Annotated in this window: 52 protein-coding genes and 6 tRNA genes (2 of these 58 cut by a window edge); 16 read left to right on the top strand and 42 right to left on the bottom strand. The window is 70.5% G+C overall.

Annotated elements, in window-relative coordinates; all coding sequences use genetic code 11:
* The 5 genes from ptsP to VED21_RS24505 form a co-directional block, all read right to left on the bottom strand.
* Positions 1–1,114: the 5' end (the start) of a phosphoenolpyruvate--protein phosphotransferase gene (gene ptsP / locus VED21_RS24525; protein ID WP_324886951.1), read on the bottom strand. Its footprint begins 1,178 nt before the window's first position; 1,114 of the gene's 2,292 nt are visible here — the first part of the coding sequence; it begins with the start codon at positions 1,112–1,114; its stop codon lies off the left edge, out of view.
* Between the two features lie 178 nt (positions 1,115–1,292).
* Positions 1,293–1,736, bottom strand: coding sequence for a type II toxin-antitoxin system VapC family toxin (locus tag VED21_RS24520; protein ID WP_324886949.1), 444 nt, complete (start codon positions 1,734–1,736; stop codon positions 1,293–1,295).
* Entirely contained in the window at positions 1,736–1,975 is a 240-nt protein-coding gene (locus tag VED21_RS24515) for a FitA-like ribbon-helix-helix domain-containing protein (RefSeq protein WP_324886947.1), read from the bottom strand. Before VED21_RS24515 ends, VED21_RS24520 begins: the two co-directional genes overlap by 1 nt.
* A 68-nt stretch (positions 1,976–2,043) precedes the next feature.
* Positions 2,044–3,108 carry an NAD(P)H-dependent flavin oxidoreductase gene (locus VED21_RS24510; protein WP_324886945.1) on the bottom strand — a complete coding sequence of 355 codons (1,065 nt, stop codon included), beginning with the start codon at positions 3,106–3,108 and terminating at the stop codon, positions 2,044–2,046.
* 16 nt (positions 3,109–3,124) lie between these two features.
* Positions 3,125–4,360, bottom strand: a complete 1,236-nt coding sequence (locus VED21_RS24505; RefSeq protein WP_324886943.1) for an aspartate kinase — start codon at positions 4,358–4,360, stop codon at positions 3,125–3,127.
* Positions 4,361–4,532: 172 nt separating this feature from the next.
* On the opposite strand from VED21_RS24505, the gene ubiG reads away from it, so the two are divergent.
* Positions 4,533–5,276, top strand: a complete 744-nt coding sequence (ubiG, locus tag VED21_RS24500) for a bifunctional 2-polyprenyl-6-hydroxyphenol methylase/3-demethylubiquinol 3-O-methyltransferase UbiG (RefSeq protein ID WP_324886941.1) — start codon at positions 4,533–4,535, stop codon at positions 5,274–5,276.
* A gap of 9 nt (positions 5,277–5,285) precedes the next feature.
* Here ubiG and VED21_RS24495 read toward each other — a convergent pair whose 3' ends face one another.
* From VED21_RS24495 to VED21_RS24440, 12 genes are all read right to left on the bottom strand, one after another.
* Entirely contained in the window at positions 5,286–5,705 is a 420-nt protein-coding gene (locus VED21_RS24495) for a putative toxin-antitoxin system toxin component, PIN family (RefSeq protein WP_324886939.1), read from the bottom strand.
* Positions 5,686–5,931, bottom strand: a complete 246-nt coding sequence (locus tag VED21_RS24490) for a hypothetical protein (protein ID WP_324886937.1) — start codon at positions 5,929–5,931, stop codon at positions 5,686–5,688. The genes VED21_RS24495 and VED21_RS24490 overlap by 20 nt, the downstream gene beginning before the upstream one ends.
* 23 nt (positions 5,932–5,954) lie before the next feature.
* Complete coding sequence (locus tag VED21_RS24485) at positions 5,955–6,497, bottom strand: Uma2 family endonuclease (RefSeq protein ID WP_324886935.1); 543 nt, start codon at positions 6,495–6,497, stop codon at positions 5,955–5,957.
* A 95-nt stretch (positions 6,498–6,592) separates the two neighbouring features.
* Positions 6,593–7,051: a PTS IIA-like nitrogen regulatory protein PtsN gene (gene ptsN / locus VED21_RS24480; RefSeq protein ID WP_324886933.1), complete on the bottom strand. Its 459-nt coding sequence runs from the start codon at positions 7,049–7,051 to the stop codon at positions 6,593–6,595.
* A 36-nt stretch (positions 7,052–7,087) separates the two neighbouring features.
* The gene (gene hpf / locus VED21_RS24475; RefSeq protein WP_324886931.1) at positions 7,088–7,678 is read right to left on the bottom strand and encodes a ribosome hibernation-promoting factor, HPF/YfiA family; all 591 of its coding nucleotides are present in this window, start codon (positions 7,676–7,678) and stop codon (positions 7,088–7,090) included.
* Between the two features lie 123 nt (positions 7,679–7,801).
* A complete protein-coding gene (rpoN, locus tag VED21_RS24470) occupies positions 7,802–9,346 on the bottom strand; it encodes an RNA polymerase factor sigma-54 (protein WP_324886929.1) in 1,545 nt (514 codons plus the stop codon).
* 20 nt (positions 9,347–9,366) lie between these two features.
* Entirely contained in the window at positions 9,367–10,173 is an 807-nt protein-coding gene (lptB, locus tag VED21_RS24465; protein ID WP_324886927.1) for an LPS export ABC transporter ATP-binding protein, read from the bottom strand.
* 20 nt (positions 10,174–10,193) lie between these two features.
* Positions 10,194–11,048, bottom strand: a complete 855-nt coding sequence (locus tag VED21_RS24460) for an LptA/OstA family protein (RefSeq protein WP_324886925.1) — start codon at positions 11,046–11,048, stop codon at positions 10,194–10,196.
* Complete coding sequence (lptC, locus tag VED21_RS24455) at positions 11,045–11,905, bottom strand: LPS export ABC transporter periplasmic protein LptC (protein WP_324886923.1); 861 nt, start codon at positions 11,903–11,905, stop codon at positions 11,045–11,047. Before lptC ends, VED21_RS24460 begins: the two co-directional genes overlap by 4 nt.
* A gap of 16 nt (positions 11,906–11,921) precedes the next feature.
* Positions 11,922–12,896, bottom strand: a complete 975-nt coding sequence (locus tag VED21_RS24450; RefSeq protein ID WP_324887048.1) for a KpsF/GutQ family sugar-phosphate isomerase — start codon at positions 12,894–12,896, stop codon at positions 11,922–11,924.
* 188 nt (positions 12,897–13,084) lie between these two features.
* On the bottom strand, positions 13,085–13,711 hold the full coding sequence (locus VED21_RS24445; RefSeq protein ID WP_324886921.1) for a ribonuclease D: 627 nt from the start codon (positions 13,709–13,711) through the stop codon (positions 13,085–13,087).
* Positions 13,712–13,796: 85 nt separating this feature from the next.
* A tRNA-Leu gene (locus VED21_RS24440) sits at positions 13,797–13,883 on the bottom strand.
* A 240-nt stretch (positions 13,884–14,123) separates the two neighbouring features.
* Between VED21_RS24440 and VED21_RS24435 the strand changes: the two genes are divergently transcribed.
* Positions 14,124–15,116, top strand: a complete 993-nt coding sequence (locus tag VED21_RS24435) for a complex I NDUFA9 subunit family protein (protein ID WP_324886919.1) — start codon at positions 14,124–14,126, stop codon at positions 15,114–15,116.
* Positions 15,117–15,297: 181 nt separating this feature from the next.
* Here VED21_RS24435 and VED21_RS24430 read toward each other — a convergent pair whose 3' ends face one another.
* Positions 15,298–15,621: a hypothetical protein gene (locus VED21_RS24430; RefSeq protein ID WP_324886918.1), complete on the bottom strand. Its 324-nt coding sequence runs from the start codon at positions 15,619–15,621 to the stop codon at positions 15,298–15,300.
* A 175-nt stretch (positions 15,622–15,796) separates the two neighbouring features.
* Positions 15,797–16,594, bottom strand: coding sequence for an undecaprenyl-diphosphate phosphatase (locus tag VED21_RS24425; protein WP_324886916.1), 798 nt, complete (start codon positions 16,592–16,594; stop codon positions 15,797–15,799).
* A gap of 400 nt (positions 16,595–16,994) precedes the next feature.
* Between VED21_RS24425 and VED21_RS24420 the strand changes: the two genes are divergently transcribed.
* The 4 genes from VED21_RS24420 (at position 16,995) to VED21_RS24405 (ending at position 24,587) form a co-directional block, all read left to right on the top strand.
* Positions 16,995–18,440, top strand: a complete 1,446-nt coding sequence (locus VED21_RS24420) for an NAD(P)-dependent oxidoreductase (RefSeq protein ID WP_324886914.1) — start codon at positions 16,995–16,997, stop codon at positions 18,438–18,440.
* 153 nt (positions 18,441–18,593) lie between these two features.
* Positions 18,594–23,141, top strand: a complete 4,548-nt coding sequence (gene gltB / locus VED21_RS24415; protein WP_324886911.1) for a glutamate synthase large subunit — start codon at positions 18,594–18,596, stop codon at positions 23,139–23,141.
* A gap of 189 nt (positions 23,142–23,330) precedes the next feature.
* On the top strand, positions 23,331–23,786 hold the full coding sequence (locus VED21_RS24410) for a GNAT family N-acetyltransferase (protein WP_324886909.1): 456 nt from the start codon (positions 23,331–23,333) through the stop codon (positions 23,784–23,786).
* A gap of 132 nt (positions 23,787–23,918) precedes the next feature.
* Positions 23,919–24,587, top strand: a complete 669-nt coding sequence (locus tag VED21_RS24405; RefSeq protein WP_324886907.1) for a glutathione S-transferase family protein — start codon at positions 23,919–23,921, stop codon at positions 24,585–24,587.
* A gap of 164 nt (positions 24,588–24,751) precedes the next feature.
* On the opposite strand, the gene VED21_RS24400 is transcribed toward VED21_RS24405, so the two are convergent.
* Both VED21_RS24400 and VED21_RS24395 read right to left on the bottom strand, forming a co-directional pair.
* Positions 24,752–25,357: a phasin family protein gene (locus tag VED21_RS24400; RefSeq protein WP_324886905.1), complete on the bottom strand. Its 606-nt coding sequence runs from the start codon at positions 25,355–25,357 to the stop codon at positions 24,752–24,754.
* A 220-nt stretch (positions 25,358–25,577) separates the two neighbouring features.
* Complete coding sequence (locus tag VED21_RS24395) at positions 25,578–26,015, bottom strand: thioesterase family protein (protein WP_324886903.1); 438 nt, start codon at positions 26,013–26,015, stop codon at positions 25,578–25,580.
* A 98-nt stretch (positions 26,016–26,113) separates the two neighbouring features.
* On the opposite strand from VED21_RS24395, the gene bluB reads away from it, so the two are divergent.
* Positions 26,114–26,821, top strand: coding sequence for a 5,6-dimethylbenzimidazole synthase (bluB, locus tag VED21_RS24390; RefSeq protein ID WP_324886901.1), 708 nt, complete (start codon positions 26,114–26,116; stop codon positions 26,819–26,821).
* Between the two features lie 45 nt (positions 26,822–26,866).
* On the opposite strand, the gene VED21_RS24385 is transcribed toward bluB, so the two are convergent.
* The gene (locus tag VED21_RS24385) at positions 26,867–27,691 is read right to left on the bottom strand and encodes a hypothetical protein (protein ID WP_324886899.1); all 825 of its coding nucleotides are present in this window, start codon (positions 27,689–27,691) and stop codon (positions 26,867–26,869) included.
* A gap of 71 nt (positions 27,692–27,762) precedes the next feature.
* Between VED21_RS24385 and VED21_RS24380 the strand changes: the two genes are divergently transcribed.
* Positions 27,763–28,641 carry an SDR family oxidoreductase gene (locus tag VED21_RS24380; RefSeq protein ID WP_324886897.1) on the top strand — a complete coding sequence of 293 codons (879 nt, stop codon included), beginning with the start codon at positions 27,763–27,765 and terminating at the stop codon, positions 28,639–28,641.
* 125 nt (positions 28,642–28,766) lie between these two features.
* Here the strand turns inward: VED21_RS24380 and VED21_RS24375 are convergent, their stop codons facing one another.
* Positions 28,767–29,126, bottom strand: a complete 360-nt coding sequence (locus VED21_RS24375; RefSeq protein ID WP_324886895.1) for an endonuclease domain-containing protein — start codon at positions 29,124–29,126, stop codon at positions 28,767–28,769.
* A 7-nt stretch (positions 29,127–29,133) separates the two neighbouring features.
* On the bottom strand, positions 29,134–29,565 hold the full coding sequence (locus VED21_RS24370; RefSeq protein ID WP_324887046.1) for a hemerythrin family protein: 432 nt from the start codon (positions 29,563–29,565) through the stop codon (positions 29,134–29,136).
* A 198-nt stretch (positions 29,566–29,763) separates the two neighbouring features.
* Here VED21_RS24370 and VED21_RS24365 point away from each other — a divergent pair, with 198 nt between their 5' ends.
* Positions 29,764–31,443: a hypothetical protein gene (locus VED21_RS24365; protein ID WP_324886893.1), complete on the top strand. Its 1,680-nt coding sequence runs from the start codon at positions 29,764–29,766 to the stop codon at positions 31,441–31,443.
* A 4-nt stretch (positions 31,444–31,447) separates the two neighbouring features.
* Entirely contained in the window at positions 31,448–31,888 is a 441-nt protein-coding gene (gene arsN2, locus VED21_RS24360) for an arsenic resistance N-acetyltransferase ArsN2 (RefSeq protein ID WP_324886891.1), read from the top strand.
* Positions 31,889–31,891: 3 nt separating this feature from the next.
* On the opposite strand, the gene VED21_RS24355 is transcribed toward arsN2, so the two are convergent.
* Positions 31,892–34,093, bottom strand: coding sequence for an ATP-binding protein (locus VED21_RS24355; RefSeq protein ID WP_324886889.1), 2,202 nt, complete (start codon positions 34,091–34,093; stop codon positions 31,892–31,894).
* A gap of 261 nt (positions 34,094–34,354) precedes the next feature.
* On the opposite strand from VED21_RS24355, the gene dnaN reads away from it, so the two are divergent.
* From dnaN to gyrB, 3 genes are all read left to right on the top strand, one after another.
* Positions 34,355–35,485 carry a DNA polymerase III subunit beta gene (dnaN, locus tag VED21_RS24350; protein WP_324886887.1) on the top strand — a complete coding sequence of 377 codons (1,131 nt, stop codon included), beginning with the start codon at positions 34,355–34,357 and terminating at the stop codon, positions 35,483–35,485.
* Between the two features lie 150 nt (positions 35,486–35,635).
* Positions 35,636–36,799, top strand: a complete 1,164-nt coding sequence (gene recF / locus VED21_RS24345) for a DNA replication/repair protein RecF (RefSeq protein WP_324886885.1) — start codon at positions 35,636–35,638, stop codon at positions 36,797–36,799.
* A gap of 75 nt (positions 36,800–36,874) precedes the next feature.
* Positions 36,875–39,343 (top strand): DNA topoisomerase (ATP-hydrolyzing) subunit B, encoded by a 2,469-nt coding sequence (gyrB, locus tag VED21_RS24340; RefSeq protein ID WP_324886883.1) that lies wholly within the window; start codon positions 36,875–36,877, stop codon positions 39,341–39,343.
* A 142-nt stretch (positions 39,344–39,485) separates the two neighbouring features.
* On the opposite strand, the gene rsgA is transcribed toward gyrB, so the two are convergent.
* The 8 genes from rsgA to VED21_RS24300 form a co-directional block, all read right to left on the bottom strand.
* Complete coding sequence (gene rsgA, locus VED21_RS24335; protein WP_324886881.1) at positions 39,486–40,556, bottom strand: ribosome small subunit-dependent GTPase A; 1,071 nt, start codon at positions 40,554–40,556, stop codon at positions 39,486–39,488.
* A gap of 297 nt (positions 40,557–40,853) precedes the next feature.
* A tRNA-Val gene (locus tag VED21_RS24330) sits at positions 40,854–40,928 on the bottom strand.
* A 14-nt stretch (positions 40,929–40,942) separates the two neighbouring features.
* A tRNA-Gly gene (locus tag VED21_RS24325) sits at positions 40,943–41,017 on the bottom strand.
* 6 nt (positions 41,018–41,023) lie between these two features.
* Positions 41,024–41,100 (bottom strand) — tRNA-Asp (locus tag VED21_RS24320).
* Between the two features lie 62 nt (positions 41,101–41,162).
* Positions 41,163–41,238: transfer RNA gene (locus VED21_RS24315), tRNA-Ala, on the bottom strand.
* A 4-nt stretch (positions 41,239–41,242) separates the two neighbouring features.
* Positions 41,243–41,317: transfer RNA gene (locus tag VED21_RS24310), tRNA-Thr, on the bottom strand.
* Between the two features lie 136 nt (positions 41,318–41,453).
* Positions 41,454–42,254, bottom strand: coding sequence for a thioesterase family protein (locus VED21_RS24305; RefSeq protein ID WP_324886879.1), 801 nt, complete (start codon positions 42,252–42,254; stop codon positions 41,454–41,456).
* 260 nt (positions 42,255–42,514) lie between these two features.
* Positions 42,515–43,909: a tetratricopeptide repeat protein gene (locus VED21_RS24300; protein ID WP_324886877.1), complete on the bottom strand. Its 1,395-nt coding sequence runs from the start codon at positions 43,907–43,909 to the stop codon at positions 42,515–42,517.
* A gap of 209 nt (positions 43,910–44,118) precedes the next feature.
* Here VED21_RS24300 and VED21_RS24295 point away from each other — a divergent pair, with 209 nt between their 5' ends.
* Positions 44,119–44,742 (top strand): GNAT family N-acetyltransferase, encoded by a 624-nt coding sequence (locus tag VED21_RS24295; RefSeq protein WP_324886875.1) that lies wholly within the window; start codon positions 44,119–44,121, stop codon positions 44,740–44,742.
* 10 nt (positions 44,743–44,752) lie between these two features.
* Here VED21_RS24295 and VED21_RS24290 read toward each other — a convergent pair whose 3' ends face one another.
* From VED21_RS24290 to VED21_RS24250, 9 genes are all read right to left on the bottom strand, one after another.
* Positions 44,753–48,601: a BTAD domain-containing putative transcriptional regulator gene (locus tag VED21_RS24290; RefSeq protein WP_324886873.1), complete on the bottom strand. Its 3,849-nt coding sequence runs from the start codon at positions 48,599–48,601 to the stop codon at positions 44,753–44,755.
* Positions 48,602–48,734: 133 nt separating this feature from the next.
* Positions 48,735–49,505 carry a sulfur oxidation c-type cytochrome SoxA gene (soxA, locus tag VED21_RS24285; RefSeq protein WP_324886871.1) on the bottom strand — a complete coding sequence of 257 codons (771 nt, stop codon included), beginning with the start codon at positions 49,503–49,505 and terminating at the stop codon, positions 48,735–48,737.
* Positions 49,502–49,822: a thiosulfate oxidation carrier complex protein SoxZ gene (gene soxZ / locus VED21_RS24280; protein WP_324886869.1), complete on the bottom strand. Its 321-nt coding sequence runs from the start codon at positions 49,820–49,822 to the stop codon at positions 49,502–49,504. The genes soxA and soxZ overlap by 4 nt, the downstream gene beginning before the upstream one ends.
* 31 nt (positions 49,823–49,853) lie before the next feature.
* Entirely contained in the window at positions 49,854–50,321 is a 468-nt protein-coding gene (locus tag VED21_RS24275) for a SoxY-related AACIE arm protein (protein WP_324886868.1), read from the bottom strand.
* 14 nt (positions 50,322–50,335) lie between these two features.
* Positions 50,336–50,770, bottom strand: a complete 435-nt coding sequence (soxX, locus tag VED21_RS24270) for a sulfur oxidation c-type cytochrome SoxX (protein WP_324886866.1) — start codon at positions 50,768–50,770, stop codon at positions 50,336–50,338.
* A complete protein-coding gene (locus VED21_RS24265; protein WP_324886864.1) occupies positions 50,757–51,986 on the bottom strand; it encodes an FCSD flavin-binding domain-containing protein in 1,230 nt (409 codons plus the stop codon). Before VED21_RS24265 ends, soxX begins: the two co-directional genes overlap by 14 nt.
* A 19-nt stretch (positions 51,987–52,005) precedes the next feature.
* A complete protein-coding gene (locus VED21_RS24260; protein WP_324886862.1) occupies positions 52,006–52,317 on the bottom strand; it encodes a sulfide dehydrogenase in 312 nt (103 codons plus the stop codon).
* Positions 52,295–54,472 carry a xanthine dehydrogenase family protein molybdopterin-binding subunit gene (locus VED21_RS24255; protein ID WP_324886860.1) on the bottom strand — a complete coding sequence of 726 codons (2,178 nt, stop codon included), beginning with the start codon at positions 54,470–54,472 and terminating at the stop codon, positions 52,295–52,297. The genes VED21_RS24260 and VED21_RS24255 overlap by 23 nt, the downstream gene beginning before the upstream one ends.
* 16 nt (positions 54,473–54,488) lie before the next feature.
* Positions 54,489–54,956: a (2Fe-2S)-binding protein gene (locus VED21_RS24250; protein ID WP_324886859.1), complete on the bottom strand. Its 468-nt coding sequence runs from the start codon at positions 54,954–54,956 to the stop codon at positions 54,489–54,491.
* Positions 54,957–55,251: 295 nt separating this feature from the next.
* Here VED21_RS24250 and VED21_RS24245 point away from each other — a divergent pair, with 295 nt between their 5' ends.
* Complete coding sequence (locus VED21_RS24245) at positions 55,252–55,995, top strand: response regulator (RefSeq protein WP_324886858.1); 744 nt, start codon at positions 55,252–55,254, stop codon at positions 55,993–55,995.
* Positions 55,992–56,017 carry the start of a HAMP domain-containing sensor histidine kinase gene (locus tag VED21_RS24240; RefSeq protein WP_324886857.1) on the top strand. The gene runs 1,405 nt beyond the window's last position, so the window shows 26 of its 1,431 coding nt (coding positions 1–26); the start codon lies at positions 55,992–55,994; its stop codon lies off the right edge, out of view. Before VED21_RS24245 ends, VED21_RS24240 begins: the two co-directional genes overlap by 4 nt.

The following is a 56,017-nucleotide window of genomic DNA, read 5'->3' as shown; positions in this document are numbered from 1 at the left end:
CCTCCAGGATCAGCGCGCGCAGCCGGCGGTGGTCGTAGTCCAGCAGCTCCGCCGGGCCCATGGAGCGGGCGACCAGCACGATCTCGTCGGGCAGCGAGGCCGCCTCGCCGTCCGGGCGCTTGCCGGCGAGGTGCAGCAGCAGCCGGTTGGTGAGGTCGTCCAGGTCCAGGACCCGCTCGCGGATGTAGGGGTCCGTCAGGTGGCTCATGCGGGCGCGGTTGTCGTTCTGCACCTGCTGCACGGCGGCTTCCGCCGTGAGGCCCATGTGGATCGCCTCGCGGATGCGCGACAGCCAGCCGCGGTCCTCGGCGAACATCCGGTAGGTCTCCAGGATGTCGCGCGGCTCGCCCAGGCCGGCCAGGGTGGTGCGCGCCAGCAGCTCGTCGATGGCGACGTGCATGGCGGTGATCGCCTCGCTGAGGCGTTCCAGCTCGCGGTCGGCGTCGTCGGCCACCATCTGGCGGATGGTCAGCTGCGGCCGGTGCACCACGGCGGTGCCGTTGGACAGGCCGGCGCTGAGCGACACGCCGGACAGGCGGGTGGGCAGCAACGCCACGTCGCCGGGCGAGAACACCTCGTTGGGGCTGACCAGCTCGCCCGCCGCCACCAGCTCGGCCACGACCATGGCGATGGTCTGCAGCGTCTCGATCTCGTCCTCGGCGTAGAGGCGGCGCGTCTTGTGCTGGATGACCAGGACGCCGCGCACGCGGCCGCCGCGCAGGATCGGCACGCCGGACAGCGACTGGAACGGGTCCTCGCCGGTTTCCGGGCGATAGGCGAAGTTGGGGTGCGACGGCGCGTCGTCCAGCGCGATGGCGCGGGCGGTGGCGGCGATGTCGCCGACGATGCCCTCGCCCACGCGCAGGCGCGTCTTGTGCACGGCGTCCTTGTTCAGGCCCTCGGTGGCGAACAGCTCCAGCACTTCGCCGGCGCGCATCACGTAGCAGGAGCAGACGTCGGCCTGCATCTCCACCTTGATCAGCGTGACGATCTTGTCGAGCCGGTCCTGCCCGGTGCCCGACCCGGCCATGATGTCGCGCACGCGCGCCAGCAGCCGGCGCGAGGCGGTGCCGGAGGCGTGGTGGTGGGTCATGGCTGCGTGCGTCTGGTCCATGGCCCGGTGAATTCCATGCGGCGCGGGGAAATGCAAGAGTCGTATGGAAGATAGGCGATTCAATTCCCGCGGCAATCACCCCGGCCCACGGTTTCCTCGACCGGGGGGTGGCGCAGGGGCGGTGATGGAGCGCAGGTGGGCGAAGAGCGCGGCGGCGTGCGTGGGACAGCGCTTGCCATCATGGGCTTGGCCTTGAAGGCGATTCATGAAGGCCGACGACGCAGGCGGCCATCGGATGCGCCGGCATCGCCCTGACCTTGCGTAGCAGACGGTCGTCCGCCGTCACGAAGCTCGTGCCCTCGATCTGCGCCATGGCCAGATAGACGCAGTCGTAGGCCGGGTGATCAAGTTCCACGGCAAGCCGCGTCGCGACCTCAAGAAAGCCCAGCATCGGCCGAAGATTCATGCCGGACTTCTGAAGCAGGCGCGCGGCGAACGCGGCCTCGTCGGCCGTCAGTTCGTTCCGGCGCGCCTTCTTCCAGAGGATGTTCGCGCACTCGGCGACGATCAGGTCGGGCGCCGTGAGATGCCGCTCCCGGCGCAACGCGAGAGCCTGGTTCGAGCCTTCCTCCGCCACGACCCACTTCACGGCGACGCTGGCGTCCACGACCACCGTCGCCATCACCGCTCGCCGCGCCCCTCGCGCAGCAGCACTTCCGATGGGGTGTGCTTGCGCCCCGACGTCAGCGCCCGGAACTCCGCCGCCAACTCCTCGAACGACGGCTCCGTCTCGCTGGCGAGGGCTTGGCGGAGTATTTCCCGGTGCTCGGCTTCGGCCGATCGGCCATGGCGGGCCGCTCGGCGTTTCAGACGGTTGATCAGGTCGTCGTCCAGACCGCGGACTTGCAGGCTTCCGGGCATGCGGGCCTCCATGACGTCATTGACGTCAAAGGTATCGCACCGCTGAGGCGCGTTCAACGTCCCCCGCGTCACGCCGCTCCGACGGCGGCCGGCGGGGCGGCGGAGGGGTAGGCGGCCCAGCGGCGGACGAGCGCGGTCTCGGCCTGTTCGATCAGTTCGGCAATGATGCCCGCCGTCGGCTGCTCGCGGGTCACCAGACCGACGCTCTGGCCAGCCATCAGGGAGCCGTTCTCGACGTCGCCGTCGATCACCGCGCGGCGGAGCGCGCCGGACCAGTAGTGCTCGATCTCCAGCTGGGCGGCCTCGCGCGTCAGCTCGCCCCGGTCGACCTGGTCGATGAGCGCGCGCTGCGTCTCCATGAAGCGCTTGGTGCCCTCGTTGACGATGGCGCGCACGGGGATGACGGGGAAGCGCGGGTCGATCTGCACCGAGGGCTGCGCGTCGCGTGCGGCGGCGCGCAGGAAGGCCTGCTTGAAGTTGGGGTGCGCGATGGATTCAGTGGAGCAGACGAAGCGGGTGCCCAGTTGCACGCCGGCCGCCCCGGCCTCCAGGCACGACAGGATGGCGTCGCCGCGGCCGATGCCGCCGGCCACGAACACCGGCACCTCGCGCACCTCCGGCAGGATCTCCTGCGCCAGGACGGAGGTGGCGACGGGGCCGATGTGGCCGCCGGCCTCCGACCCCTCGATGATCAGCGCGTCGATGCCGTGGCGGACCAGCCGCTTGGCGGCGACCAGGGCGGGGGCGAAGGCCATGGCCTTGGCGCCGCCGTCCTTGATGCGCCTGATGGCGGCGCCGGACGGCAGGCCGCCGGCGATCACCACGTGGCCGATCCCCTGTTCGCGGCAGACGTCGATCAGCCGGTCCAGGTCGGGGTGCATGTTGATGAGGTTGACGCCGAACGGCTTGTCCGTCAGCGCCTTGGTCGCCGCGATCTCCCCGGCGAGCCGGTCCGGCGGCATGGCGCCGCAGGCCAGCACGCCGAAGCCGCCGGCGTTGGAAATGGCCGAGACCAGGTGCCGTTCCGACACCCAGGTCATGGCCCCGCCCATGATGGCGGTGGGGGCGCCGAGGAACCTGGCCCCCCGGCCCCACAACAGATCGAGCCGGGCCCGTGCCGGGGTCGCGGTCATGGCCGGCTCTCCTGAATCAGGCCGCGTCGAGGCCGTAGGCGGTGTGGAGCGCGCGCAACGCCAGCTCGGTGTACTCCTCGGCGATCAGCACGGAGATCTTGATCTCCGAGGTCGAGATGACCTGGATGTTGATGCCGCGGTCGGCCAGCGCCTTGAACATGCGCTGCGCCACGCCGGCGTGGCTGCGCATGCCGACACCGATCACCGACACCTTCACCACGTTGGCGTCCGACAGCAGCTGGCGGTAGTTGAGCGAGCCGCGCGCGTCTTCCAGCACCTTGACGGCGCGGTCGATGTCGGCCTTGCCCACGGTGAAGGTGAGGTCGGTCGACTTGCCGTCCTCGGAAATGTTCTGGACGATCATGTCCACGTTGACGGCGGCGTCGGTCAGCGGGCCGAAGATGGCCGCCGCCACGCCCGGGCGGTCTTCCACGCCGAGCAGGGTGATCTTCGCTTCGTCGCGGCTGTAGGCGATGCCGCTCACGACTTCCTTTTCCACGATCTCGTCCTCGTCAACAACCAGAGTTCCGGGAAGGGCGCTGCCCGCGGCGGCTTCGAAGCTGGACAGCACCTGCACGCGCACGCGATGGTTCATCGCCATTTCGACCGAGCGGGTCTGCAGCACCTTCGCACCCTGCGAGGCCAGCTCCAGCATCTCCTCGTAGGTGATCTTGGAGAGCTTCCTGGCCTTGGTCACGATGCGCGGGTCGGTGGTGTAGACGCCGTCCACGTCGGTGTAGATGTCGCAGCGGTCGGCCTTCAGCGCCGCCGCCAGCGCCACCGCCGACGTGTCCGAGCCGCCGCGGCCCAGCGTGGTGATGCGCCCGCCTTCGGTGACGCCCTGGAAGCCCGCGACCACGGCGACCTCGCCGGAGTTCATGCAGGCCTCGATGGCGCCGGTGTCGATCGACACGATGCGCGCCTTGGAATGCGTGGCGTCGGTGCGGATGGGGATCTGCCACCCCAGCCACGAGCGGGCCGGGATGCCGATCGACTGCAGGGCGACCGCGAGGAGACCGGAGGTCACCTGCTCGCCCGAGGCGACGACGGCGTCGTATTCGCGCGCGTCGTGCAGCTTGTCGATGTCGTTGCAGTATTTCACGAGCTGGTTGGTCACGCCGGACATCGCCGACACGACGACGGCCACCTGGTGGCCCGCCTTGACCTCCTGCTCGACCTTGCGCGCCACGTTCTTGATCCGGTCGATATCGCCGACCGACGTGCCGCCGAATTTCAGGACGATCCGCGCCATACCCCTCACACCACTTTCCGCCGGCATCGGCGCCGGCCTGGCAAGACTCCGCTCCGCCCACCGGCCGCCGGTGTTGCCGGCGCGGGGCGGCGTATCCATACTCTGTCCGGCCGGCGCGAGGCAAGAACGCCCGGCAATTTGTCTCATCCTTTTAGTGTACGGGATCTGTCCGATGAACGCGACCGCCGGCACCGTCGATTCCGACGAAATCGCCCGCTTTTCCGCCATGGCCGCGGAGTGGTGGGACCCAACCGGCAAGTTCCGGCCGCTGCACAAGTTCAACCCCATCCGGCTGGCCTACATCCGCGACACGGTGTGCGCCCGATTCGGCCGCGACCCGCACGCCCCCCGCGCGCTGGAGGGCTTGAGCGTCGTCGACATCGGCTGCGGCGGCGGCCTGCTGGCCGAACCGGTGGCCCGTATGGGCGCCGACGTGCTGGGCATCGACGCGGCCGAGCGCAACATCAAGACCGCCCGCGTGCACGCCGAGGAGACCGGTACCCCCGTCGCCTACCGCGTCACCACAGCCGAGACGCTGGCCAGCGAGAGCCGGCGCTTCGACGTGGTGCTGTCCATGGAGGTGATCGAGCACGTCGCCGACGTGGACCTGTTCCTGAAGTCCTGCACCGACCTGCTGAAGCCCGACGGCATCCTGTTCCTGGCGACGCTGAACCGCACGGCCAAGTCTTTCGCGCTGGCGATCGTGGGCGCGGAGTACGTGCTGCGCTGGCTGCCCAGGGGCACGCACGACTGGCGCAAGTTCATCCGCCCGTCCGAGCTGGCGGGCGCGCTGCGCGGGCACGGGATGGAGTTCGGCAACCTGACGGGCATCACCTACAACCCGCTGACCGACGAGTTCCGCCTGAACCCGCGCGACCTGGACGTGAACTACATGGGCTGGGCGGTGAAGGCATAGCGCCGCCGCTTAGGGCAGGCGGGCCTGAAGCGCCGCCAGATAAGCAGCGGGTCGCAAAACCGACGTCCTGCCGAAGGGATGCAGCACCAGCAGGTCCGCGTCACCGGTGACGATCGCCCAGGCCTCCGCGGCCTTCGCCAATTCCAGGTACTTGTTGTCTTTTGCATCCCGGCACGCCGTTACGCGCTCGGTCGGCTCGTAGCGGGTGCCGGCGGCGCGCAACCACCCCAAGAAGCGTTCCCGCTCATCCAGCGTTGCCATGGCGGCAAACTTCGGGCGCTCCAGTACGGTGGCGAGTTCTTCCAGCGTATCGTCCGAATAGGCCAGAACGTCGAACTCGTACCCCGCAAGCAAGGCCTGCGCCGGAACCGACCGTCGCCACAGCAGCGCACTGACCAGCGCGCTGGCGTCAAAGACGACGTTCGGCATTGTAGGCCGCAAGCTCGGCTTCGATGTCCCCCTCGGTGAGGCCGGCCTCCTCGGCACGGCGGCCCACCGCGTCCATCAGGTCGAGCAGTTCGTCCCGCCGCGGGTCGCCCGGTCCGAAGACCGCTTCAAGGAACGCTCCGGCCCGCTGGCGGACAACCTCGTCCTGAAGGCGCGAGGCGGCTTCCGGACTGACCGGGATCTCGACGTTCACGATGGCCTTGCCCATGGGAAACTCCCGGAATTGCGTTTTCAGGCGTACACATCGTCCAGGGACAGCGTGACGCCCACCGTCTCCAGCATCACCTCGCCTTCGGTGACGATCTCGTGCACCCAGCCGCCGTCCTGGCGGCGGTAGACCTCGACGCGGCGTTCGTCCTGGGCGACCAGGACGTATTCGCGAAGGCTGGGGATCGTCTGGTAAGACGCGCGCTTCTCCCGCCGGTCGATGTGTTCCGTCGAATCCGACAGCACTTCCACGATCAGGGACGGCGCCTTGACGATGTAAGGATCGTCGTCGGCCGGATCGCACGTCACCACGAGGTCCGGGTAGTAGTAGGCGTTCGCCGCCTCCACCCGAAGCATCACGTCGGTGGCGTAGGCGTCGCAGCCGCGGCCTCGGGCAGCAGGGCGGATCGCCGCGGCCAGATTCAGGACGGCGCTCGCATGCCGCCGGCTGGCGCCGACCATGGCGTACACCTCGCCGTCCACGTACTCGTGGCGGACGTCGGACGTACGCTCGTACGTCAGGTACTCCTCGGGCGGCATCCAGGGCTGGCGCACGGCGTTCGGCATGCGGTTAGGGTACCGCACTCCACATCGTGCCGCCAGAACGTGTTTGAAAGGGAGAAAATGCGCGAGGAGGTCGCCCTCCTCGGCGCGATCCGCCGTCAGGCGGCGTGGCTGGCTTCCTGTTGGGTCAGGAGCGCGTAGATGGCGTCGGCGCTGTCGGAGCCGCGCAGTTTTTCGCACATGGACTGGTCGCGCAGAAGGCGCGACACGCGGGCCAGCGCCTTCAGGTGGTCGGCGCCGGCCTGTTCCGGGGCGAGCAGCAGGAAGATCAGGTCGACCGGTTGCTCGTCGATGGCGTCGTAGTCGATCGGCCGCTCGAGGCGGGCGAAGACGCCCCAGACGCGCTCCAGGCTGGGCAGCTTGCCGTGCGGGATGGCGATGCCATGGCCCACGCCGGTCGTGCCCAGCCGTTCGCGCTCCAGGAGCACGTCGAAGATCGCCCGCTCGTGCTGGCCCGTCAGCTCCGCCGCCCTGCGCGCCATGTCCTGCAAGGCCTGCTTCTTGCTGCCGGCCTTCAGGTTCGGAAGGATCGCCTGCGGCGTGATGAGATCGATCATGACGGCTTTGGCCCTAGGGGGTACCGGCGCCAGGGATCAGGCGCCGGCCTTCTCCACGCCCGGATCGACCCAGCCGACGTTGCCGTCGGCGCGGCGGTAGACCATGTTCAGGCCGCCGTGCGCGCTGTTGCGGAACATCAGCGCCGGCAGCTCGCCCAGCTCCATCCGCATCACGGCTTCGCTCACCGTCAGGGTGTCGATGTGCGTCTGCATCTCGGCGATGACCATCGGCGCGGCCTTCTCGGCCACTGCCTCGTCGTGGTGCTCGTCCTTCTCCGCTTCCAGGATCTGGTAGCGGGCCGGCTGCAGCTCGACATTGCCCTCGCCGTTGGCGTGGTGGCCGCGCAGCCGGCTCTTGTAGCGGCGCAGGCGCTTGTCCAGCTTGTCGGCCGCCGTGTCGAAGGCCGGGTACGGCTCGGTCGCCTGCGACGCGCACTGCAGCACGATGCCGCGGCCGACACGGACCTGGATGTCGGCCGTGTACAGGTGCGCCTCGCGCGAGAGGACGACGTTGGCTTCCATCGGCTTCGAGAAGTACTTGCCGACGACGGTGTTCAGGCTGTCGGCGACGTGCGTGCGCAGGGCATCGCCAACGTCAAGCTGCTTGCCTTTGACGGTCAGTTGCATCTTGGGAGGTTTCCGATTTTGGTCCGCATTGGACAGATAACAGTGACGCGACGCCACGTGCGGACGGGGACCATAGTGGCGGGCGTCCGGACTGTCAACGAAACCCGATTGCGCGAATACGGGCTACATGCGTGACATCTTGGCACGGCGACGCTGCACCGATGACGGGATTTTCAACGCCTCACGATACTTCGCCACCGTCCGCCGCGCAATGTCGATCCCTTCCTTCTGCAGGATCTCGACGATCTTGTCGTCGGACAGCACGTCGGTGGGGGGTTCGGCGTCGATCATCTGCTTGATGCGGTGGCGCACCGCCTCGGCCGAATGGGCGGCCTGGCCGTCGGAGCCCTGGATGGCCGAGGTGAAGAAGTACTTCAGCTCGAACACGCCGCGGGGCGTGGCCATGAACTTGTTGGTGGTGACGCGGCTGACCGTGCTTTCGTGCATGCCGATCGCCTCGGCGATGTCGCGCAGGATCAGGGGCTTCAGGTGCGAGACGCCGTGGATGAAGAAGGCGTCCTGCTGGCGGATGATCTCGCTGGCCACCTTGAGGATGGTGGTGGCGCGCTGGTGCAGCGACTTGACCAGCCAGTTGGCGGAGTGGAACCGCTCCGACAGGTATTCCTTTTCGGCCTTCTTCTTCACCTCGCCCTGGATGCGGGCGAAGTAGCGCTGGTTGACCAGAACGCGCGGCAGCGTGTCGGGGTTGAGGTCGATCAGCCAGCCGCCGCCGGGGCTGGCGCGCATCAGGATGTCGGGCGTCACCAGCTGCGGCGGCGTGTGATCGAAGGACAGCGCCGGCTTGGGGTTCAGCTTGCGGATCTCGGCGACCATGTCGGCGACGTCCTCGGCGTCGACGCCGCACACCTTCATGATGGCCGTCAGGTTGCGCGCCGCCAGCAGGTCGAGGTTGTCGAGCAGGGCCTGCATGGCCGGGTCCAGCCGGTTCTTCTCGCGCAGCTGGATCGCCAGGCATTCCTTCAGCGAGCGGGCGAAGATGCCCGGCGGGTCGAAACGCTGCACGCAGGCCAGCACGCGCTCCACATGCTCCAGCGTGGTGCCCAGCTGTTCGGCCAGCGCGGCGAGGTCGACGTGCAGGTAGCCGGCCTCGTCCACCATGTCGATCAGCGCAAGGCCGATCAGCCGGTCGGCCGGGGCGGGAAGGTCGATGTTGAGCTGCTCGGTCAGGTGCTCGCGCAGGCTCTTCTCGCCGGTCAGCGTGGCTTCGAGGTTGGCGTCCTCGCCGTCGAAGCCGCCGCCGCCGCGCTCCTGCCAGGAGCCGTAGATGTCGGAGGAGCCGTCGGTGCCGTCCGAGAAGCGGTCGTCGGCGTAGTCGTTCTCGTAGTCGGTGTCGAGCGGCGAGTCGGTGGAGGAGCCCATCGTCTCGGAGCTGGTCAGTTCCACCGTGTCGCGGGTGCGGCCGTCGGCGGCGGGCGGTGCCGCGTCCTCCGCCCCGTCGGGGCCAGCGCCGTCGAACTGCGCCTCGCCGGCGGCGGGGCGGTCGTCGCCGTCATCGCGCTCCAGCAGCGGGTTCTGCTCGATCTCGCGGTCGATGAAGTCGGACAGCTCGATGTTGGACAGCTGCAGCAGCTTGATCGCCTGCTGCAGCTGCGGCGTCATCACGAGGGTTTGGGACTGGCGGAGATCGAGCCGTTGCGTGAGCGCCATGGGAGGATGGAGGAACCCGTCTAGAGGCTGAACCGATCGCCGAGGTAGACCCGGCGCACATCCTCGTGCGCCACGATCTCCGACGGCTCGCCCTCCATCAATACCATACCATCGTGCAAAATGTATGCCCGATCGACGAGGTCCAACGTTTCTCGCACGTTGTGGTCCGTGATCAACACCCCGATGCCGCGGTCGCGCAGGTGGCTGACCAGTTCGCGGATGTCGTTGACGGCGATCGGGTCGATGCCAGCCAGCGGCTCGTCCAGCAGGATGAAGTGCGGCTGCGAGGCCAGTGCCCGCGCGATCTCCACGCGCCGCCGCTCGCCGCCCGACAGGGCGAGCGCCGGGGCGCGGCGCAGGTGGGTGATGGAGAACTCCGCCAGCAGTTCGTCCAACATGGTCTCGCGGACGTCGCGGTCGCTCTCGACCACCTCCAGCACGGCGCGGATGTTGTTCTCCACCGACATGCCGCGGAAGATCGACGCCTCCTGCGGCAGGTAGCCAATGCCCAGGCGCGCGCGCCGGTACATGGGCAGGCCGGTGATGTCCTGGCCGTCCAGCAGGATGGTGCCGACGTCGGCCGCGATCAGGCCGGTGATCATGTAGAAGCAGGTGGTCTTGCCCGCCCCGTTGGGACCCAGCAGGCCGACCGCCTCGCCGCGCTGCACGGTGATGGAGACGTCGCGCACCACCGGCCGCTTCTTGAACGACTTGCCCAGGTTGCGGGCGACCAGCCCTTCCGCTGGCGCGGGTGCTGCGGCGCGCGATGCCGCGGCGTCGGGCGACGCGGCGGATCCGGTGGCGTGGGGATCGACGTCGAGGGCCATGTCGGTGTCCGCCGGCCGGGTCAACGGCCCGCCGCCGGCTTGCCGCCCGGCGCCGCGCCGGGTTCGGAGCCGGGGACCAGCAGGCCCTGCACGCGCCCGCCGCTCTTCGGCCCGGCGATCACGCGGTTGATCTTGGTGGTCATGTTCATCTCGGCGGCTTCGCCGTTCAGCTGGTTGTCGCCGCGGGTGATGCGCACGTCGCCCAGCAGCACGGCGGTGTTGTCGGCCACCGAATAGACCAGCTTCTCCGACTGCGCCACGTCGTTGGGCGTGGTGACGACGACGTTGCCGGCCCCGTCGATGCGCTGCATGGTGGTGGCGCCGTCCGGCCCCTTCACGAACTGGCCGATCAGCACGTCGGCGCGCAGCCGGCGGTCCTGCCGCACGGCCACGGCGTCGCCGCGCGCCACGGCGAGGCCCTTGGCGTCGTAGTATTCCAGCGAGTCGCGGGCGGTGACCACGTCGTTGGGCGTCACCAGCTTCAGGTTCCTGCCCGTGACCACGCCCGTCTGCTTGTCGACGTCGTAGACGGCGCGGTCGCCGAAGACCTGCTGGTTGGGGGCGACGATGCGGACGTTGCCCTCCCCCACCAACTGGAAGACCTCGTTCCCCTTGCCGGGGATCTCGCGGTAGTAGGCGGTCAGCGCGTCGGCGAAGACGGTGCTGTCGCCGCGCTTGGCCGAGGCGTTGCCGCGTGCCACGTAGGCGCGCACGTCCTGGTGCCACTCGATCGCCTGATCGGCGTTGATCTCCACCGGAATGCCGCCGGACGTACCGGGGAACATCTGCGCCGCAGTTGGTACGGCGGAGAGCGTGATGGCGGAGAGCATGGTGGCCGCCAGCAGGGCGGCGGCCGTAGGACGTGCGAACCTCACCGCGTGTTGCCTCCCGCGTTCTGGCCTTGGGTCTGGCCCTGGGTTCTGTTGGACGGCTTGACGGCCGGGATGGGTGCCGTGGGCGACGGAGGCGCCGGAACCGCCGCGGGCGGCGGTGCGGCGGGCATCGCGGAGGGTGCCGGGGCCGGCGCCGATGCGCCCGAAGAGCCCGCCGGGGCGGGCGCGCCGCGCTCGGCCGACTGCACGGTGGCGGTGGACGAGTTCAGGAACTGAACCACCTTGCCGCGCTCGGTCATGCGGAAGCCCTGGGCGTTGATCTCGCCCTGCGGGCCCTGGCCGGCCACCTTGACGTCGCCCCAGGCGTTGCCGGCGCGCACGTCGGCGAAGGCCTCGTCGGTGGTGAACTCGTTGCCGTCGTCGCGCATGACGTGGACCGCGCCGCGCATCTTCAGGATGCCGGTGTTTTGGTCGTACCAGCCGAAGTCGGAGCGCAGGGTGACCCACGTGCCGTTCTTCTCGGTCATCTCGGCCTCGGGCCGGTCGAGCAGCACGATGCCCGGCTGGTCGGCCGACTGCTCCGCCCGCACGGCGACCAGGGAAAAGGGCTGGTTCTGCTCGTCCGCGCTGAAGTAGCGCGGCTTGATCATCTCCAGCTGGCCCTTGTCGGCGACGATCTTCGGCTTGGGCGGCTCGGTCAGCGACGGCCACGCGGCGACCAGCGCCAGCATGGCCAGCGCCAGGGCCGGCAGCGCGAACTTCATCAGCGAGACGAAACGGCTGTAGACGCGCCCCACCGGCCGGGTGACGCGGCGGCGGTGGACGTCGTGCGTGGACGGGCGCGGCGCCGTGCGGCCCTGCCCTGCCCCCATCCCGTCGTCGCGTCCGCTGCCCGGCATGATCGGCGTTCTCCCGTCAGGCCGCACCGGCCCGCAGGCAATCGTGGATGTGCACGATGCCGATGGGGCGGTCGGAGGTGTCGTCGGAGTCGCTGACGAACAGGGTGGTGATCGATTTGTCGTTCATGACGCGCAGCGCCTCGGCCACCAGCGCCTTGCGGCGGATGGTCTTGGGCTTGTGCGACATGACGTCGGCCGCCGTCTGCGTCAGCAGCGCGGGGTTCATGTGGCGGCGCAGGTCGCCGTCGGTGATGATGCCGACCAGGCGGCCGTCGTCGCCGGTGACGCCGACGCAGCCCAGGCGCTTGGTCGACATCTCCAGGATGACCTCGCTCAAGGGGGCGGCGGCGTTGCACAGCGGCACGGCGTCGGCCTTGTGCATGACGTCGGTCACCAGCAGCAGCGCCCGGCCGAGCTGGCCGCCGGGGTGCAGCGCGTGGAAGTCCTGCGCCGAGAAGCCGCGGCGCTCCAGCAGCGCGATGGCGAGCGCGTCGCCCAGCGCCAGCATCATGGTGGTCGACGTGGTGGGCGCCAGCCCCAGCGGGCACGCCTCCGGCGCCGCCGGCAGCAGCAGGGTGACGTCGGCCTGCTCGGCCAGCGTCGAGCCGGCGCGGCGGGTGACGCCGATCAGCGGGATGGCGAAGCGGCGGGTGTAGGCGATGATGTCGCTCAGCTCGCTCGTCTCGCCGGAATTGGAGAGCGCGATCACCGCGTCGGTGCGCGCGATCATGCCCAGGTCGCCGTGGCTGGCCTCGCCCGGATGGACGAACAGCGCCGGCGTGCCGGTGGAAGCCAGCGTGGCGGCGATCTTGCGGGCGATGTGGCCGCTCTTGCCCATGCCGGTGACGACGACGCGGCCGGCGACGCCGGCCAGCAGGCCGAGCGCCCGGGTGAAGGCACCGTCCAGGCCGGCGGCCAGCTGCTCCAGCGCGGCGGCCTCCAGGCGCAGGACGCGCACGGCGCTGGCCAGGCCGCTCTCGGGCTCCGTCAGGGTTGCGAGCGGGGCGTCTTGGGCCGGTTCGGTGCGGCGGTCGATGGCGCGGTTCACGTCGGTCACTGCCCTGCTGGGGTCTGCAACGTTGGTATCTGCAACGATGTCCGTCACGGGTCCGTCATCCGATGGGCGGCAGTATGCCGGGCGCCGGAGCGGCGGTCAAACTCCGGCCCGGCGCCGCCGCCTCAGTGCGCCAGAATGTCCGGCTCGTCCCAGCCGCCCAGGTCGAGGGCGCCGCGGGCCGGCAAAAAGTCGAAACAGGCCTGCGCCAGATGCGTGCGCTGCTCGCGCGCCAGCATGGCGTCCAGCTTGGCCTTCAGGTCGTGCAGGTGCAGCACGTCGGAAGCCGCGTACTTCATCTGCTCGGGCGTCAGCTCCTCGGCACCCCAGTCGGAGGACTGCTGCTGCTTGGAAAGCTCGACCCCCAGCAGGTCCTTGCAGAGGTCCTTCAGCCCGTGCTTGTCGGTGAAGGTGCGGACCAGCTTCGAGGCGACCTTGGTGCAATAGATGGGTTGCACGACGACGCCGAGGTAGGCCTGCATGACGGCCACGTCGAACCGGGCGAAGTGGAACAGCTTCACCACCTCGGGATCGGTCAGCAGCCGCTTCAGGTTCGGCGCGTCGTAGGCGCCGCGGCGGAACTGCACGAGGTGGACGGTGCCGTCGCCGGCGGAGAGCTGCACCAGGCACAGCCGGTCGCGCGCCGGGTTGAGGCCCATGGTTTCGGTGTCGATGGCGACGGCGCCGCCACGCGCCGCGGCCTTGAGGTCGAGGCCGTCGGGCAGGTCACCGTCATGCAGGTCGATGGGCACGGGATGCCTCCGCACATGACCCAAGCAGGGTCCTAGAAACGACAAACGCCGCGGTGCAAGAAGCACGCGGCGTAGCCGTCAGAATTGGTGCCCAGGAGAAGACTCGAACTTCCACGACATTTCTGCCACAGGTACCTGAAACCTGCGCGTCTACCAATTCCGCCACCTGGGCTCGGTGTGGGCCGTCTGAGTACCCCTGCCCCACCCCCTCTGTCAACACGATTTTTTGCCGAAGCGCAGAAAGTTTTTCCGAAGGGGGTAGCGGCGGCGCGACGGCACGCGGATTCACCCGCGCGGCGGCGAGCAACGCTAGCCCTGCGCGTGTGGTTTCTATATAAGCAGCTTCCGGTCGGCCGGAAGGCCATTCCACGCAATCACGGACGTTCCGTCAGATCGGCACGGGAGAAGGTCGATGTCCTATCGCTATCGGGTTGTCACGGTGTTCGGCGGGTCGGGCTTCATCGGCCGCCACCTCGTCCGCCGCCTCGCCAAGAGCTTCGCCGTCGTCCGCATCGCCACGCGGCACCCGAACCAGGCCAACTACCTGAAGACCGCCGGCGCCGTCGGGCAGATCGTCCCCCTGGCGGTGGACGTGCGCGACGACGCGTCGGTGGCGCGGGCGGTGAAGGACAGCGACGTCGTCATCAACCTGATCGGCGCCCTGTTCGAGACCGGGCCCTGGTCGTTCAACACCGTGCACGTCGACACGCCGTCCCGCATCGCGCGCCTGGCCAAGGAGGCCGGTGCGGATCGCGTGGTGCACGTCTCGGCCCTGGGCGCCGACGCGGGCGGCACGTCGAACTACGCGCGCTCCAAGGCGGCGGGCGAGAAGGCGCTGCTGGCGGCCTTCCCCGAGGCCACCGTGCTGCGCCCCAGCATCGTCTTCGGCCCCGAGGACCGCTTCTTCAACAAGTTCGCCGCCATGGCGCAGATCAGCCCGGTGCTGCCGCTGGTCGGCGGCGGCAAGACGCGCTTCCAGCCGGTCAGCGTCAGCGACCTCGCTGACGCCATCTGCGCGGTCATCGACCGCGAGGACGCCAAGGGCCGCACCTATGAACTGGGCGGCCCCACCACCTACACCTTCAAGGAGCTGATGCAGCTCATGCTGAAGGTGGTGCAGCGCAAGCACCGCCTGCTGCTGCCGCTGCCCTGGGGCGTGTCGGAGACGCTGGGCGGCATCCTGGAGAAGGTGCCGCTCATCGCCCCGCTGCTGACCCGCGATCAGGTCGAGTTGCTGAAGCGCGACAACGTGGTGTCGGCGAACGCGCCGGGCTTCAAGGAACTGGGCCTCACGCCGACGGCGCCGGAGGTGATCCTGCCCACCTACCTGCACCGCTTCATCGTCGGCGGCCGCACCAACACGCTGACCCGCGACGTGGGCGTGCACGAGAAGTACCCGACCTGATACGGACGGCGCCTGAAGGCGCCGTCCGTATCACCCTCTCGCCCTTTGCCAGTGGCAAAGGGCTGTCGGGTTTTACCGGCGGCGCTCGATGGAAGCGATCAAGCGCCGCCGGTATGAGGCGCGACGCCTGTCGGAATGCGAAAAGCCCCGGCCGATGGCCGGGGCTTTTTCATGTGCGCGCTCAGCGGCGCGGCGGCGGGGGCGGTTCCCAGACCAGCCGGCGGGTCACCCAGGCCACCGCGCCGGCACCCAGGATGACCAGCCAGCACAGGACGACCAGCAGCGTGTCGGCCGGGTCCATGGCGCCGTCGTGGAACAGGTGGCTGGTGGTGTAGGCGGCCAGCAGCGCCGCCGGGGCGGCCACCGCCAGCGCGCACCAGCCGATGGCGCTGGGCCGGTGCTGCGGCACGCTGCCGCACACGCACTCCCCACGCCACAGCACCACCACGCGCCCACAGAACGGGCACGGCGCTTCACGGTCGATGGTAAGGAATTTTCCAGGCATCGCGGCGGCCAAAGGTACGACCGCCATCTTCGGCGGCAGCCGCACAATAAAGCCGCGGGGGAATGCACGCTATTTCTTTAAATTTAGCGATCTATTGTCTGAACCTTACGCGTACATCCTGGTCAGTGACGAATTTGTTCAATCACATGACAAAGACGGCGCGCTTTTCCCTGCGTCAAAGATAGAGGAACGCCAGCATGGCGATGCCGATGGCGATGCGGTACCAGCCGAAGGGGCTGAAGCCGTAGCGGCCGACGAAGTCGAGCAGCGCCTTCACCACCAGCCCGCCGGACAGGAACGCCATGACGAAGCCGATGCCGATCAGCACCGCCCCGTCCATGTTCATGCTGCTCCAGTTCTTGTAGAGGTCGTAGGTGACGGCGCCGGCCATGGTGGGGATGGCGACGAAGAAGGAGAACTCGGCCGCCGTGCGCCGGTCCACGCCCATCAGCAGCGCCCCCAGGATGGTGGCGCCGGAGCGCGACACGCCGGGGATCATGGCGATGCTCTGGAACAGCCCGACCTTCAGCGCCAGGGAGGCGGGAAAGCGCTCGATCTCATGATAGCGGGGGGTGGGCAGGAAGCGCTCCACCACCAGGATGGCGATGCCGCCGACGATCAGCGACACGCAGACGACCGTGGGGTTGAACAGCACCGTCTTGATGAAGCCGTGCAGCGCGGCGCCCAGCACCGCCGCCGGCAGGAAGCCCAGCAGGATGGCGAAGACGAAGCGCCATGCCCGCGGGTCGTCCTTCAGCCCGACCGCCACGCGCCACAGCCGTGCAAAATACACAAGGCACACCGCCAGGATGGCGCCGAGCTGGATCGCCACCTCGAACACCTTGCCGGGTGGGCCTTCGAAGCCCAGCAGGTTGACGAAGAGGATCAGGTGGCCGGTCGAGGACACCGGCAGGAACTCGGTCAGCCCTTCGACGAAGCCGAGGAGGGCGGCTTCCAGGTATTGATACGACATCGGTCCGTCGCTGTGCGGAGGTGGGAATCCCAGGCGTCCCGCCGCCATGGTGCGCTGCGGCAGGCTTGGCCGCGCTTATAGCAGCGCCCGCCGGATTTGGCGACGGGGGATGGCTCGGTACCCCAAAGAGAGGGATTGGTCCGTTTCGGTACTAATTTTCTTTCCGATTATCGCATGCGATTCTGGATTGGGGCAGGACCCGCGACACCCTGTCACAGTTAGGTCAGCACACACGACCTATCGGCGATTTTTTGCTCGCGCGACTTATGCTGTTGCGGTATATGATCCACCGACCGCGTCGTCCGCGGCTTTTTGGAATCAACCGCGGCGGCGCCGGTTCGTGGCGACCCGCCGCTTGACCGTCCCCCGCCGGACGGATCTCGAGCGAGGAGTAGGCGTCATGGCGCAGAACCGTATGTTGGGCTTCGTGCACACCGCGCAGAAGATGCCCGACAAGCGCACCGCCGAGGAACGCCGCCAGGACTTCCGCGAGATCTACGCCCGCTTCACCGACCAGCGCGCCAACGAGCAGGCCAACCGCTGCTCGCAGTGCGGCGTGCCGTTCTGCCAGGTGCACTGCCCGGTCGCCAACAACATCCCCGACTGGCTGAAGCTGACGGCCGAGGGCCGGCTGGAGGAGGCGTACGAGGCCTCCCAGGCGACCAACAACCTGCCGGAGATCTGCGGCCGCATCTGCCCGCAGGACCGCCTGTGCGAGGGCAACTGCGTCATCGAGCAGTCGACGCACGGCGCCGTCACCATCGGCTCGGTCGAGCGCTACATCAACGACACCGCCTGGGAGAAGGGCTGGGTCAAGCCGCGCACGCCGGTGCGCGAGCTGGGCGTGTCCGTCGGCGTGATCGGCGCCGGCCCGGCCGGCCTCGCCGCCGCCGAGCAGCTGCGCGCCAAGGGCTACGAGGTGCACGTGTACGACCGCTACGACCGCATGGGCGGCCTGCTGGTCTACGGCATCCCCGGCTTCAAGCTGGAGAAGGACGTGGTGCAGCGCCGCGTCCAGCTGCTGGCCGACGCCGGCGTGGTCTTCCACCCGAACTTCACCGTCGGCCGCGACGCCAGCATGGCCGACCTGCGCCGCAAGCACGCCGCCGTGCTGATCGCCACCGGCGTGTACAAGGCGCGCGACATCCAGGCGCCGGGTTCGGGCCTGGGCAACATCGTGCCGGCGCTGGAGTACCTGACCGCGTCCAACCGCAAGGACCTGGGCGACGCCGTGCCGGCCTTCGAGGACGGCTCGCTGAACGCCAAGGGCAAGAGCGTCGTCGTCATCGGCGGCGGCGACACCGCCATGGACTGCGTGCGCACCGCCATCCGCCAGGGTGCGAAGTCGGTGAAGTGCCTGTACCGCCGCGACCGCAAGAACATGCCGGGCTCGCAGCGCGAGGTGGCGCACGCCGAGGAAGAGGGCGTGGAGTTCATCTGGCAGGCCGCCCCGGAGGCCTTCGTGGGTGACGGCAACGTCACGGGCGTGCGCGCCGTGCGCATCCACCTGGGTGTGGCCGACGCCACCGGCCGCCAGACCCCGCAGGTGATCGAGGGTTCCGAGTTCACCATCGAGGCCGACCTCGTCATCAAGGCGCTGGGCTTCGATCCGGAGGACCTGCCCGCCCTGTTCGGCGAGCCGTCGCTGAAGGTGACCCGCTGGGGCACGGTGACGGCCGACGCCCGCACCAAGATGACCAGCCTGGACGGCGTCTTCGCCGCCGGCGACATCGTGCGCGGCGCCTCGCTGGTGGTGTGGGCGATCCGCGACGGCCGCGACGCCGCGGAATCGATCCACGCCTACGTCAAGGCCAAGGCCGGGGCGTACGCCGAGGCGGCGGAGTAAGCAGCCGATCGTAGGTTGGGTTGAGCGCCAGCGAAGCCCAACACACCTCGCATCGCCGGCGCGTTGGGCTTCGCCTGCGGCTCAACCCAACCCACGGCGCGACGACATCCGGGGCCGCGCGCCCCGCGACTTGAAGACTGAAAGGGTCGACCGATGACCAAGATGCTGAACAAGGGTGAGCAGTTCGTCGCCGAGTACCGCGCCAACGTGGAGCGGCTGACCACGGCCGACCTCGCCGATGTGGTGGAGGAGCGGGACGCCTGCGGCGTCGGCTTCATCGCCGCCATCGACGGCAAGCCCCGCCGTTCGGTCGTCGAGAAAGGCATCGAGGCCCTGAAGGCCGTGTGGCACCGCGGCGCCGTCGACGCCGACGGCAAGACCGGCGACGGTGCTGGCATCCACGTGCAGGTGCCGCAGAAGTTCTTCAAGGACCACGTCCGCGTCATCGGCCACACGCCGCCGGAAAACAACCTCGCCGTCGGCCAGGTCTTCCTGCCGCGCGTCTCGCTGGACGCGCAGGAGGCCTGCCGCTGCATCGTCGAGACCGAGATCCTGAACTTCGGCTACTACATCTACGGCTGGCGCCAGGTGCCGATCAACGTCGACATCATCGGCGAGAAGGCCAACGCCACCCGGCCGGAGATCGAACAGATCATCATCGGCAATTCCAAGGGCGTGTCGGACGAGCAGTTCGAGCTGGACCTGTACGTCATTCGCCGCCGCATCGAGAGGGCGGTGCGGGCCGAGCAGATCAACGACTTCTACATCTGCACGCTGTCGTCCCGCTCGATCATCTACAAGGGCATGTTCCTGGCGGAGCAGCTGACGACCTTCTACCCCGACCTGCTGGACGAGCGGTTCGAGTCGAACTTCGCCATCTATCATCAGCGCTATTCCACCAACACGTTCCCGACGTGGCCGCTGGCCCAGCCGTTCCGCACGCTGGCCCACAACGGCGAGATCAACACGCTGAAGGGCAACGTCAACTGGATGAAGGCGCACGAGACGCGGATGGAGCATCCGGCGTTCGGCGCCAACATGGCCGACCTGAAGCCGATCATCGGCGTGGGCCTGTCGGACTCGGGTGCGCTCGACGCCGTGTTCGAGGTGATGGTGCGCGCCGGCCGCCCGGCCCCGATGGTCAAGATGATGCTGGTGCCGCAGGCGCTGACCAGCTCGCAGACCACGCCCGACAACCATAAGGCGCTGATCCAGTACTGCAACTCCGTCATGGAGCCGTGGGACGGCCCGGCGGCGCTGGCCATGTACGACGGCCGCTGGGTCGTCGGCGGCATGGATCGCAACGGCCTGCGCCCGATGCGCTACACCATCACCACGGACGGGCTGATCATCGCCGGCTCCGAGACGGGCATGGTGAAGATCGACGAGACGCAGGTGGTGGAGAAGGGCCGCCTGGGCCCGGGGCAGATGATCGCCGTCGACCTCGCCACCGGCAACCTCTACAGCGACACGGCCGTCAAGGACCTGCTGGCCGCCCAGAAGCCGTGGGGCAACTGGGTGAAGAACACCACGCACCTGGACGAGCTGGTCAAGAAGGCCTCGCTGCAGGGTGAGCCGGCCGACCTGGACAAGGCGGAGCTGCGCCGCCGCCAGATGGCCTTCGGCATCACCATGGAAGACATGGAGCTGATCCTGCACCCGATGGTGGAGGACGCGAAGGAGGCCGTCGGCTCGATGGGCGACGACAGCCCCATCGCCGTGCTGTCGGAGAAGTACCGCGGCCTGCACCACTTCTTCCGCCAGAACTTCTCCCAGGTCACCAACCCGCCCATCGACTCGCTCCGTGAGCGCCGGGTGATGAGCCTGAAGACGCGCCTGGGCAACCTGGGCAACATCCTGGACGAGGACGAGAGCCAGACGCGCCTGCTCCAGCTCGAATCGCCGGTGCTGACCACGGCCGAGCTGCGCGCCATGCGCGCCTACATGGCCGACACGGCGGCGGAGATCGACTGCACCTTCCCGGTCGACGGCGGCCCCGACGCGCTGAAGGACGCGCTGAAGCGCATCCGCCAGGAGACCGAGGACGCCGTGCGCGGTGGTGCGAACCACGTGATCCTGACGGACGAGCGGATGAGCGCCAAGCGCGCCGCCATCCCGATGATCCTGGCCACGGGTGCCGTGCACACGCACCTCGTGCGCAACAACCTGCGCACCTTCACCTCGCTGAACGTGCGTTCGGCCGAGTGCCTGGACACGCATTACTTCGCCGTGCTGATCGGCGTGGGCGCCACCACGGTGAACGCCTACCTGACGCAGGAGGCGATCGCCGACCGCCAGCGCCGCGGCCTGTTCGGCAACATGCCGCTGGAGACCGGTCTGGCGCGCTACAAGAAGGCCATCGACGAGGGCCTGCTGAAGATCATGTCCAAGATGGGCATCTCGATCATCAGCAGCTATCGCGGCGGCTGCAACTTCGAGGCGGTGGGCCTGTCGCGCGCGCTGATCGCCGAGCACTTCCCGGCCATGGTCAGCCGCATCTCCGGCATCGGCCTGAACGGCATCCAGAAGAAGGTGCTGGAGCAGCACGCCGTCGCCTTCGACGAGGACGTCGTCACCCTGCCCGTCGGCGGCTTCTACCGCTTCCGCAAGTCGGGCGACCGGCACGGCTGGGAAGGCGGCATCATGCACCTGCTCCAGCAGGCGGTGTCGGACGACAGCTACGGCACGTTCAAGAAGTATTCCGAGCAGGTGCGCAAGCGCCCGCCGATGCAGCTGCGCGACCTCTTGGAGTTCCGCTCGCTGAACAAGGCGGTGCCGATCGACGAGGTCGAGAGCATCACGGCGATCCGCAAGCGTTTCGTAACGCCGGGCATGTCGCTGGGCGCGCTGTCGCCGGAGGCGCACGGCACGCTGAACGTCGCCATGAACCGCATCGGCGCCAAGTCCGACAGCGGCGAGGGCGGCGAGGATCCGGCGCGCTTCCGCCCGGACAAGAACGGCGACAACTGGAACAGCGCCATCAAGCAGGTGGCGTCGGGCCGCTTCGGCGTCACCGCCGAGTACCTGAACCAGTGCCGTGAGCTGGAGATCAAGGTCGCCCAGGGCGCCAAGCCCGGCGAGGGCGGCCAGCTGCCCGGCTTCAAGGTGACGGAGATGATCGCGCGGCTGCGTCACTCGACGCCGGGCGTGACGCTCATCAGCCCGCCGCCGCACCACGACATCTACTCGATCGAGGATCTGGCGCAGCTCATCTACGACCTGAAGCAGATCAACCCCGACGCCAAGGTGTGCGTGAAGCTGGTGGCGCGGTCGGGCATCGGCACCATCGCCGCCGGTGTCGCCAAGGCCAACGCCGACGTCATCCTGATCTCCGGCAACTCGGGCGGCACGGGTGCGAGCCCGCAGACGTCGATCAAGTTCGCCGGCGGCCCGTGGGAGATGGGCCTGTCGGAGGTGCATCAGGTCCTGACGCTGAACCGCCTGCGCCACCGCGTGCGGCTGCGCACCGACGGCGGCCTGAAGACCGGCCGCGACATCGTCATCGCCGCCATGCTGGGCGCGGAGGAGTTCGGCATCGGCACCGCCAGCCTGATCGCCATGGGCTGCATCATGGTGCGCCAGTGCCACTCCAACACCTGCCCGGTGGGCGTGTGCGTGCAGGATCCGAAGCTGCGCGAGAAGTTCACCGGCACGCCGGAGAAGGTGGTCAACCTCTTCTCGTTCCTGGCGGAGGAGGTGCGTGAGATCCTGGCGCAGCTGGGCTTCAAGTCGCTGAACGAGGTGATCGGCCGCACCGACCTGCTGCATCAGGTGAGCCGCGGTGCGGAGCACCTGGACGACCTCGACCTCAACCCGCTGCTGGCGCAGGTGGATCCGGGCGAGAACGCGCGCTACTGCACCATGCAAGGCCGCAACGAGGTGCCGGACACGCTGGACGCGCGCATCGTCGCCGACGCCCGCCCGCTGTTCGAGGAGGGCGAGAAGATGCAGCTCGCCTACACCATCCGCAACACGCACCGGGCCATCGGCACGCGCCTGTCGTCGATGGTGACGCGGAAGTTCGGCATGGCGGGGCTGCAGCCCGGCCACGTCACGGTGCGCCTGCGCGGCACCGCCGGCCAGTCGCTGGGCGCCTTCGCGGTGCAGGGCATCAAGCTGGAGGTGTTCGGCGACGCGAACGACTACGTCGGCAAGGGCCTGTCGGGCGGCACCATCGTGGTGCGCCCGACCACGTCCAGCCCGCTGGAGACCAACAAGAACACGATCATCGGCAACACGGTGCTGTACGGCGCCACGGCGGGCAAGCTGTTCGCCGCCGGCCAGGCCGGTGAGCGGTTCGCGGTGCGCAACTCCGGCGCCAGCGTGGTGGTCGAGGGCTGCGGCTCCAACGGCTGCGAGTACATGACGGGCGGCACGGCGGTGATCCTGGGTGCGGTCGGCGACAACTTCGCCGCCGGCATGACGGGCGGCATGGCCTACGTCTACGACGAGGCGGGCAGCTTCCCGCTCTATGTCAACGACGAGAGCGTCGCCTACCAGCGCATCGAGGTGGCGCACTACGACGACCAGCTGAAGCGCCTCATCGAGGAGCACGTCGAGGAGACGCAAAGCCGCTTCGCCGCCGAGATCCTGAACGACTGGGAGCGCGCCCGCGGCCGCTTCTGGCAGGTGGTGCCGAAGGAGATGCTGAACCGGCTGGAGGTGCCCGTCACCCTGCCGAAGGCGATCCCGGCGGAGTGAGCGCGGAGTAAGTAAGGATACCGCAACGTGCGGTGAAACAGCGGCGGCCCGGTACACCACCGGGCCGCCGTTTCGTTTGGCACTGTTGCCCCCAGGTCCTAGGCGCCCGGCGCGTGCCGGAATATCGTTGACCCGAAACGGTTGTCGGAGCGGCGTGCCGCGAAAAGAGGCAGCGGCAGGGAGGGGGCTATGCCGTTCGTGAAGGGGTTGCGGATCGTCACGCGCCCGGCCGCCGCGGGCGACGGGCCCCGGTGCGCCCGCATCTTCCTGGACGGGCGGCGCCGCGCCTTTCCCTGGCAGCCGGCCGAGCGCTTCGGCCTCGATGATTATTACGACTGCGTCGAGGACGAGACGGTGCTGGTGGCCGAGGTGGACGGCACGGTGGTCGGCTTCGTCTCCATCGACGGGCCGCAGGGCGTGGTGCACAACCTGTTCATCGACCCGGACTGGCAGAACCGCGGCATCGGCAGCGCCCTGCTTCGGGAAGCGCTGGCCAGCCTGGACGGCCCGGCGGAACTGACCTGCGCCGCCCGCAACGCCGCCGCGCGCGCCTTCTACGAACACAACGGCTGGGTGCCGGTGGGCGCTGCGGACGCGGCCGACAGCCCGCACGTGGTCTACCGCAAGCCGCATCGGGCATACTGATGCCGGCATACTGACGAGTGTGGTCCACCCGTCGATTCGGCGGGTGCCCGTACCCAATCCGGCCTACCGCCGCGGGACGGCCGATGGACCGATTGTTTTCGCCGATGTGCTTGGGCTACAGTCCCGCCCGGCATGCGGACCCTGTATCACCATCCCCTTTCCCCCCTCTCCCGTCTGGCGCGCGTCGCCTTGGCGGAGAAGGGCCTGCCTTTCGAGGCGGTCGTCGAGAAGCCGTGGGAACGGCGCACGGACTTCCTGGCCCTGACCCCGGCCGGCGAGGTGCCCGTCCTCGTGGAGGACGACGGCACGGTGATCGCCGACGGCTGGGCGGTGATCGAGTATCTGGAGGAGGCCTACCCCGACGTGCCGCTGATGCCGCCGGAGGTGGCCGGCCGCGCCGAGGTGCGCCGCATTGTCTCGTGGTTCACCCGCAAGTTCGACCGCGAGGTGACCGAGAACCTGGTCGGCGAGAAGCTGGGCAAGCGCCTGTCCGGCCAGGGCCAGCCGTTCGCCCCGGCGATCCGCGCCGGGCTGGCGAACATCCACTACCACCTGGACTACATCGCCTTCCTGGCCGAGCGGCGGCCCTGGCTGGCCGGCCCGTGGTTCTCGCTGGCCGACATCGCGGCGGCGGTGGAGATTTCCTGCGTCGACTACGTCGGCGACGTGCCCTGGGACAACAACCCGGAGGCCAAGGACTGGTACGCCCGCATCAAGTCGCGGCCCAGCTTCCGCCCGCTGCTGCAGGACAGCATCCCCGGCTGCCCGCCGCCCAAGCACTACGCCGATCTGGATTTTTGATGTTCCCCCTCCCCTGCCTGCGGTGGGGGAGGAGGAGGGCAAGGTGTCCGCAAGGATCAGCGGCCCGTAGGTTGGGTTTTCGCCTCCGGCTCAACCCAACCTACGAGGCGTTTGCTTGCCGTAAAGGCCGCCCCTGCGGAGCAGGGGGAGGGGCTTGGAAACAGCTACGCCCGGCGGCGTTGCGGCGCCCGGGCCTGCTCCTCGTCCTCCGAGGCGGCTTCGCGCACGCGGGTGGTCGCTTGGCGCACCGCGCGGGAGGACAGGTCGGAGACGCGCGACGCGGTGTTCAGGAAGGTCTCCACCTCGCGCTTCAGCAGCGCCATCTGCGCGTCGACCAGGTCGTGCGGCGTGCGGGCCGCCACCACGCGCTGTATCCCATCGGCCTGCTGGCGCGCCGCTTCCTGGGCGAAGTCCAGCCATTCGCGCCAGATCGCCTGGCTGGCTTCCGACAGGGCGGTGTTGGCCTCGATCACCGCGTTCATGTTCTGGGTGGTGCGCCGGATCGTTTCCTGCGCTTCCGGCGTGTTGATGGTGAAGACGTTGCCGATCCGCTCCACCATGTCGCGGGCCATCTGGTTGGCGGTGCCGAGGCTGGATTCCGCCACGTTCCGGGCCGCGCGCTCGGTGGACTGCATTTCGCCGAAGGCGCGGCGGGCGGTGTCGGCTGCGGCGTTGCCGGTCTGCTCCGCCAGATCGGCAACGCGCTCGCCCGGACGGCGGGCCGGATCGGCGTCCTCGCCGGATCGTCGCTGTGCATTGTCCTGTGCCATGAAAAGATCCCCATGCCTTGCTGTTGTTGATCTTGGGTTCTCGACAAAGGGCGGGGCGACACAGATCCGTCATCCCCGCCCATCTCCGATGGAACCGCCAACACCGGCAGCAGACACAAGTTCCTGGTACAAAAAGGTTGCTGTCCCCCTGGTAGAACAGCGATCGGTTTTATTGAAAAAGACCGATCGCAGCCGAAACTTTCTCTGTCAGCGAAATGCGTCAGTCGATCCGCAGCGATTCCAGGCGGGCGCGAAAATCGTCCGGCAGCGGGGCGGAGCGGCGCGTCGCCTCGTCCATCAGGACGATCACCGCCTCGGCCGTGGCGACGCAGGCCCCGTTGAAGAACAGCCCCTGCCCCAGCCGAAACGAACTGCGCCCGACGGTCAGCACTCCGGTGCCCACGTCCACCGTCCCCGGCCAGCCCATCTCGCCCAGGAAGTCCAGCTCAAGCCGGGCGATGACGAAGGCGCAGCCCGGCGGGGCGGTCGGCGCGCCGGGTTCGAAGAGGAAATGGACGCGGCCGGCCTCCACCATCTCGGAAAACACGGCGTTGTTGATGTGCCCCTGGCGGTCGGTGTCGCAGTAGCGCAGCTTCTCGGTGGTCCAGCTCTTGAAGCGGGCACGGTCGGCGAGAAGGCGCTCGGTCACGTCGGGCATGCGGTCTCTCTCCCTTATGGTTTGTCTGCTGAATGTTGGGGTGCAGTATGACGCGGCGGCGCTGGCTTTCCCAGCCGAACCGTGGCAAGAGGCCATTCATGGATCCGCATGCCGTTCAAGCCGACCCGGCGTTCAGCGACGCCGAGCGCGACGCCGTCTACCGCTGCATCTTCAGCCGGCGCGACGTGCGCGGCCAGTTCCTGCCCGACCCGGTGCCCGACGCGGTGCTGGCGCGCATCCTGCGCGCCGCCCACCACGCGCCGTCCGTCGGCTTCATGCAGCCGTGGGACTTCGTGGTCGTCACCGACGCCGGCGTGAAGCGCCGCGTGCACGACGCCTTCCGCGCCGCCAACGCCGAAGCCGCGGACCTGTTCGAGGGGGAGCGGCAGGCGGCTTACCGCGCGCTGAAGCTGGAGGGCATCCTGGACGCCCCCGTCGGCATCGCCGTGACCTGCGACCGGCAGCGCGCCGGCCCGGTGGTGCTGGGCCGCACGCACATGCCGGACATGGATCTGTTCAGCGCCGTGTGCGCCGTGCAGAACCTGTGGCTGGCGGCGCGGGCGGAGGGCGTCGGCCTGGGCTGGGTCAGCATCCTGCGCCCGGACGAGGTGCGCGCGGCACTGGGCATCCCGGCGGAGGTCGAGCTGATCGGCTACCTGTGTTTGGGCTATGTCCGCGCCTTCCTGGAGAAGCCGGAGCTGGAGACCGCCGGCTGGCGGTCGCGCCTGCCGCTGCGCGACGTGGTGTCCTTCAACCGCTGGCGCGCCCGGAACGGGGACGAGCCGCTGCTGGATCACCTGGAGTAAGGATCCACGTCGAGATTTCAGGGGCGGGTTTTCAGGGGCGGGTTTTCAGGGCTTCTTCGGTTCCGCCGCCTTGGGCGGCGGCGCGCCTTCCGCCTTGTCCAGGCGGGCGAGGTTGTCGGCGGCGGACTTGGCCGGGCGGCCATCGGGGGCGAGGCGGCGGACCAGCTTCCAGTCGTCGCGCGCCCCCTTCAGGTCGCCCGACGCCACCTTGATGTTGCCGCGCAGAAGCACCGTTTCCGGATCGTTCGGCTTCAGCTCCAGCGCGCGAGCCACGTCGTGCAGCGCCTCGCGGTACTGGCTGAGCGCCTTGCGGGCAGCGGCGCGGTAGAGGAAGGCCTCCGGCCGGGTCGAGTCGCGGGCGATGGCCACGTCCAGGTCGGCCACGGCGTCCCAGTAGCGTTCCGCCTCGGCGCGGGCGAAGGCGCGGTCGATGCGCAGGTCGACGTCGTCGGGCTGGCGCTTCAGCGCCTCGCCGTAGGCCTTCTCGGCCCGCGCCTGATCGCCGGCGCGCAGCCACGCCCAGCCGGCGCGGCCGTACAGCGCGGCGGCCGCCTGCGGGTCGTCCCGGCCCAGGCGTGGCGCCACCTCCTCGAACCGGGCGCCGGCCGCCTTGAAGTCGCCCTTGTGGAACAGGGCCAGCGCCTTGCACAGCTGCGCGCGGTCGCCGCCGCCGCGCTCCTGCCAGACCTGCGCGCTTTCCAGCGCGGCGTCGGGGCGCGTCTCGGCCAGTCTGGTGCAGGCCTGCATCTCGGCGTTGTGGTCGACGGCGCGCTGATCGATTGCGCGCTGGGGGCTGGCGGCAAACGCCGGGCCGGCCGCCAGTAGCGGCAGCAGGAGGGCGAGCGGTGGGAAAACGTTGCGTCCGGTCATGGCGGCCCTACACTCGGCCAACGCGCGCCCATTCGCAAGGGTCCCATACGTCAAGGGAAAGGTCCCGCACCATGACCACGCCCCGCCTGTTCGTCTTCGGCCTGGGCTACACCGGCGGCCGGCTGGCGGCCGAGCTGCTGGCCGAGGGCTGGCGCGTCGCCGGCACCTGCCAGGGCGAGGAGAAGCGCGCCGAGCTGGCCGCGCGCGGCATCGAGGCCTTCGTCTTCGACCGCGACCACCCGCTGGATGCGGGCGCCCTGACCGGGACCACGCACCTGCTGTCCACCGTGCCGCCGGACAAGCGCGGCGACCCGGTGCTGGCGCGGCACGAGCGCGACCTGTACGACCTGCGCACGCTGGACTGGGCGGGGTACCTGTCCACCACCGGCGTCTACGGCGACCGCGGCGGCGAGTGGGTGAGCGAGGCGGCGTGGCTGAAGCCCACCGGCGACCGGCAGAAGCGCCGCGTGGACGCGGAGCGCGGCTGGCTGCACCTGCACCGCCAGTTCGGCGTGCCGGTGCATGTGTTCCGCCTGCCCGGCATCTACGGCCCCGGCCGCAGCGCGCTGGACGCCGCGCGCGACGGCAGCGCCCGGCGCATCGACAAGCCGGGCCACGTCTTCTCGCGCGTGCACGTGGACGACATCGTGCAGGCGCTGCGCGCCTCCATGGCGCGGCCCAGCCCCGGCAGCGTCTATAACGTCTGCGACGACGAGCCGTGCGAGCCGCGCGCGGTGACCGAGTTCGCCTGCGAGCTGCTGGGCGTCGAGCCGCCGCCGCTGGTGCCCTTCGACAAGGCCGAGCTGTCGGAGATGGCGAAGAGCTTCTGGACCGACAACAAGCGCGTGAAGAACGACCGGATGAAGCGGGATCTGGGTGTCACGCTGCGCTATCCCTCCTATCGGGAAGGGCTGACCGCGCAGCTGGAGGCGGAGAAGGCGACAGCGTAGAAAAAAGCCCCTCTCCCTTGAGGGGAGAAGGGTTGGGATGAGGGGTATTTACCGCCGGCAGGCGGGATAAAGAATATTTTCCGGCTCTCCGAGCCGTAACCACCCTCACCCCAACCCCTCTCCCCTCAAGGGAGAGGGGCTTTTTCTTCGCGGGTGAAGGCTGGATCCTTGGCGGCCGCCAAGATCGTTTCCAGGACCACGGGCATGGTCGTCAACACCTCCGGATTCCAGAAGCGAAGCACCCGATAGCCCTGCGCCTGAAGGAACGCCGTGCGTTCCGCATCGCCGGCAACGCTGTGCTGGCCGCCATCCACTTCGATGATCAAGCGGCGCTCGTGGCAGACGAAGTCGACCACGTACCGTCCGATCTGCTGCTGACGCCGGAACTTCAGGCCATTCAGCCGCCGGTCGCGCAGCGCACCCCACAGCAGCCGTTCGGAATTCGTTGCCGATTGCCGGAGTTGCCGCGCCCGCTGCGTGGTCATGCCATCCTCACGCCCGCCCCCCGGCGTGGCCGCGCAGGGCGAGGAACTCGCCGAACTTCTGGTCGACGACCATGATGTGCATCTTCAGCCACTTGCCGATGAAGCCCAGCACCAGGAAGCGCGCCATGTAGTCGTCGCGCGCGCCGTCGTCGCGCACGAAGGTCCAGACGTCCTCCACCTGCTCCAGGAAGGACTGGTGCAGCTTGGCATGCGCGGCGCGGTCGGGATAGTCGCACACCTCCATCAGCCGCTCCTCCCGCGCGAAGTGGGCGCGGGCGGTGTCGATCAGCTCGCCGCAGACGGCGCGCAGGTCGGTGCTGACCCCGCCGCCCTCCAGCGAGGCGCGGATCGCGCAGTACAGGTCGTGCAGGCGCCGCAGGTCGGCGTCCAGTTCCGGCACGCCGATGCCATAGGCTTCGTTCCATTCCAGATCGGCCATGCTCACGGAAATCGGCCCCCCAGCCGGCGTGCTTTCCCCCCGCCAGAATGCCACGGGTGGGGTGGAGCCGGCAACGCCAACCCCCATAGCGTGCATATAAAGATATGCAGCACAACCGCGGGCTTGCCAGCCGGCGGCGATTCGAGTCATCATGATCGTAAGTGATAACCACAAGGCCGGGGCTTACCCGGCCACCGCGTGCGGCGGGAGGCGACCACGACCAGGCCAGAGGACCGGAAGGGACGCGGCGAGGATCTGCACCGGCAGGTCGACGAGTTGGTCAGCCGGGTGCCGCGCCACGCCATCCGCGCGGTCATCGACGAAATCGACAGCGTCCAGGCGCAGAACAAGGACCGCGCGCAGCACCTGCGCGACGCCCTGGTCGAGCATTTCAACCGCCTGCGCCCGTTCAAGGCGCGGCGCCTGTTCACCGGCCTGTTCGAACCGCTGCTGGTCGACGATCCCGTCCTGTACCGCACGCACGAGGCGGTGCCGGGCCTGCTGCAGCGCGTGGACATGGGCGGGGTGTGGCACGCGCTGAGCCAGCAGGCGTTTCCGCTGCTGGCCATGGAGGTGCAGGACCGCCTGGACGCCATGTCCCAGGACGACATCATCGACCGCGTGCTGGCCTCGCCCGAGGCCATGGCGATGCGCGAATCGATGCGGGCCGCCGCGGCGGCATGGCTGGGCGACACGCTGCGCCAGCGCAAGCGGCTGGAGGAGTTCCTGGCGCTGGCCAACCGCGAGGCGTTGCGCGACGCGCGCCAGCGCACGCCGCACCTGTCCTACAAGGCGCCGATCGACCACGGCATGCTGCGTTTCCTGCACACGGTGCTGGAGCACAACGCCGCGCTGCTGCCGCTGATCGAGCGCATGCGCCACGACCTGAACGACGTGCCCGCCGCCGGCGCCGCCCGGCATGCGGAGGTGGACGGGCAGGCGGCAATCATCGTCGGCTTCGTGCGCCGCGTGCGCGCGGCCTTTCCCACCCGCGACCTGGAAGACCCGCTGGCGTGGCTGGCGCCGCTGTACGCGCTGAACGTCAAGCGCCGCTACGACGTGGTGCAACGCTACGCCCGTGAATACGGCGGGCCGTCGTTCGGCGAGCCGCAGCCGCTGCAGCAGGCGCTGCTCGGCCATTTCTCCGGCTGCTGCACGACGCTGGGGGAGCTGGTGCGCGGGCTGTTCGGCGACAGCGCCCCGCGCGACGCGCACGCCCTGCCCCTGTCGCGGCCGGTGCGCGACACGCTGGACGACGCGCTGGCGCGGTTCGAGCGGTCGCTGGGCACCCTGTCCGCCACCGGGCTGACGGCGAGCCGCAGCATCGGGCCGCGCGTGCGCGCCCTGCTGGACGAGGCGGCGGCGGCGCTGACCGGCATCGTGCTCCCGGTGGCGCTGGAGCGCGCGCATGTGGCGGCGCAGGTCCGCCACGCCCCAGCGCCCGACCACGACGACGTTCTGTGGCTGCTGGACCGCGTGTGGCGCTGGGGGGCAACGCTGGAGGCGGCGGGATACGCCAGCCTGGAACTGCGCACGGCGCGCAGCCGCATCGTCGCCGGGGCCGGGGCCGCCTTCGTGCAGGCGATCAAGGTGGCGGACGGCGACGACCTGGGCGAACGCATGAGCCACGTGGTGCGCGTCAACGCCATCCTGAACGCCATCGGCGAGGACGTGACGCCGTGGATCGGCCCGGTCAGCCAGGGACTGCAGCGCATCGTGCGCCACCATCTGGAAACGGGCGGGGAGGTTTCGCCCGAGGCGCGCTTCATCATCGACACCTACGCCGGCGCCGTGCGCAGCGAACTGAACCGCTCCCGCCATTGGCAGTGCGCCGACCTCGTCAGCCTTGTGCGGCTGTACGAATCGCGCTTGGATTGACGGCATGACGACCGATGCCCTTGCGATCCGATTCGCCGCCGCCGCCGACCGGCCCGCCATCAAGGCGCTGCTGGAGGCGGCGAAGCTGCCGGCCTCCGACCTCGTGGAGAGCGGCACCGTCCTGCTGGTCGCCGTTGACCGGGGGCGCATCGCCGGCTGCGTCGGCATCGAGCCGTTCGGGGAGTGCGGGCTGATCCGCTCCCTGGCCGTCGATCCGGAGGTCCGCGGCGGCGGGCTGGCCCGCGCCCTGGTCGCGCGCGCCGAGGCGCTGGCGGCGGCGGGCGGCATCGCGTCGCTGCACCTGCTGACGACCGACGCCGTGCCGTTCTGGGAACACCTGGGCTGGGTCCGCGTGCCGCGCGAGTCGGTGCCCGACGCCGTGCGCGGCAGCCGGCAGTTCACTGGGCTCTGCCCGGCCTCGGCCGTGTGCATGACGCGGGGGTGACGCCTACGGCGCCCGCTCCGCCATCGCCGATTCCAGCGCGGCGACCAGCGCTTCCAGCCGGTAGGGCTTGGGCAGCACGGGCAGGCTCTCCGCACCGGCGAAGCTCTCGCTGTAGCCGGTGGCCAGCACCACCGGCAGATCCGGCACGCGCCGCCGCGCCTCGCGGGCGAGGTCGATGCCGCTCTGGCCGCCGGGGAGCACGACATCGGTGAACAGCACGTCGACCCCGTCCACCTCGGCCAGCACGGCCAGCGCCTCGTCGGCGTTGCCGGCGCGCACGACCGTGTAGCCGAGTTCGGTGAGCGCCGCGGCCGTCATGTTGCCGACGATGGCGTCGTCCTCCACCTGCAGCACGCGGCGCCCGGCCGACGGCTCCGCCGCCCCGGTTCGCACCGCCGCCGCGCACGGCGCCCCGGTGGCGCGCGGCAGCAGCAAGATGACCGTCGTCCCCTGCCCTGGCGCGCTGCTCAGGCGCACCGCGCCGCCGGACTGGCGGGCGAAGCCGTAGACCATCGCCAGCCCGAGGCCGGAGCCCTTGCCGACCGGCTTCGTGGTGAAGAACGGCTCGAACACGCGGGCCAGCACGTCGGGCGGCATGCCCATGCCGCTGTCGGCCAGATCGATGCGCACGAAGGAGCCGGACAGCCCCTCCGGGTCCGTCGCGGCGTCGAGGTCGACGTTGGCGGCGGCGATGTGCAGCCGGCCGCCGTCGGGCATGGCGTCGCGGGCGTTCACCACGATGTTGAGCACCGCCAGCTCCAGCTGCGTGGGATCGACCAGCACCGGCCACAGGCCGGGGGCGAAGTCCACGTCCATGCGGATGTCGGCGCGCAGCGCGCGGGCCAGCAGCTCGGACATGCCCAGCAGGCGGTCGCGCACGTCCGTCGGCTCCGGCCGCAGCGCCTGCCGCCTGGCGAAGGCCATCAGCTGCTGCGTCAGCTTGGCGCCGCGGTCCACCGCCTGCAGGCCGGCGCGGATCAGCTCGTGCGAGCGCGGTTCGGAGGTCCGCCGGTCGAGCATCTGCAGGCAGCCGGACAGCGCCTGGAGCAGGTTGTTGAAGTCGTGCGCCACACCGCCGGTCAGCTGGCCGATGGCGTCCAGCTTCTGCGCCTGGACCAGCACGGCCTGGGTGCGCTCCACCTCGGCCACCGCTTGGGCGACGCGTTCCTCCAGCGCCTCGTTGGTGCGGCGCAGCTCCTCCCCGGCGCGGTGCAGGGCGCGGCCCACCGCGTCCACCTCGGTCAGGCCGGTGGCCAGCGGGGCCAGCGGTTCGCCCCGGCCCAGCGCGGCGGCGCGGCCGGCCAGCGCCTCCACCGGGCGGGCGATGGTTCGCGCCAGCAGCGCCGCCAGCAGGGCGGCCAGCGCCACGATGGCCAGCCCGCCCGCCGCCAGCCACAGCAGCGAGCGGCGCACCGGCCCCTCCACCTCGGCGCGCGGCACGGCGATGACGAAGGTCCAGCCGTACACCGGCGAGCGGCTGTAGGCGACCAGCGTCGGATCACCCTCCAGCGACGCGCTGGGCATCACGCCCTCCGGTGCTTCGGCGAGGCGGGCGAGCAGATCCGGGGTGGCCGATCGCCCTTCGAACTGTTCGGAGGCGCGGGTGCGGGCGATGACCGTGCCCTTGCGGTCGAGGACGGTGCCGACCCAGCTCGGCTCCAGCCCCTGCTCGCTCAGCACCCGGCGGAACTGCGAGGGCGGGATGATGAGGCTGAGCACGCGCGTCGGCTTGCCGTCCTCGACGACGGGCACGTTGACGCCGACGACGCCGCGCCCCGTCACCCGGCCGACACGCATGTCGGAGACGTGCACCCGCCCCGTCTCCAACACGCTGCGCGCCTCCGGCACCGGCTGCTCCGGCATCGGCGTGCCGAAGGGAACGCTGCCGTTCCACATCATGCGCCCCTGCGAATCCTGGGCCACGACCCAGGTGCCCTCGGGCGCCGCGGCGCGCGCCTGCCGGTGGAGCGCCTCGTGGTCGCCCGACGCCAGGTGCGGCGAGGTGGCGAGCGCGCGCAGCATGGCCTCCGCCTGGCCGAGCTGGCGGTCGACGGCCAGGGCCAGGGCGCGGGCCGTCTCCTGCAACCCACGCTCGCGCGCCGCCCGCTCCCGCCCGTAGTCGTGCAGGACGAAGGCCCCCGCCGCCAGCACCACGGGCGCAAGCAGGACCATGGTGAAGACGATCAGGCGCTGGCGTATCGACATCGGGCCGGCAATCGGAGGTTTCGAGTGCATGTTATTTGCCGGACGCCCCCGGAATAAGGCTGACAAACCTCATAGCCCGCCCGCCGCCGCGCCCACCGCCGCGCCCAGGCCGCCGCCGGGCGACGAATTTGGTTCGGTACAACCGTGGTTGTGCTATCATGCGCGCCCGCTCCGCGCCCGGTTCGCCGGGCCGTGCGGCGGTCCACCACCGGCGACTCGCCGTCTTCCGACCAACGAGCCTGCGCAAGACAGACGACCCGCATGAACATCATCATCGAACGCGCCGCCCTGCTCCGGTCCCTCGGTCACGTGCAGAGCGTGGTGGAACGCCGCAACACCATTCCCATCCTCTCCAACGTGCTGCTGAAGGCCCAGGACGGCGAGCTGTCGCTGGCCGCCACCGACATGGACCTGGAGATCGTCGAGTCCGTCCCGGCCTCCATCTCCCGGCCGGGCGGCACCACGGCGCCGGCGCACACGCTGTACGACATCGTGCGCAAGCTGCCCGACGGCAGCCAGGTGGAGCTGGACGTGGCGGGCGACGGGTCGCAGCTGACGCTGCGGTCGGGGCGGTCGCAGTTCAAGCTGTCGTGCCTGCCGGTGGAGGACTTCCCGCAGCTGTCCGGCGGCGACCTGAAGCACCGCTTCCCGCTGGCGGCCGGCGACCTGCGCGCGCTGATCGACCGCACGCGCTTCGCCATCTCCACCGAGGAGACGCGCTATTACCTGAACGGCATCTACGTGCACGCCGCCCGGCAGGCCGCCGCCACCGGCGACATCCCGGTGCTGCGCGCCGTGGCCACCGACGGCCATCGTCTGGCGCGCGTCGAGATGCCGCTGCCGGACGGGGCGGACAACATCCCCGGCGTCATCATCCCGCGCAAGACAGTGATGGAGGTGCGCAAGCTGATCGACGAGGCGGCCGACCGCATCGAGATCTCGCTGTCGGAGAACAAGGTCCGCTTCGCCTTCGATTCGATCGTCATGACGTCGAAGCTGATCGACGGCACCTTCCCGGACTACGAGCGCGTCATCCCCACCGGCAACGACAAGGTGATGGAGGTGGACGCCCGCCTGTTCGCCAGCGCCGTGGACCGTGTCGCCACCATCTCCACCGAGAAGAGCCGGGCGGTGAAGCTGGCCGTGACGCGCGGCACGCTGACGCTGTCCGCCACCAGCCCGGAAGCCGGCAGCGCCACCGAGGAGCTGGAGGTCAATTACCAGGACGGCCCCCTGGAAATCGGCTTCAACTCTCGCTATCTCCTTGACATCACTCAGCAGATCGAGGGCGAGGGCGCCCGCTTCACGATGGCGGACGCGGCGTCGCCCACCATCATCCGCGACGTCGCCGACGGCACCGCGCTGTACGTGCTGATGCCCATGCGCGTCTGACCGGCAACGGAGTCGCAGGTTCGTAGGTTGGGTTGAGGCGCACGCCGAAAACCCAACGCGGACGCCGTGCCGGAACGTTGGGTTTTCGCTGGCGCTCAACCCAACCCACGGACGAAGGGCGTGCCCTGCGGCCCCAACGGAACGGACCAGTTGCTCGAAGCACTTCGGATAGACCCCCGGCAACCCGACGCCCTGGCGGTCACGCGGCTGACGCTGACGCGTTTCCGCGGCTATGAACTGGCGCGGCTGGAGCCGGACCGGCGGCCGGTGGTGCTGATCGGCCCGAACGGCGCCGGCAAGACCAACCTTTTGGAAGCCGTCAGCTTTCTCGCCCCCGGCCGCGGCCTGCGCGGGGCGAAGCTGGCGGAGGTGGAGCGCATCGGTTCCGCCCCCGGCGCCGGCTGGGCGGTGGCGGCGGTGGTGGAGACGCCGGCCGGCCCGGTGGAGATCGGCACCGGCCGCGAACCCGGCATCCACGAGACCGACCGCCGCGTCGTCCGCATCGACGGCCACCCGGCCAAGGGACAGACCGTGCTGGCCGAGCATGTCGCGGTGGTGTGGCTGACGCCGCAGATGGACCGGCTGTTCCTGGAGGGCTCCAGCGGCCGGCGCCGCTTCCTCGACCGCCTCGTCTTCGGCTTCGACCCGGCGCACGCCGGGCGGCTCAGCCGCTACGAGCACGCCATGCGCGAGCGGGCGCGGCTGCTGCGCGACGGGCGCGGCGACGACGGCTGGCTGTCCAGCCTGGAGGACCAGATGGCGACCACCGGCATGGCGGTGGCGGCGGCGCGCCTGGACGTGGTGCAGCGCCTGCGCGCCGCCTGCGCCCGCGCGGTGGGCCCCTTCCCCGGCGCCGAGCTGGCGGTGGAGGGTGCCGTTGAGGATTGGTTGGGCAACGGCCCGGCCCTGGCGGCGGAGGACGCGCTGCGCGAGCAGCTGCGCGCGTCGCGCCGGCACGATTCCGAGGCCGGCGGGGCGGCGGTGGGCCCGCACAAGAGCGATCTGGCCGTGCGCCACCAGGACAAGGACATGCCGGCCGGCCTGTGCTCGACCGGCGAGCAGAAGGCGCTGCTGATCGCCATCGTGCTCGCCAACGCCCGGCTGCTGGCCGCAGAACGCGGCGCGGCGCCGCTGCTGCTGCTGGACGAGGTGGCGGCGCACCTGGACGAGGAACGCCGCCGCGCCCTGTTCGGCGAGCTGCTCGCGTTGGGCGCCCAGGCATGGATGACCGGCACCGACGCCGCCGTCTTCGCGCCGCTGGGCGAGGACGCCTGCCGCTTCCGCGTGGAGGACGCGCGGGTGGCGCCGGGGTAGAGTCACACACAAAAAAATGCGGCCAGGCGCGCCGCGACGCACCATATTTGGAACGACCTCTGTTATAATCGAGCCATGGCACAGGAAGCTTTGAAACCCGTCCTCCCGCAGGAGGAATACGGCGCCGACGCGATCACCGTTCTGCGTGGTCTGGACGCCGTCCGCAAACGTCCGGGCATGTACATCGGCGACACCGATGACGGTTCTGGCCTGCACCACATGGTCTACGAGGTCGTGGACAACGCCATCGACGAGGCGCTGGCCGGCTATTGCGACGCCGTCCTGGTGACGCTGAACGCCGACGGCTCCGTCACGGTGCGCGACAACGGCCGCGGCATCCCCACCGACATCCACGCCGAGGAAGGCGTGTCGGCGGCGGAGGTCGTGATGACCCAGCTGCACGCCGGCGGCAAGTTCAACCAGAACTCCTACAAGGTGTCGGGCGGCCTGCACGGCGTGGGCGTGTCGGTGGTGAACGCCCTGTCGGAGGTGCTGGAGCTGCGCATCTGGCGCGGCGGGCGGGAGTGGTTCATGCGCTTCCGCCACGGCGTCGCCGACGCGCGCCTGGCCGACGTGGGCGAGGCCCCGGTGGTGGACGGCAAGCAGCTGACCGGCACCGAGGTGACCTTCCTGCCGTCGAAGGAGACGTTCACCAACACGGAGTTCGACTTCGCGACGCTGGAGCACCGGCTGCGCGAGCTGGCCTTCCTGAACTCCGGTGTTCGCCTCGTGCTGACCGACAAGCGTGGCGTCGAGCCCAAGGTGCACGACCTGCACTACGAAGGCGGGCTGGAGGCGTTCGTGCAGTGGCTCGACCGCTCGAAGGTGGCGCTGCACAAGCCGGCCATCACCATGAAGGCCGAGCGGCCGACCGAGCACGGCGGCACCGTCACCGTGGAATGCGCGCTCCAGTGGAACGACAGCTACCACGAGACGACGCTCTGCTTCACCAACAACATCCCGCAGAAGGACGGCGGCACGCACCTCGCCGGCTTCCGCGGGGCGCTGACGCGCGCCATCAACAACTACGCCAACGAATCCGGCATCGCCAAGAAGGAGAAGGTCAACCTCTCCGGCGACGACGCGCGCGAGGGTTTGACCTGCGTGCTGTCCGTGAAGGTGCCGGACCCGAAGTTCTCCAGCCAGACCAAGGACAAGCTGGTCTCGTCGGAGGTCCGTCCGGTCGTCGAATCGGTGGTCGGCGAGTTCCTGGCCCAGTACTTCGAGGAGCACCCGGCCGACGCCAAGCGCGTCGTGCAGAAGGTGGTCGAGGCCGCCGCCGCCCGTGAGGCCGCGCGCAAGGCGCGCGAGCTGACGCGGCGCAAGGGTGCGCTCGACATGGCGTCGCTGCCCGGCAAGCTGGCCGACTGCCAGGAGCGCGACCCGGCGCTGTCGGAGCTGTTCATCGTCGAGGGCGACTCGGCGGGCGGTTCGGCCAAGCAGGGGCGCTCGCGCCAGTTCCAGGCGATCCTGCCGCTGCGCGGCAAGATCCTGAACGTGGAGCGCGCGCGCTTCGACAAGATGCTGTCGTCGGCCGAGATCGGCACGCTGATCGCGGCGCTGGGCACCGGCATCGGCCGCGACGAGTTCAACGTCGAGAAGACGCGCTACCACAAGATCATCATCATGACCGACGCGGACGTGGACGGTTCCCACATCCGCACGCTGCTGCTGACCTTCTTCTTCCGGCAGATGCCGGACCTGATCGAGAAGGGTTACCTGTACATCGCGCAGCCGCCGCTGTACCGCATCAAGCGCGGCAATGCGAAGGAGCGGTACCTGAAGGACGACCGCGCGCTGGAGGAGTACCTGATCGAGGCGGCGCTGGGCGACCTGTCGGTGACGCTGGCCGACGGCACGCTGCTGCACGGCGAGCCGCTGAAGGAGGTGGTGGAGCAGGCCCGCTCCGCCCGCCAGCACCTGGAAGCGCTGGCCCGCAAGGCCGGCAACGCGGCGGTGGTCGAGCAGGCGGCGGTGGCCGGCGCCCTGTCCCTGGGGCTGGCGACGGATGCCGAAAAGGCGGCGGAGGCTGCGGCGGTCGTGGCGGCCCGCCTGAACGCGCAGGACGCCGAAGGCGGCTGGCGCGGCGAGGCATGGCCGGACGGCGGCTATGTGCTGATCCGCACGCGGCGCGGCGTGACGCACCGCCACGTGCTGGACGCCGACCTGCTGAAAAGCGCCGAGGCGCGCAAGCTGGACGCCCTGGCGGCCACGCTGAAGCGCACCTTCCTGGAGCCCGGCCGCGCCTTCGAGAAGCAGAAGGAGCTGCGGACGCTGAACGGCCCGGCGGCGCTGTTCGACACGGTGATGGAACTGGGCCGCCGCGGCGTGACGATCCAGCGCTACAAGGGCCTGGGCGAGATGAACCCGGACCAGCTGTGGGAGACCACGCTGGACCCCACCAAGCGCTCGCTGCTGCAGGTGAAGGTCAACCACGCCGACCAGGCGGAGGAGGTCTTCTCCACCCTGATGGGCGACATCGTCGAGCCGCGCCGTGAGTTCATCCAGGACAACGCGCTGAAGGTGGCGAACCTGGACGTGTGATGGTGTTTGTGTCGCCTGACGCATAACTTGAGAATTGTGACACATAATGTGCGAACGGAACCCCGTTCGCACATTATGTGTCATGGCGTTTCCGAAGCTCGAATGCTGGCCTGCCGCCTGCATCGTCACTCCGCCCGCCTGCCTAAAACCGCGTCCTCTCTTTCCTTTTCAGCACCGACTTCACCATTTTGCCGAACGAGCGGTCGCGGGCGCGGCGTTCGGCCAGGGTTTCCGTGTTGAACGCCTCCTCGGCGGCGAGCTTGCGCCAGCGGGCGAGGCGTTCCGGGGGCAGCGTTCCCGCCTCGATCGCCGCCCGCACGGCGCAGCCGGGTTCGGCTTCGTGCGTGCAGTTGGAGAAGCGGCAGGCCTTCGCCAGCAAAACGATGTCTTCGAACACCTCCTCCACGCCGGCTGCCGTATCGGTCAGCTGCAGTTCCCGCATGCCCGGCGTGTCGATCAGCCAGCCGCCCTCCTCCAGGCGGTGCAGCGAACGGGCGGTCGTGGTGTGCCTCCCCTTGTCGTCGTCGTCGCGAATCGCCTGGGTCGCAAGCGCGCGGGCACCCGTCAGCGTGTTGATCAGCGTCGATTTGCCGACGCCGGACGAACCCATCAGGGCCACCGTCTGCCCCGAACCGCACCACGCCCTGATCCCGGCGAGGTCACCGGGTTCGAGCGCATTGACGGTTTCGACCAGCAGGCCCCGCTGCAAGGCGCGGGCCGCCCTGGCGTAAGCCTCTGGCTCGTCCGTCAGGTCGGCCTTGGTCAGCACGACGACCGGCGTGACGCCCGCTTCCCGCGCCAGGACCAGGTAACGCTCCAGCCGCGCCACGTTGAAGTCCTGGTTGCAGGAGGAGACGATGAACAGCGTGTCGATGTTGGCCGCGATCAGCTGCAGCCTGCGGCCCGTCCCCGGTGCGCGCCGTTTGAACAGGCTCGTGCGTTGCAGCACGCGGTCGGGGCGGTGCGTGTCGCGGTTGATCAGCAGCCAGTCGCCGACGGTCGGGTACTCCTCCTCCGACCGGGCGTCGTGCAGGTAGGAGGGGATCATCGTTTCACCCCCGTCGCCTGCCACGCACAACTGGCCGCGATGGACCGCCAGAACGCGAACAGGGAGAGAGAGGGAAAGGTCGTCGATCGAGATTTGCGATTGAAAGAAGGCCGTCCAGCCGAGGTCGGCCAGACCCGGATTTTTCGATGTCATTTCGGTCTTCACCAACTGTTTCCGATCCGCACACGGGGTGCGGAGAGCGCAAAAAGGATCCGGCGCCCGCGTGGGCACCCCTCTTGCGGCTGGTATCGGGCCGGTGAACACCCTTGCCGACGCGGGAACACGCCCGACGTTCGGTCAATTCCCTACATGGGAAGGATCAGATCACGCGACCGGTCCAGCCAAGTCGGAAACAGCGACAATCAAAAAATCCTCCGATCCGTGAAGTTGCGACGGCCTGAACATAAGCCTGGGAAGAGGAGACCGCAAGCGCGACATCGCTCACTGGTGGCCGTCACGAAATGGTGGTCCCGGCTGGGATTGAACCAGCGACCCCCACGATGTCAACGTGGTGCTCTCCCGCTGAGCTACAGGACCTCGACATTCCAAACTGGAGCGGGCGAAGGGATTCGAACCCTCGACCCCAACCTTGGCAAGGTTGTGCTCTACCCCTGAGCTACGCCCGCAGAAACTGGCGCGAGTGACGGGACTTGAACCCGCGGCCTCCGGCGTGACAGGCCGGCGCTCTAACCAACTGAGCTACACCCGCGCAATAGAGCGCGCCTTATACGGAAGCTTGGCCGCAGGCGCAAGTACAGAAACATCCAAAAATGGTGGAGCCGAGGGGGATCGAACCCCTGACCTTCGCAATGCCATTGCGACGCTCTCCCAGCTGAGCTACGGCCCCGCCGTGGTGCTGCCAGAGAGGATTGAACTCTCGACCTCTCCCTTACCAAGGGAGTGCTCTACCACTGAGCTACGGCAGCAAACCGCGGGGCGCGGTTGGTACCAGGGCGCGGCGCTCCTGTCAAACGCCTTGTCTCAGCCAACGTCGTCAAAGCGGTGCGGACACCCGGATTCGAACGCGCGTGCCGTGGACGAGCCGCGAATCCGCCGCGCGCCTTACCCGGCGGCCGACTTGGCGTCGAAGATGGCGACGGTCTGCCGGCCGCGGAGGACCGGCTGGCCGGCGTCGTTCCACAGGGTCATGATCTGCGACGAGTATCCGTGCACGATGCTTTCCGCCTTGCTGTGCAGGAGCCACCAGCCCGACGCGCTGTCCGGCGCGTCGTCGAGCACGTCGAAGGACCAGGTCATGGTGCTGATCGGGAAACGCGTGGCGGCGACCGCCAGCGCCGGCGGCGGCAGGGTGTCGCCGAGCGCGGCCAGAGCCGCGAACGCGCCACCCGCCTTGCCGTCGAGGTGCCGGGCCCACACCGTCAGGGCGGGGGAGCCACCCTGCTGTCCGGACATTTCGGCCAGACGCGTCACGAAGTGGCGTGTGAAGTTCGGACGGGCCGCGGTGCCGAAGAAGTCGGGACAGGCGTCCCAATGGGAAGCGTCCGGCGGCGTCACGTCCCGGTGGTCGAACTGCGATGGCCGGGCCGCGGCGAAGCACAGCATGGCTCGCGCCGCGACGCCCGCCTCGCCCTCCGCGTCCACCGCGACGAAGGTGGCGGACTTGCCCTGGCGAAGCGTTTGCGGCCGCAACGAGAGGCGGCCCGTGGCCGGCCCGAGGAAGGCGAACTGGGCCGAGCGCAGCGGCGGCAGGTCCGGCACGGTGTTGAGGACGCTTTGCACGCACAGCGCGGCGGTCAACCCGCCATAGGTCGTGCGGCCCTGGAGCCAGTCCTCCGGCAGGTCGATGTGTTGCGCGGCGGCGTCCGGAGCAAGCCGGGCGAGAAGGTCTGTAAACGGGGTCACGGGGGGTCCTGCGATTGACGGGAGGAGGCGCGGGAAACGAAGCAACCACAGGTTACCCAAATTTCGGCCTGGATCCATCGCCGACGACATCCGCTTCTTCGATTCCACCTTCGACCAGGACCGGATGGTCGAAGGCGCCCACCGCCCGGAGATCATGAGCGGCGCCGACGCGGTGCTGCGCGTCGGCGCCGGGCCGGGATGAGGAGAGTTGCGGCACGCACGGTCCGGGGACGGGCGTCCCCGTCCCCGGACCCGCGGCGTCAGCCTTCCAGCACGAGGACGTCCACGTGCGGCGCCGTCCCGGAACGGCCGACGGAGCCGTGGCGGTCCGCCATCGCCACGGCGCGCGCCGTCAGCGTGCGGTTGGCCGGGCTGTGGGGCTTCAGGTCGTTGCGTTCGGCGACCAGCGCGCGGGCCAGCGGCGCGTCGCCGCCGCGGATGGCCGCCTCGGCCAGGGTCAGGTCGATGATGTCGCGCTGGGCGTGGCTGCCGCCGAAGCGGTGGGCGCGGGTGCGCACCGCGTACAGCAGATCCGCCGCCGTGCGGTAGTCGCCCCGGCCGAACGCCCGCAAGGCCCGGCACACCGGCACGCCGACCTCGCGCGCCGACATGGCCGCGGTGCCCTGGTCGCGCCGGGCGGTCGCCTCCTGCACGGCGAGGACGCGGTCCGCCGCCGCCGTGCGGCCGTCGGCCAGCAGGGCCATCATGGCGTGAACGTCGTTGAAAGCGTAGAAGCCGTCGCAGGCCGCCCGCTCCCATCCGTCGGCCACGGCACCCCAGCGTCCGCCCACGTCGATGCCGCGCAGGTGCAGGCGCCAGAGCATGGCCGCGGCGTCCACCAGTTCCAGCGCCGTCGACGCCGGGTTCGGCCGCACGTGCGCGTCGTAGAGCGCCAGCACCCGCTCCGTCTCGCCCTGCTCCAGGTGGTACAGCGCCAGGTGCCACCAGTTGTGGAGCGCGAGCGCGTTGTTGTCCGACCAATCCGCGCGCCGCGCGTTCAGGAACGCGACGCCGTCGTCCACCCGGCCCTGCATCTCCAGCACGTGCGCCACGGCGTGGATCGCCCACGGGTCCCGGCGGTTGAGCGACAGCGCCCGCAGGCCGGCCTCCTCCGCGCGGCCGTACAGGTTCATCTGCTCCAGCCCGAAGGCGTGCATGCCGAGCACGTAGCCGTAGCCCGGCACCCCCTCGTCCCAGTGCGGCAGCACCTGTGCCACGCGATCACGCAGCATGCGCGATTCACCCAGGAAGAAGTCGGCCTGGTACCCGATCTGCAGCGCCAGGATGTCGCGCGGGTGCTCCTGCACGATCCGGCCGTACAGCGCGGCGGAACGTTCGAGGTTGCCCTCCATCCAGGCGCGGGCGGCGGCGATGTGCGCGCGTTCGCGGTCGTTGGCGCGGCCGGCCAGCGCCTCGGCCGCCTCGACGCTGCGGCGCAGCTCGGGCAGGACCGTCGCCTCGTTGCAGCCGGCGTAGACCGCCGCCTTGAAGCAGTGCCCCATCACGAAGTCCGGATCCTCCGCCATCGCCTCGTCGATGGCGGCGACGAAGTCGACGTAGTACCCGTTCAGCAGTTCGACGGCGGCATCGTAGCGGTCGAGCGCGGTGCGGCTGCGGGTGGAAACGGCCAGCCCGCGGGTGTCGTGCAGCGTCATGATCTTCTCTCCCTGAAAGACGTTGCGGTTGGCGTCTTTCTGGCGATGCCGCGTGATGCGGGCGTGAAAGCGGCCGGGGGCGAAGCGTAAAAACGCATTTTCCGGCCGTGATCGCGCGTTTTCACGCCCGCTTCACGGCCGCGCGCACGCCCGGCTGACGGACGGCCGGCAAAAAAGGGGCATCGCAACCGCCGACCGGAGCCGCCGCCATGCCGACCGTGACCGTTCCCGCCCCCATCACCACCGCCATCGCCGCCACCGGCGTCCTCATCCGCCCGGCGCGGCGCGGCGACAGCCGTCGCATCGCCGAACTGGTGCGCATCGCCGCGGACGGCGTGGCCGACTACATCTGGAGCACGCTCGCGCAGCCGGGCGAGGACCTGCTGGACGTGGGCGCGCGCCGCTACGCCCGCGACGGTGTCGCGTTCAGCCACCAGAACGCCGTTCTGGCCGAACACGACGGCGCGGTCGTCGGCCTGATGCTCGCCTTCGCCATGCCGCCACGCCGGGAAGCGGAGGCCGGCGTGGAAGCCGACCCCATCCTGCGCCCCTACGCGGAACTCGAAGTCCCCGGCAGCCTGTACATCGCCGACATCGCCGTGGCGGACGGATACCGCCGCCATGGGATCGCCACCCGGCTGCTGGCCGTCGCCCGAGAACGGATGCGCGCGGAGGCGCTGGACGGCATGAGCGCGATCGTCTTCGCGGCCAACACGGCCTCGCGCCGCCTCTTCCAGAACCATGGCTTCGCCGTGGTCGACCGCCGCGCCGTGGTTCCGCACCCGATGATCCGCCACACGGGGGAGGCGCTGCTGTACCACGCCCACCCCTGAGCGCGGGCGCTCAGCCGCGCAGCGCCGCCTCCAGCCGCTCCACGGGCGGCACGAAGCCCGCGCGCCGGCACTCCTCCAGCGCGTCCAGGAGCGCCGCGCGCGTTTGCGCGTCGCGCTGGCCGCGGCCCCAGGCGGCGAGCGCCCGGCCGCGCGCCGCGAACAGCGTGCACCACGGCAGCCGATCGCCGCCCCCGTAGTCCTCCAGCGCGGCGGCATAGCGCTCGGCCAGCGCCCAGTCCCGCAGATCCAGCGCGGTGTCGACGGCGTCGCGGTAGAACTGCAGGTGGTTGTGGCCGACGCTGCCGTCCGCCAGCAGCCCCTCCCCCTCGTCCAGCGCCGCGCGGCGGGCCGCCGGGTCGCCGCCGCATACGGCCAGTTCCGCCAGGATCGACGGGCCGATGTAGCCCGGCCCGGTTTCCCGGGCGATCGCCAGGGCCCGGTGCAGCAGGGCGCAGGCCGCCTCGTGGTTGCCGGCGTTGCGTTCCAGGCGCGCGTCGAACAGCAGGTGTTCCGCCTCGAACCGCCGCGCCCCCAGCTGCTGCGTCAGTGCCCGCGCGCGGGCCAGATGGTCGCGGCCGGCCGCCGTGTCGCCCAGTTCGTACAGGATCTCGTAGACGCAGATGTGGGACAGCAGCTCCGCCCGGCGGTGCCCGATGGCCTGCGCCGCCCGCGCCCCGGCGCGGGCATCCTCGGCGGCGCCGCGCACGTCGTTCAGGTACAGGCGGGTGATCGCGACCATGTAGAGGTTCGACACCTCCACCCGGCGCAGCCCCTGCTCCCGCGCCAGGGCGACGCAGCGGGCGAAGTGCTCGTGCGCCGTCACCATGCGGCCGTGCGCGTAGTGCGCGTCGCCCAGTCCGCCGAGCGCCGCCGTCTCCAGGTCGGCGGCACCCGCCTGCCGGGCCCAGTCCAGGGCCGCCCGGTGCTCGCGCAGGCAGCCCTCCAGGTCGCCACGCGGGAAGCAGAGGTTGCCGCGCATGTGGTGGATGCGCGCGCGGTCGGCCGGCAGCCCGGCGCGGATCGCCGCCGCCTCGGCTTCGGCCAGCGCCGCCATGGCGCCGTCCAGGTCCTCGGTCACCCGCTTGGCCGCCGCCAGCCCCAGGCCGGCGCGGGAGCGCCCGGCGTCGTCGGTCGCCGCGGCGCGGGCCTCGGCGAAGGCCTCCACCGCCCGGAGCACCTCGCCCAGCGACTCCAGCAGTTCGGCGCGCAGGCAGGCCAGCGCGAAGCGTTCCGGCGGCGCGGCGGCCAGTTCCAGGCCACGCTCCGCCAGCCCCAGGGCGCGTTCGAAGCGGAAATCGGCGGCGCAGGCCTCCGCCGCCCGCCGATAGGCGCCGGCGGCGGCCGGGTCCTCGGCCCGGTCCAGGTGTTCGGCGTGGCGCACCGGGTCGCGCGCGGCGTACCAGCCGGCCGCCTTCCGATGCAGGTCCGTGCGCTGCGAGCGCAGCAGCGCGCCGTACACCGCTTCCTGCACCAGGGCGTGGGCGAACAGGAACTCGTCCCCGTCGGGCCGGACGAGCGCCTGCTCCACCAGCGGCGCGCAGCCGTAGCCGGGGTCGCCGATCAGGTGCCGCAACGCGTCCGGCGCGAAGCGCTGGCCCAGGACGGACGCCGCCTGCAGCGCCCGCCGGTCGCGCGGCGCCAGCGCGTCGGTGCGGGCCAGCACGATGCCGTGGATTGTGCCGGGCACCGCCGCACCGTCCTCGCGGCCGCGCAGCAGCTGCTCCAGGAACAGAGGGTTGCCGCCGGCCCGTGCCACGCACCGCTCCGCGTGCGGGTCGCCCGCGTCGGCGTAAAGGCCGGCGAGCGCCAGCGCCTCGGCCCGGCGCAGCGGCGCCAGGTCGAGCGTCAGCACCGGCCCGCCGGCCACGCTCGCACGCCACTCCGCCCCCAGGGGGTCGCCCTGCGCGCGGGTGGTGAGCGTCAGCACGGCCGGACAGTCGGCCACGATCCCCGCCAGCATCGCCAGATAGGACAGGGTCTGCGCGTCCGCCCAGTGCACGTCCTCGACGATCAGAAGCAGCGGCTGCCCGGCGCTACGCGCACGCACGAGGTCGCCGATGGCGTCACGCCGGCCGCGGTCGCGCGCGGGATGATCCAGCGCCTCGTACATCCGCCGCAGCTCCGGCGGCTGCGGCTGGTCGATCAGCGGCGGCAGGTGCAGCCGCGCCCCCTCCGGCAGGCGCCCTTCCAGGAACAGCCGATCGAGGTCGGCCGGCGGCCCGGCGAGGCTGCGCATCAACGCCCGCAAGGCGTCTTGTCCGCGTCCGACGCCGACGCCCACCACCGCCCCGGCGGCGCAGCGCAGGCCCTGCGATTCCGCGACGCGCCGGAATTCCTCGACGAGGCGGCTCTTGCCGATGCCGGGTTCGCCGCGCAGGTGGATCGTGGTGCCGCCGCCGGTTTCCCGGCATGCGGCCAGCGCGGCGCCGAACTGCCGCAACTCCGCCTGCCGCCCGACCAGGGGACGCTGCGGCAGGACCACGTCCACGCTGTGCAGCCCGGTCAGGCGCCAGCACGGGCGCCCATCCGGCACCGGGACGGCCGCCGCCAGCGCGATCCGCGCGCCCAGGGCCCCGCGCACCCCGTCGCAGACCAGCGTTTCGCCGGGTGCGGCCAGCGCGGCGAGGCGCGGCGCGTCGTGCATGGCCCGGCCGGTGACGGCCGGACCGCCGGCCGCGTCCACCACGACCATGCCGCAGGCGACCCCGGCCCGCGCGGTTACCGGCTGCGCCCCGGCCGCGCCGGGCAGTTCCCCGTGGATCTCCATGGCGGCGCGCACCGCGCGCCAGGGCTCGTCGCCGAAGGCCCGCCGCACGCCGAAGGCGGCCAGCGCCGTGTCCCCGGCGTGACGCAGCGTTTCCCCGCCATAATCGGCGACGATGCTGCCGATGCGGTCGAACAGCCGGGTGGTGAAGGCGTGCGCCTCCTCCGGATCGAGGGCGGCGCCGGCCTGTTCCATCCCGGCCAGCGACACGCAGAGGATGGTTCCGTGCCGCATCTCCGGACCGGAAACCTCCTCCATGGCCGGAGGGGCGCCGGGCGCGTCCTCCGGCGCCATCATGTCGGGCGGCGGCATGTCGGGCGGCGTCGGGACGGCGGGGGACGGATCCTCCGCCCGGCCGCCGCCGTGGCGGCGCTCGCGGATGGCGCGGTACAGGCGCTCGGTTTCCGGTTCCGGCGGGACGCCGAGTTCCTGCTCCAGCAGGGCGCGGCAGATCTGGTACTGCTTCAGCGCCACCGTGTGCCGCCCCTGGCGGGCGTAGAGCCGCATCAGCGCGCGGTGCGCCGCTTCCTGAAGGGGATCCAGCGCCAGCAGGCGCAACGCGGTGCGCACGCCGGCCTCCGTGGCGCCCGCCGCCAGCGTCTGGTCGAGCCGCCGCGTCATGGCGCCCAACGCCGTTTCGCGCAGGCGCTGCCGTTCCACGGTCAGCCATTCCTCGAAGGCGTCGGCGTGCAGGGACAGACCTTCGAACAGCTCCCCCCGGTAGAGCGCGACGGCGCGGTCCAGGGCGTCCGGCGTGCCATCGGCGATGGCGTGCTCGAAGGCCGCCACGTCGGTTTCCAGGGCGCCGGGGACCAGCGCCACCCGTTCCCCGTCCAGCAGCAGGACCGGCGCGTCCCCGTCGGGGAAGGCCCGGCGCAGGGTGGCGATTACCTGCCGCAGGCTGCTGCGCGCCTGGGCGTCGGGGCTGTCGCCCCACAGCAGGCCGGCCAGCGCCTCGCGCGACTGCGCCCGGTCCGGACGCAGCGCCAGATACGCCAGCAGGCCCATGGCCTTCCGGACGGACAGCGGGCACGGCGTGCCCGCCGGTGTGCGCAGGTCGAACCCGCCGAAGAGGTTGAGTGTCCAAGCTCCCATGGCTGCCCCGTGCGCGGCGCTGGAGCGGCGCTGGGGTCAAGCTTGCCACCCAAACCTTACGTGCCAAAATGAATTCTGCGTTCCTATCCCGCCTGTGCCCGCCCGGAAGGGCATGCGCCCTCCGCGACGCCGCTCACGGACGCACGCCGGGCGTCTCCACCGGCAGCCCGCGCGCGCGTTCCATCAGGTAGGCCGCCAGATCCACGTACTCGGCCGAGCCGTAGGCGTAGGGCTCCGCCCGCGTCGCCGTCTGGCAGTTCCGGAACCGCCGCTGCAGCGAGCCCAGCCCCTGCCACTCCAGCCGGTACAGCGGATAGGCGGTCGGATGCCCCTGCGGGATGGGATTCCCGGCGAGGCGGCGGCCCCAGTGATCGTCGTGGCACTGGCTGCAGGCCAGATCCAACTGCCCCTCGCGGCGGTGGAAGAGCTGCCGGCCGTGCTCGCGGAACGGCTCCATGCGCGGGTCCGGGTCCGGCGCCACGGGAAGGCCGCGCGACTGGTGGGCCACGAAGGCGGTCAGCGCCAGCAGTTCCCGGCTCTCGTGCGCCAGTGGCGGCGACTGCTGGTGCGTCGCGCGGCAGCGGTTGATGCGCTGCTCCAGGTCCAGCGGCCGGCCGAGACCGGCGTCGTACGCCGGGTAGCGCGCGGCGACGCCGCGCATGCTTTCGGCCGCGTCGCCATGGCAGTCGGCGCAGGCGCGGCCGGCCGCCCCCTCCTTGCGGGTCCACAGCGCCGCCCCCTCGTCCACCCACAGCAGGCCGGGATTGGCGGTGTCGTCGCGCTGCAGGGCCTGGGTGTCCGGCCCCATGAAGTCGAAGCCGGAGCGCCGCTCGGCCTGCCCGATCTCCCCGGCCACGGCGGGAAGCGCCAGCAGCAGCGCCGCCGTCAGGGCGTGCCGCCTCATGTCACGGTGATCCGGACCGTTTCGGTCTGCGTGGTGCCGTGGTCGTCGGTCCAGTGGAAGGCCAGATCGCCGCTTTCCGTCGCCACCATGGTGAAGGCGATGAAGGGGTTGGCAGTGATGGCCGGGAACAGCTCGGCGCGGAACACCTCCTCGCCGTTCAGGGTGCAGACGAAGGTGTGGATGATGTCGCGCGGGCGCAGCCGGCCGGATTCGTCGGGGCGGAAGCCGGTCTCCATGGGGTGGGCGATCAGCGTCTTGATCTCGACGATCTCGCCGCGCCGGGCGGTGGACGGAACGTTGATGCGCGGGCGGGCCATGGGCGCGTCCCTCCTCTATCCTTACCTGCGTTCAGCCTTCCAGGCAGGCGGCCAGCGTCACGATCACCTCGGCGCTGTCCGACCAGAAGGTGCCGTCGCTCAGTTCGGCGATGGCGACGATGGTCTGCGAATCCGCCAGCCGCATGCGCGTCGACACGAAGGCCCGGCCGGAGCGGGGGCCGAGGTGGAAGGTGGCGACGTTGGGCTGCGGGTTCTTCTCGTTGAACACGGCGATGCGGCGCACGAAGGCGTCCGGCGTCATCGGGCTGTCCACGGTGACGGTCAGCGGCGCGGAGTTGCCGTTCTCCACCAGCGCCGGCAGTTCCAGCCGCACGCGGCCGGGTTGCGCCCGGGCCGCCCCCTCTGCGAAGGCGCGGATGGCGTCAGCCATGCCCTGCGGCGTCGCCAGCGCCGGGCGCACCAGCGCCACCACGGCGGCGCCCGCCCCGGCGGCGAGCAGCCGGCGGCGGTTCAGCGTGTCTCTGTGCGGTGCGGTCATCGGTCCTCCGATCCTCAGTCACGCAGCGTCGCCAGGAACGCCACCACGTCCTCGACCTCTTCGGCGCTCAGCACCGGCTTGCCCTGGAAAGCCGGGGCGACCCGCGTCAGGCCATCCCACCGGTAAAAGGATGGCATGATGCTGTCCGGATTGAAGCGCCGGGCGTCCACGATCCGCAGCCGCAACTGCCCCTCCGTCCAGCGCGCACCGGCCCCGGCGAGGTCGGGGGCGAGGTCGCCCTGGAACCGCTCCTCCGGAAACGGCCCGGAATGGCAGAGCAGGCACAGGCCGCGCCGCCGGTCGGCGACGATGGCGCGCCCGCGCGCCGGGTCGCCGGGAGCGCCGGTGAGCGACTGCGGGATCGCGTCGCCGGCCATGGCGGGGGCGTCGGCGGCGTGCGCCGGCAGGGCCGCGAGGAGGAGGACGGCAAGCGCCCTAACCGAACACATCGGCCGTCACCGTGCGGAACCAGGCTTCGGCATAGGCGGCCTCCTGGGCGCGGACGGCGGGGGCGGCGTCCGGCGGGCTGGTGCCGCCGGCCCCTTCCACGTCCACCAGCCGGCCATCCGCCGCCCGGTACACGCCGGCCACGGAGATGCCGTAGTCCGGCGCCACCAGGCTGTAGCAGGTGTTGATCAGCTTCGGCAGTTGCGGCGCCTCGCCGCGCAGCAGGCTGGCGACCGCTGCCGCGCACACCCGCGCCTGGGCGTTGGCGGAGAAGGCGGATTTCGGCATCGCCCCGGCGATGGCGGCGTCGCCGATGACGTGGATGTTCGGCTGCAGGCGCGATTCGAAGCTGACCGGGTCGATCGGGCACCAGCCGCTGCGGTCGGCCACCCCGGCCGCCACCGCGATGGCCCCGGCGCGCTGCGGCGGGATGACGTTGGCGACGTCGGCCGTGTGGCGTTCGAAATCGGTGACCAGCGTGCCGGACGCCGGCTCCACCGCCGTCACCGTGCCGCCGGACGACTGCGGCACCCATTCGATCAGGCCGGGGTACAGCTCCGCCCAGGCGGCCTGGAACAGGCGCTGCTTGGAGAAGACGTCCTTGGCGTCCAGCACGATCAGCTTGGAACGCGGCTTGTGGGTCTTCAGGTAATGCGCGATCAGGCTGGCGCGCTCGTATGGGCCGGGCGGGCAGCGGTAGGGGTTGGCGGGCACCGCCATCACCACCGTGCCGCCGTCGGGCATGGCGCGCAATCGGTCGCGCAGCAGGACCGTCTGCGGCCCGGCCTTCCAGGCGTGCGGCATCGCCACCGCCGCCGCCTCGTCATAGCCGGGCACGGCGCCGAAGTTCAGGTCGATGCCCGGCGCCAGCACCAGCCGGTCGTAGGGCAGCCGCCCGCCACCCTCCAGCGTCACCGTGCGCCCCTGCGGGTCGATGCCGACGGCGCGCTCAACCACCACCGCCAGCCCCTCGCGCCGCAGGGTATCGTAGCCGAAGGTCTGCGCGTCCATATCGCGCAGCCCGGCGACCACGGCGTTGCTCAGCGGGCAGGCGACGTAGGCCGGGTTCGCCTCCACCAGCGTGACCGCCAACCCGGCGCGGTGCAGCGCGCGGGCGCAGGTCGCCCCGCCGAAGCCGCCGCCGACCACGACAACACGGGCGCGCGCTTGCGCGAACGCCGGCAGCGGCAGCGCCGCCGCACCCAGCAGCCCCAACACGGTCCGCCGGCTAGGCCGTCTACGGACGGCGACCGGCCCAGGCGGCGATGGCGCGGATCTCCTCATCGGTAAAGCCCTTGGCGATGCGGTCCATGACGGTGGCCGGGCGCGCACCGCCGCGGAACGCCAGCATGGCGGCGGCGATGTCTTCCGGCGGCACGGTGCGCAGCGGCGGCGGCGCGCCCGCCATGGGGGCGGGCGGGTGGCAGCCGGCACAGCCCTCCGCCCCCGGCGGCGGGGCGCCCTGCGCCGCCGCCGTGCCGGCCGCCGGCAAGGCGACCAACGTGGCGGCGAGCAGGGCCCAGGCCCTATACGCTCCGAAGGTCGGCATTCTTCAGCGGCAGTGTGCGGACGCGCTTGCCGGTCGCGGCGAAGATGGCGTTCAGCACGGCCGGCGCCGCCACGGCGATGGTGGGCTCGCCCACCCCGCCCCAGAAGCCGCCCGACGGCATGACGATGGTCTCCACCGCCGGCATGTCCGCCATGCGCACCACCGGGTAGCTGTCGAAGTTCTCCTGCTCCATGCGTCCGTTCTTCAGCGTGCATTCGCCGTACAGGCAGGCCGACAGCCCATAGGCGAAGGAGCCTTCCACCTGTGCCGCGATCTGCTGCGGGTTCACGGCGTGGCCGGGGTCGGTCGCCGCGACGATGCGGTGGATCTTCAGCTTGCCTTCGTTCACCGACACCTCGGCCACCGCCGCGACGTAGCTGCCGAAGCCCATGTGCTGGGCGATGCCGCGATGGACGCCGGCCGGTGCCGGGGTGCCCCAGCCGGCCTTCTCGGCCACCGCGTTCAACACCGCCAGATGCTTGGGGTGGTTCGCCATCATCTTGCGGCGGAACGCCAGCGGGTCTTGGCCGGCGGCGTGCGCCAGCTCGTCCAGGAAGCATTCCAGGTAGATGGCGTTCTGGTTGTGGTTCACCCCGCGCCAGAAGCCCGGCGGTACGGGCGGGTTGCGCATGGCGTGGTCGACCAGCAGGTTCGGCACGGTGTAGCCGAAGGTGCCGTCGCCGCTGGGCAGCAGGCCCTGGAAGGTGGCCATGTCCTTCCCGTTCTGCAGGTTCTGCGGGAAGATGCCGGCGAGGATGGACTGGCCGGAAATGCGCAGGTGCAGCCCGGTCAGGTTGCCGTTCGCGTCCAGCGCCCCGGTCAGCTTCGCCTGCGTCACCGGGTGGAAGCGGCCGTGCAGCATGTCCTCCTCCCGGCTCCAGATCAGCTTGACGGGCGTGCCGGGCATCTCCCTGGCGATGGCGACCGCCTGCCGGACCCAGTCGTGCACCGAGCCGCGCCGGCCGAAGCCGCCGCCCAGGTGGATCTTGTGCACCTCGCACTGCGCGGCCGGCAGGCCGGACGCCTCGGCCGTCGCGGCCAGCGCCGCTTCGCCGTTCTGCGTGGGCGTCCACACCTCGCACCGGTCGCCGGTGAACAGCGCGGTGGCGTTCATCGGTTCCATGGTGGCGTGGTTCTGGTGGGGGTAGCTGTACACCGCCTCCACCACCTTGGCCGCCCCCTTGATCGCCGCCGCCACGTCGCCGGCCTGGTTGCCGACGAAGGCCTCCCCGGCGTCCAGCCCGGCGCGCAGCGTCTCCGCCACCTCCGCGCTGGACAGTTTGGCGTTCGGCCCCTCGTCCCACTCGACCGGTAGGGCGTCCAGCGCCGTCCTGGCGCGCCACCACGTGTCGGCCACCACGGCGACGGCGCTGTCGCCGACCTGCACCACCTTCTTGACACCGGGCATGCGCGCGACCGCCGCGGCGTCGAAGCGCTTCACCGTGCCGCCGAACACCGGGCAGTCGCGGATGGCGGCGTTCAGCATGCCGGGCAGCGTGAAGTCCAGACCGTAGACCTGCTTGCCGGTCAGCTTCTCGGCGGTGTCCAGCCGCTTCAGCGGCTTGCCGGCGATGGTCCAGTCCTTGGGGTCCTTCAGCGGCACGTCGGCGGGCGGCGTCAGCTTCGCCGCCGCCTCGGCGACCTTGCCGTAGGTGGTGGTGCGCCCGGTGGGCACGTGGGTGATGACGCCTTTCTCCACCCGGCATTCGGACGCCGGCACCTTCCACCCGTCGGCGGCGGCCTGCACCAGCATGACGCGGGCCGTGGCGCCGCCCTTGCGGACGTAGTCGTGCGATTCGCGGATGCCCCGACTGCCGCCTGTGGAGAAGTTGCCCCACACCCGCTTGCGGGCAAGGTTCTGGCCCGGCGTGGGGTATTCCGTGGTGACGCGCGCCCAATCGCACTCCAGCTCCTCGGCGACCAGCTGGGCGAGGCCGGTCAGCGTGCCCTGGCCCATTTCGGACCGCGCGATGCGGATCACCACCGTCTCATTCGGCTTGATCACCACCCAGGCATTGACCTCCGGCACCGCTCCGGCGGCTTCGGCCGCAACGGCAAAGGGGATGTGGAAGCCGAAGGTGAAGGCGCCGGCTGCCGCAGCCGTGGCGGCCGTGGAGCCGGCGAGGAAGGCGCGGCGCGAGACCTGTGCGTTCATCGTTCCCTCCCCCGGTTCAGGTGCGGCCGGTCTCGCCGCCCTCGGCGGCGAGTTTCACGGCGGCGCGGACGCGGTTGTAGGTGCCGCAGCGGCAGATGTTGGTCACGCCCTGGTCGATGTCGGCGTCCGTCGGTTTCGGCGTCTGCTGCAGCAGCGCCACGGCGCTCATGATCATGCCGGCCTGACAGTATCCGCACTGCGGCACGTCCAGCGCCGCCCAGGCCTTCTGCACGGGGTGGGAGCCGTCGGGCGACAGCCCCTCGATGGTGACGATCTTCTGCGCCGCGTCGACGGCCGAGACGGGCAGTGTGCAGGCGCGCACCGCCGTGCCGTCGATGTGCACGGTGCACGACCCGCACTGGCCGACGCCGCAGCCGTACTTGGTGCCGGTCAGGCCGAGCTGTTCGCGGATGACCCACAACAGCGGGGTCTCCGGTTCCGCGTCCACCTCGCGCACGGTTCCGTTGATGGTGAGCCGGACCATCCTGTCTCCTCCCTTGCTTTGGGCATCTTCTCGGCGCGGCAAGCGGCGTGCCCGGCAACAAACTTGGTCTCGGCCGTGCCGGCGCCAAGCTTCACGAAAGTCGGGTGCTGCGGACCGTTCCCCTCGGTTCTCGCCCGCGGATGTCGCCAGAGTGTGTCGGACGGGCGGCTTTTCTGTATCGACCTGTCGCAAAGCGGCACGCCTGACATACTTTGGTACAAACGCGCGCTTGGGCGGCCCGGACGGCCGTGTCACAGTCGTCGGCGACCGGGCCGCGCAGCCCCGACGGTGCCCCATGCCCCTGACGACCGACGACACCTCCGCCCACGTCCTGCTGGTCGACGACCACCGCGACATCCGCGAGACGCTGGCCCGCTACCTCGACCGCCACGGCCTGCGCACCACGACGGCGGAGGATGCGGCCGCCGCCCGCCGCGTGCTGCGCACCGCTGCCCTCGACCTCGTCGTCCTCGACATCATGATGCCGGGGGAGGACGGGCTGAGCCTCTGCCGCCACCTGCGCGAGACCACCGACCTGCCCATCATCTTCCTGACGGCGCTGGGCGAACCGACCGAGCGGGTCATCGGGCTGGAGATGGGGGCCGACGACTATGTGACGAAGCCCTTCGAACCGCGCGAACTGCTGGCGCGGGTGAAGGCGGTGCTGCGCCGCAGCCGCAGCCTGCCGGTGGACTCCACCCGGCGGCGCGGCGACAGTGCCCGCGTGGCGTTCGACGGCTGGATGCTCGACCTCGGCCGGCGGGAGCTGATGGGGGCGGACGGCATCGCCGTCTCCCTCAGCACGTCGGAGTTCCTGCTGCTGGAGGCCTTCGTGCGCCATCCCGGCATCGTGCTGTCGCGCGACCAGCTGCTGGACCTCACCAAGGGGCGCAGCGCCGACGTCTTCGACCGCAGCATCGACAACCAGGTGAGCCGCCTGCGCCGCAAGGTGGAGGCCGACCCGCGCAACCCCACCCTGATCAAGACGGTGTGGGGCGGCGGATACTGCTTCACCGCCACGGTGAGGGACGAACCGTGAATTCGCCCCTGCGCCGCCTGGT

This window comes from Azospirillum sp. (genome assembly GCF_035627195.1).
Classification (GTDB): Bacteria; Pseudomonadota; Alphaproteobacteria; order Azospirillales; family Azospirillaceae; genus Azospirillum.
This window is presented reverse-complemented; position numbering and strand designations above follow the sequence as displayed.

Bases quoted from the DNA above. Each gene is read 5' to 3' on its own strand.
- VED21_RS24520 (WP_324886949.1), bottom strand. From the start codon at position 1,736: ATGGCGACGGTGGTCGTGGACGCCAGCGTCGCCGTGAAGTGGGTCGTG.
- VED21_RS24515 (WP_324886947.1), bottom strand. From the start codon at position 1,975: ATGCCCGGAAGCCTGCAAGTCCGCGGTCTGGACGACGACCTGATCAAC.
- VED21_RS24510 (WP_324886945.1), bottom strand. From the start codon at position 3,108: ATGACCGCGACCCCGGCACGGGCCCGGCTCGATCTGTTGTGGGGCCGG.
- VED21_RS24505 (WP_324886943.1), bottom strand. From the start codon at position 4,360: ATGGCGCGGATCGTCCTGAAATTCGGCGGCACGTCGGTCGGCGATATC.
- ubiG (WP_324886941.1), top strand. From the start codon at position 4,533: ATGAACGCGACCGCCGGCACCGTCGATTCCGACGAAATCGCCCGCTTT.
- VED21_RS24495 (WP_324886939.1), bottom strand. From the start codon at position 5,705: ATGCCGAACGTCGTCTTTGACGCCAGCGCGCTGGTCAGTGCGCTGCTG.
- VED21_RS24490 (WP_324886937.1), bottom strand. From the start codon at position 5,931: ATGGGCAAGGCCATCGTGAACGTCGAGATCCCGGTCAGTCCGGAAGCC.
- VED21_RS24485 (WP_324886935.1), bottom strand. From the start codon at position 6,497: ATGCCGAACGCCGTGCGCCAGCCCTGGATGCCGCCCGAGGAGTACCTG.
- ptsN (WP_324886933.1), bottom strand. From the start codon at position 7,051: ATGATCGATCTCATCACGCCGCAGGCGATCCTTCCGAACCTGAAGGCC.
- hpf (WP_324886931.1), bottom strand. From the start codon at position 7,678: ATGCAACTGACCGTCAAAGGCAAGCAGCTTGACGTTGGCGATGCCCTG.
- rpoN (WP_324886929.1), bottom strand. From the start codon at position 9,346: ATGGCGCTCACGCAACGGCTCGATCTCCGCCAGTCCCAAACCCTCGTG.
- lptB (WP_324886927.1), bottom strand. From the start codon at position 10,173: ATGGCCCTCGACGTCGATCCCCACGCCACCGGATCCGCCGCGTCGCCC.
- lptC (WP_324886923.1), bottom strand. From the start codon at position 11,905: ATGCCGGGCAGCGGACGCGACGACGGGATGGGGGCAGGGCAGGGCCGC.
- VED21_RS24435 (WP_324886919.1), top strand. From the start codon at position 14,124: ATGTCCTATCGCTATCGGGTTGTCACGGTGTTCGGCGGGTCGGGCTTC.
- VED21_RS24430 (WP_324886918.1), bottom strand. From the start codon at position 15,621: ATGCCTGGAAAATTCCTTACCATCGACCGTGAAGCGCCGTGCCCGTTC.
- VED21_RS24425 (WP_324886916.1), bottom strand. From the start codon at position 16,594: ATGTCGTATCAATACCTGGAAGCCGCCCTCCTCGGCTTCGTCGAAGGG.
- VED21_RS24420 (WP_324886914.1), top strand. From the start codon at position 16,995: ATGGCGCAGAACCGTATGTTGGGCTTCGTGCACACCGCGCAGAAGATG.
- gltB (WP_324886911.1), top strand. From the start codon at position 18,594: ATGACCAAGATGCTGAACAAGGGTGAGCAGTTCGTCGCCGAGTACCGC.
- VED21_RS24410 (WP_324886909.1), top strand. From the start codon at position 23,331: ATGCCGTTCGTGAAGGGGTTGCGGATCGTCACGCGCCCGGCCGCCGCG.
- VED21_RS24405 (WP_324886907.1), top strand. From the start codon at position 23,919: ATGCGGACCCTGTATCACCATCCCCTTTCCCCCCTCTCCCGTCTGGCG.
- VED21_RS24400 (WP_324886905.1), bottom strand. From the start codon at position 25,357: ATGGCACAGGACAATGCACAGCGACGATCCGGCGAGGACGCCGATCCG.
- VED21_RS24395 (WP_324886903.1), bottom strand. From the start codon at position 26,015: ATGCCCGACGTGACCGAGCGCCTTCTCGCCGACCGTGCCCGCTTCAAG.
- bluB (WP_324886901.1), top strand. From the start codon at position 26,114: ATGGATCCGCATGCCGTTCAAGCCGACCCGGCGTTCAGCGACGCCGAG.
- VED21_RS24385 (WP_324886899.1), bottom strand. From the start codon at position 27,691: ATGACCGGACGCAACGTTTTCCCACCGCTCGCCCTCCTGCTGCCGCTA.
- VED21_RS24380 (WP_324886897.1), top strand. From the start codon at position 27,763: ATGACCACGCCCCGCCTGTTCGTCTTCGGCCTGGGCTACACCGGCGGC.
- VED21_RS24375 (WP_324886895.1), bottom strand. From the start codon at position 29,126: ATGACCACGCAGCGGGCGCGGCAACTCCGGCAATCGGCAACGAATTCC.
- VED21_RS24370 (WP_324887046.1), bottom strand. From the start codon at position 29,565: ATGGCCGATCTGGAATGGAACGAAGCCTATGGCATCGGCGTGCCGGAA.
- arsN2 (WP_324886891.1), top strand. From the start codon at position 31,448: ATGACGACCGATGCCCTTGCGATCCGATTCGCCGCCGCCGCCGACCGG.
- VED21_RS24355 (WP_324886889.1), bottom strand. From the start codon at position 34,093: ATGTCGATACGCCAGCGCCTGATCGTCTTCACCATGGTCCTGCTTGCG.
- dnaN (WP_324886887.1), top strand. From the start codon at position 34,355: ATGAACATCATCATCGAACGCGCCGCCCTGCTCCGGTCCCTCGGTCAC.
- gyrB (WP_324886883.1), top strand. From the start codon at position 36,875: ATGGCACAGGAAGCTTTGAAACCCGTCCTCCCGCAGGAGGAATACGGC.
- VED21_RS24300 (WP_324886877.1), bottom strand. From the start codon at position 43,909: ATGACGCTGCACGACACCCGCGGGCTGGCCGTTTCCACCCGCAGCCGC.
- VED21_RS24295 (WP_324886875.1), top strand. From the start codon at position 44,119: ATGCCGACCGTGACCGTTCCCGCCCCCATCACCACCGCCATCGCCGCC.
- VED21_RS24290 (WP_324886873.1), bottom strand. From the start codon at position 48,601: ATGGGAGCTTGGACACTCAACCTCTTCGGCGGGTTCGACCTGCGCACA.
- soxA (WP_324886871.1), bottom strand. From the start codon at position 49,505: ATGAGGCGGCACGCCCTGACGGCGGCGCTGCTGCTGGCGCTTCCCGCC.
- soxZ (WP_324886869.1), bottom strand. From the start codon at position 49,822: ATGGCCCGCCCGCGCATCAACGTTCCGTCCACCGCCCGGCGCGGCGAG.
- VED21_RS24275 (WP_324886868.1), bottom strand. From the start codon at position 50,321: ATGACCGCACCGCACAGAGACACGCTGAACCGCCGCCGGCTGCTCGCC.
- soxX (WP_324886866.1), bottom strand. From the start codon at position 50,770: ATGTGTTCGGTTAGGGCGCTTGCCGTCCTCCTCCTCGCGGCCCTGCCG.
- VED21_RS24260 (WP_324886862.1), bottom strand. From the start codon at position 52,317: ATGCCGACCTTCGGAGCGTATAGGGCCTGGGCCCTGCTCGCCGCCACG.
- VED21_RS24255 (WP_324886860.1), bottom strand. From the start codon at position 54,472: ATGAACGCACAGGTCTCGCGCCGCGCCTTCCTCGCCGGCTCCACGGCC.
- VED21_RS24250 (WP_324886859.1), bottom strand. From the start codon at position 54,956: ATGGTCCGGCTCACCATCAACGGAACCGTGCGCGAGGTGGACGCGGAA.
- VED21_RS24245 (WP_324886858.1), top strand. From the start codon at position 55,252: ATGCCCCTGACGACCGACGACACCTCCGCCCACGTCCTGCTGGTCGAC.